The organism is Photobacterium lipolyticum, from assembly GCF_003026475.1.
In the GTDB taxonomy this organism is placed as follows: domain Bacteria; phylum Pseudomonadota; class Gammaproteobacteria; order Enterobacterales; family Vibrionaceae; genus Photobacterium; species Photobacterium lipolyticum.
The window spans coordinates 56,630-114,300 of sequence record NZ_PYMC01000011.1; the positions used below are offsets into that span (position 1 = coordinate 56,630).

At 47.0% G+C, this 57,671-nt stretch carries 48 protein-coding genes and 10 tRNA genes (2 of these 58 running past the window's edge); 27 read left to right on the top strand and 31 right to left on the bottom strand.

Going from position 1 to position 57,671, the window contains the following annotated elements; genetic code table 11:
* The 10 genes from C9I89_RS15280 to lolB form a co-directional block, all read right to left on the bottom strand.
* Positions 1-18 (bottom strand) — tRNA-Leu (locus tag C9I89_RS15280) (it extends 69 nt beyond the left edge of the window).
* A 47-nt stretch (positions 19-65) separates the two neighbouring features.
* Positions 66-142 (bottom strand) — tRNA-Met (locus C9I89_RS15285).
* A gap of 67 nt (positions 143-209) precedes the next feature.
* A tRNA-Gln gene (locus tag C9I89_RS15290) sits at positions 210-284 on the bottom strand.
* A gap of 52 nt (positions 285-336) precedes the next feature.
* Positions 337-421, bottom strand: a tRNA-Leu gene (locus tag C9I89_RS15295).
* Between the two features lie 49 nt (positions 422-470).
* Positions 471-547, bottom strand: a tRNA-Met gene (locus C9I89_RS15300).
* 307 nt (positions 548-854) lie between these two features.
* A complete protein-coding gene (ychF, locus tag C9I89_RS22675; protein WP_211315264.1) occupies positions 855-1,946 on the bottom strand; it encodes a redox-regulated ATPase YchF in 1,092 nt (363 codons plus the stop codon).
* Positions 1,947-1,967: 21 nt separating this feature from the next.
* Positions 1,968-2,558 (bottom strand): aminoacyl-tRNA hydrolase, encoded by a 591-nt coding sequence (pth, locus tag C9I89_RS22680; protein ID WP_211315265.1) that lies wholly within the window; start codon positions 2,556-2,558, stop codon positions 1,968-1,970.
* 280 nt (positions 2,559-2,838) lie between these two features.
* Entirely contained in the window at positions 2,839-3,786 is a 948-nt protein-coding gene (locus tag C9I89_RS15310; protein ID WP_146155074.1) for a ribose-phosphate pyrophosphokinase, read from the bottom strand.
* Positions 3,787-3,818: 32 nt separating this feature from the next.
* Positions 3,819-4,691 (bottom strand): 4-(cytidine 5'-diphospho)-2-C-methyl-D-erythritol kinase, encoded by an 873-nt coding sequence (ispE, locus tag C9I89_RS15315; protein ID WP_170107711.1) that lies wholly within the window; start codon positions 4,689-4,691, stop codon positions 3,819-3,821.
* 8 nt (positions 4,692-4,699) lie between these two features.
* Entirely contained in the window at positions 4,700-5,443 is a 744-nt protein-coding gene (lolB, locus tag C9I89_RS15320; RefSeq protein WP_245905501.1) for a lipoprotein insertase outer membrane protein LolB, read from the bottom strand.
* Between the two features lie 157 nt (positions 5,444-5,600).
* Here lolB and hemA point away from each other — a divergent pair, with 157 nt between their 5' ends.
* The 7 genes from hemA (at position 5,601) to C9I89_RS15355 (ending at position 12,455) form a co-directional block, all read left to right on the top strand.
* Positions 5,601-6,863 carry a glutamyl-tRNA reductase gene (gene hemA, locus C9I89_RS15325; protein WP_107284196.1) on the top strand — a complete coding sequence of 421 codons (1,263 nt, stop codon included), beginning with the start codon at positions 5,601-5,603 and terminating at the stop codon, positions 6,861-6,863.
* A gap of 12 nt (positions 6,864-6,875) precedes the next feature.
* The gene (gene prfA, locus C9I89_RS15330) at positions 6,876-7,964 is read left to right on the top strand and encodes a peptide chain release factor 1 (protein WP_107284197.1); all 1,089 of its coding nucleotides are present in this window, start codon (positions 6,876-6,878) and stop codon (positions 7,962-7,964) included.
* A complete protein-coding gene (gene prmC, locus C9I89_RS15335; protein WP_107284198.1) occupies positions 7,964-8,812 on the top strand; it encodes a peptide chain release factor N(5)-glutamine methyltransferase in 849 nt (282 codons plus the stop codon). Before prfA ends, prmC begins: the two co-directional genes overlap by 1 nt.
* 12 nt (positions 8,813-8,824) lie before the next feature.
* Positions 8,825-9,205, top strand: a complete 381-nt coding sequence (locus tag C9I89_RS15340; RefSeq protein WP_107284199.1) for a SirB2 family protein — start codon at positions 8,825-8,827, stop codon at positions 9,203-9,205.
* 3 nt (positions 9,206-9,208) lie between these two features.
* Positions 9,209-10,018 carry a SirB1 family protein gene (locus tag C9I89_RS15345; RefSeq protein ID WP_107284200.1) on the top strand — a complete coding sequence of 270 codons (810 nt, stop codon included), beginning with the start codon at positions 9,209-9,211 and terminating at the stop codon, positions 10,016-10,018.
* Between the two features lie 19 nt (positions 10,019-10,037).
* Complete coding sequence (gene kdsA / locus C9I89_RS15350) at positions 10,038-10,892, top strand: 3-deoxy-8-phosphooctulonate synthase (RefSeq protein ID WP_170107712.1); 855 nt, start codon at positions 10,038-10,040, stop codon at positions 10,890-10,892.
* A gap of 306 nt (positions 10,893-11,198) precedes the next feature.
* Positions 11,199-12,455 (top strand): aromatic amino acid transport family protein, encoded by a 1,257-nt coding sequence (locus C9I89_RS15355; RefSeq protein WP_107284202.1) that lies wholly within the window; start codon positions 11,199-11,201, stop codon positions 12,453-12,455.
* A gap of 76 nt (positions 12,456-12,531) precedes the next feature.
* Here the strand turns inward: C9I89_RS15355 and C9I89_RS15360 are convergent, their stop codons facing one another.
* Positions 12,532-14,430 carry a methyl-accepting chemotaxis protein gene (locus tag C9I89_RS15360; RefSeq protein ID WP_107284203.1) on the bottom strand — a complete coding sequence of 633 codons (1,899 nt, stop codon included), beginning with the start codon at positions 14,428-14,430 and terminating at the stop codon, positions 12,532-12,534.
* A 294-nt stretch (positions 14,431-14,724) separates the two neighbouring features.
* On the opposite strand from C9I89_RS15360, the gene C9I89_RS15365 reads away from it, so the two are divergent.
* The 4 genes from C9I89_RS15365 (at position 14,725) to C9I89_RS15380 (ending at position 19,400) form a co-directional block, all read left to right on the top strand.
* Positions 14,725-16,080, top strand: a complete 1,356-nt coding sequence (locus C9I89_RS15365) for a Na+/H+ antiporter NhaC family protein (protein ID WP_107284204.1) — start codon at positions 14,725-14,727, stop codon at positions 16,078-16,080.
* Positions 16,081-16,383: 303 nt separating this feature from the next.
* Positions 16,384-18,057 carry a bifunctional UDP-sugar hydrolase/5'-nucleotidase UshA gene (gene ushA / locus C9I89_RS15370; protein WP_107284205.1) on the top strand — a complete coding sequence of 558 codons (1,674 nt, stop codon included), beginning with the start codon at positions 16,384-16,386 and terminating at the stop codon, positions 18,055-18,057.
* Between the two features lie 150 nt (positions 18,058-18,207).
* Complete coding sequence (ybaK, locus tag C9I89_RS15375; protein WP_107284206.1) at positions 18,208-18,690, top strand: Cys-tRNA(Pro) deacylase; 483 nt, start codon at positions 18,208-18,210, stop codon at positions 18,688-18,690.
* Between the two features lie 95 nt (positions 18,691-18,785).
* On the top strand, positions 18,786-19,400 hold the full coding sequence (locus tag C9I89_RS15380; RefSeq protein ID WP_107284207.1) for a LysE family translocator: 615 nt from the start codon (positions 18,786-18,788) through the stop codon (positions 19,398-19,400).
* A gap of 202 nt (positions 19,401-19,602) precedes the next feature.
* On the opposite strand, the gene smrA is transcribed toward C9I89_RS15380, so the two are convergent.
* Positions 19,603-20,184, bottom strand: coding sequence for a DNA endonuclease SmrA (gene smrA / locus C9I89_RS15385; protein WP_107284208.1), 582 nt, complete (start codon positions 20,182-20,184; stop codon positions 19,603-19,605).
* A 114-nt stretch (positions 20,185-20,298) separates the two neighbouring features.
* On the bottom strand, positions 20,299-20,439 hold the full coding sequence (locus tag C9I89_RS15390) for a DUF3149 domain-containing protein (protein WP_107284209.1): 141 nt from the start codon (positions 20,437-20,439) through the stop codon (positions 20,299-20,301).
* A 407-nt stretch (positions 20,440-20,846) separates the two neighbouring features.
* Here C9I89_RS15390 and C9I89_RS15395 point away from each other — a divergent pair.
* The 5 genes from C9I89_RS15395 (at position 20,847) to C9I89_RS15415 (ending at position 21,642) form a co-directional block, all read left to right on the top strand.
* Positions 20,847-20,923 (top strand) — tRNA-Pro (locus tag C9I89_RS15395).
* A gap of 227 nt (positions 20,924-21,150) precedes the next feature.
* Positions 21,151-21,227 (top strand) — tRNA-Pro (locus C9I89_RS15400).
* 129 nt (positions 21,228-21,356) lie between these two features.
* Positions 21,357-21,433 (top strand) — tRNA-Pro (locus tag C9I89_RS15405).
* A gap of 9 nt (positions 21,434-21,442) precedes the next feature.
* Positions 21,443-21,518: transfer RNA gene (locus C9I89_RS15410), tRNA-His, on the top strand.
* Positions 21,519-21,565: 47 nt separating this feature from the next.
* Positions 21,566-21,642: transfer RNA gene (locus tag C9I89_RS15415), tRNA-Pro, on the top strand.
* Between the two features lie 331 nt (positions 21,643-21,973).
* On the opposite strand, the gene C9I89_RS15420 is transcribed toward C9I89_RS15415, so the two are convergent.
* The 4 genes from C9I89_RS15420 to tesA all read right to left on the bottom strand — a co-directional run bounded on the left by C9I89_RS15420 (position 21,974) and on the right by tesA (position 25,824).
* Positions 21,974-22,837, bottom strand: a complete 864-nt coding sequence (locus C9I89_RS15420) for a TraB/GumN family protein (RefSeq protein WP_107284210.1) — start codon at positions 22,835-22,837, stop codon at positions 21,974-21,976.
* Between the two features lie 128 nt (positions 22,838-22,965).
* Complete coding sequence (locus C9I89_RS15425; protein WP_107284211.1) at positions 22,966-23,820, bottom strand: co-chaperone YbbN; 855 nt, start codon at positions 23,818-23,820, stop codon at positions 22,966-22,968.
* A gap of 565 nt (positions 23,821-24,385) precedes the next feature.
* On the bottom strand, positions 24,386-25,213 hold the full coding sequence (locus C9I89_RS15430; protein ID WP_107284212.1) for an SDR family oxidoreductase: 828 nt from the start codon (positions 25,211-25,213) through the stop codon (positions 24,386-24,388).
* 11 nt (positions 25,214-25,224) lie between these two features.
* A complete protein-coding gene (gene tesA, locus C9I89_RS15435; protein WP_146155075.1) occupies positions 25,225-25,824 on the bottom strand; it encodes a multifunctional acyl-CoA thioesterase I/protease I/lysophospholipase L1 in 600 nt (199 codons plus the stop codon).
* On the opposite strand from tesA, the gene C9I89_RS15440 reads away from it, so the two are divergent.
* A complete protein-coding gene (locus C9I89_RS15440; protein ID WP_107284214.1) occupies positions 25,823-26,497 on the top strand; it encodes an ABC transporter ATP-binding protein in 675 nt (224 codons plus the stop codon). The two genes, tesA and C9I89_RS15440, sit on opposite strands and share 2 nt — an antisense overlap.
* Positions 26,494-28,944, top strand: coding sequence for an ABC transporter permease (locus C9I89_RS15445; protein ID WP_107284215.1), 2,451 nt, complete (start codon positions 26,494-26,496; stop codon positions 28,942-28,944). Before C9I89_RS15440 ends, C9I89_RS15445 begins: the two co-directional genes overlap by 4 nt.
* A gap of 10 nt (positions 28,945-28,954) precedes the next feature.
* Here the strand turns inward: C9I89_RS15445 and C9I89_RS15450 are convergent, their stop codons facing one another.
* Positions 28,955-29,857 (bottom strand): TIGR01777 family oxidoreductase, encoded by a 903-nt coding sequence (locus C9I89_RS15450; protein WP_107284216.1) that lies wholly within the window; start codon positions 29,855-29,857, stop codon positions 28,955-28,957.
* 352 nt (positions 29,858-30,209) lie between these two features.
* On the opposite strand from C9I89_RS15450, the gene C9I89_RS15455 reads away from it, so the two are divergent.
* The 6 genes from C9I89_RS15455 (at position 30,210) to focA (ending at position 34,426) form a co-directional block, all read left to right on the top strand.
* Positions 30,210-30,944 (top strand): DUF1538 domain-containing protein, encoded by a 735-nt coding sequence (locus C9I89_RS15455; RefSeq protein WP_107284217.1) that lies wholly within the window; start codon positions 30,210-30,212, stop codon positions 30,942-30,944.
* A gap of 18 nt (positions 30,945-30,962) precedes the next feature.
* Positions 30,963-31,757, top strand: coding sequence for a DUF1538 domain-containing protein (locus C9I89_RS15460; protein WP_107284218.1), 795 nt, complete (start codon positions 30,963-30,965; stop codon positions 31,755-31,757).
* The gene (locus C9I89_RS15465) at positions 31,757-32,107 is read left to right on the top strand and encodes a P-II family nitrogen regulator (RefSeq protein WP_107284219.1); all 351 of its coding nucleotides are present in this window, start codon (positions 31,757-31,759) and stop codon (positions 32,105-32,107) included. The genes C9I89_RS15460 and C9I89_RS15465 overlap by 1 nt, the downstream gene beginning before the upstream one ends.
* Positions 32,104-32,520 (top strand): CBS domain-containing protein, encoded by a 417-nt coding sequence (locus C9I89_RS15470; RefSeq protein WP_107284220.1) that lies wholly within the window; start codon positions 32,104-32,106, stop codon positions 32,518-32,520. Before C9I89_RS15465 ends, C9I89_RS15470 begins: the two co-directional genes overlap by 4 nt.
* A 79-nt stretch (positions 32,521-32,599) precedes the next feature.
* A complete protein-coding gene (gene yfcE / locus C9I89_RS15475; protein WP_107284221.1) occupies positions 32,600-33,148 on the top strand; it encodes a phosphodiesterase in 549 nt (182 codons plus the stop codon).
* Between the two features lie 432 nt (positions 33,149-33,580).
* Entirely contained in the window at positions 33,581-34,426 is an 846-nt protein-coding gene (gene focA / locus C9I89_RS15480) for a formate transporter FocA (RefSeq protein ID WP_107284222.1), read from the top strand.
* A gap of 114 nt (positions 34,427-34,540) precedes the next feature.
* Here focA and pta read toward each other — a convergent pair whose 3' ends face one another.
* Both pta and C9I89_RS15490 read right to left on the bottom strand, forming a co-directional pair.
* A complete protein-coding gene (gene pta, locus C9I89_RS15485; RefSeq protein WP_211315266.1) occupies positions 34,541-36,691 on the bottom strand; it encodes a phosphate acetyltransferase in 2,151 nt (716 codons plus the stop codon).
* Between the two features lie 183 nt (positions 36,692-36,874).
* Complete coding sequence (locus tag C9I89_RS15490; RefSeq protein WP_107284224.1) at positions 36,875-38,071, bottom strand: acetate kinase; 1,197 nt, start codon at positions 38,069-38,071, stop codon at positions 36,875-36,877.
* Between the two features lie 334 nt (positions 38,072-38,405).
* Between C9I89_RS15490 and yfbV the strand changes: the two genes are divergently transcribed.
* Positions 38,406-38,855 carry a terminus macrodomain insulation protein YfbV gene (yfbV, locus tag C9I89_RS15495; protein WP_107284225.1) on the top strand — a complete coding sequence of 150 codons (450 nt, stop codon included), beginning with the start codon at positions 38,406-38,408 and terminating at the stop codon, positions 38,853-38,855.
* A gap of 286 nt (positions 38,856-39,141) precedes the next feature.
* On the opposite strand, the gene C9I89_RS15500 is transcribed toward yfbV, so the two are convergent.
* The 9 genes from C9I89_RS15500 to C9I89_RS15540 form a co-directional block, all read right to left on the bottom strand.
* Positions 39,142-39,936 (bottom strand): ABC transporter ATP-binding protein, encoded by a 795-nt coding sequence (locus C9I89_RS15500; RefSeq protein WP_107284226.1) that lies wholly within the window; start codon positions 39,934-39,936, stop codon positions 39,142-39,144.
* Between the two features lie 15 nt (positions 39,937-39,951).
* Positions 39,952-40,878 carry an ABC transporter permease gene (locus C9I89_RS15505; RefSeq protein ID WP_107284227.1) on the bottom strand — a complete coding sequence of 309 codons (927 nt, stop codon included), beginning with the start codon at positions 40,876-40,878 and terminating at the stop codon, positions 39,952-39,954.
* Positions 40,879-40,957: 79 nt separating this feature from the next.
* Positions 40,958-41,923, bottom strand: coding sequence for an ABC transporter substrate-binding protein (locus C9I89_RS15510; RefSeq protein ID WP_107284228.1), 966 nt, complete (start codon positions 41,921-41,923; stop codon positions 40,958-40,960).
* A 498-nt stretch (positions 41,924-42,421) separates the two neighbouring features.
* Positions 42,422-43,378, bottom strand: a complete 957-nt coding sequence (locus tag C9I89_RS15515) for a ChaN family lipoprotein (protein WP_107284229.1) — start codon at positions 43,376-43,378, stop codon at positions 42,422-42,424.
* A gap of 114 nt (positions 43,379-43,492) precedes the next feature.
* Complete coding sequence (rlmA, locus tag C9I89_RS15520) at positions 43,493-44,308, bottom strand: 23S rRNA (guanine(745)-N(1))-methyltransferase (protein ID WP_107284230.1); 816 nt, start codon at positions 44,306-44,308, stop codon at positions 43,493-43,495.
* A gap of 119 nt (positions 44,309-44,427) precedes the next feature.
* Positions 44,428-46,314 (bottom strand): methyl-accepting chemotaxis protein, encoded by a 1,887-nt coding sequence (locus C9I89_RS15525; RefSeq protein WP_107284231.1) that lies wholly within the window; start codon positions 46,312-46,314, stop codon positions 44,428-44,430.
* Positions 46,315-46,645: 331 nt separating this feature from the next.
* Complete coding sequence (locus C9I89_RS15530) at positions 46,646-47,914, bottom strand: sigma-54-dependent transcriptional regulator (RefSeq protein ID WP_170107713.1); 1,269 nt, start codon at positions 47,912-47,914, stop codon at positions 46,646-46,648.
* Positions 47,901-50,279, bottom strand: coding sequence for an ATP-binding protein (locus tag C9I89_RS15535; protein ID WP_107284232.1), 2,379 nt, complete (start codon positions 50,277-50,279; stop codon positions 47,901-47,903). Before C9I89_RS15535 ends, C9I89_RS15530 begins: the two co-directional genes overlap by 14 nt.
* 6 nt (positions 50,280-50,285) lie before the next feature.
* A complete protein-coding gene (locus C9I89_RS15540; protein ID WP_107284233.1) occupies positions 50,286-51,563 on the bottom strand; it encodes an ABC transporter substrate-binding protein in 1,278 nt (425 codons plus the stop codon).
* A gap of 320 nt (positions 51,564-51,883) precedes the next feature.
* Here C9I89_RS15540 and C9I89_RS15545 point away from each other — a divergent pair, with 320 nt between their 5' ends.
* Both C9I89_RS15545 and pyk read left to right on the top strand, forming a co-directional pair.
* Complete coding sequence (locus C9I89_RS15545; RefSeq protein ID WP_107284234.1) at positions 51,884-53,266, top strand: MFS transporter; 1,383 nt, start codon at positions 51,884-51,886, stop codon at positions 53,264-53,266.
* Positions 53,267-53,344: 78 nt separating this feature from the next.
* Entirely contained in the window at positions 53,345-54,805 is a 1,461-nt protein-coding gene (gene pyk, locus C9I89_RS15550) for a pyruvate kinase (RefSeq protein WP_107284235.1), read from the top strand.
* 147 nt (positions 54,806-54,952) lie between these two features.
* On the opposite strand, the gene C9I89_RS15555 is transcribed toward pyk, so the two are convergent.
* Positions 54,953-56,230, bottom strand: coding sequence for a sigma-54-dependent transcriptional regulator (locus C9I89_RS15555; RefSeq protein ID WP_107284236.1), 1,278 nt, complete (start codon positions 56,228-56,230; stop codon positions 54,953-54,955).
* A protein-coding gene (locus C9I89_RS15560; protein WP_107284237.1) for an ATP-binding protein crosses the window boundary here: on the bottom strand, positions 56,217-57,671 show its 3' portion. Its footprint extends 906 nt past the window's final position; the window shows 1,455 of its 2,361 coding nt (coding positions 907-2,361); the start codon falls outside the window, past its right edge; the stop codon is at positions 56,217-56,219. Before C9I89_RS15560 ends, C9I89_RS15555 begins: the two co-directional genes overlap by 14 nt.

A 57,671-nucleotide genomic window follows, 5' to 3' on the forward strand; every position in this document is an offset into this window, starting at 1 on the left:
CAATTCCGCCACCACCGCACATGTAGATTCACTTTACCATACTTCATTTCCATAAGGAAAGAAGATGGTGGCTACGACGGGATTCGAACCTGTGACCCCATCATTATGAGTGATGTGCTCTAACCAACTGAGCTACGTAGCCATTTTATTTATGCCGCTTAACTGTTTGCCACTTAAAAAAGAAAGCAATTAAGCCACATAATTAAATGTGGCAGGGCTACCTGGATTCGAACCAGGGGATGGCGGCATCAAAAGCCGCTGCCTTACCGCTTGGCGATAGCCCTACAGTGTTTGTTCAAAAGACATACTTAAGAACAGTTCTCTTCGCAAAGAGAATGGTGCGGAAGGAGAGACTTGAACTCTCACACCTTGCGGCGCCAGAACCTAAATCTGGTGCGTCTACCAATTCCGCCACTTCCGCATCTGGTATTTTTACATCTTGCGATGCTTCACCTCAAAGAGAGTGAAGATGGTGGCTACGACGGGATTCGAACCTGTGACCCCATCATTATGAGTGATGTGCTCTAACCAACTGAGCTACGTAGCCATCTTTTTATGTTCCGCAGGACTGTGTTTTTAGTTGACCACTGTCTTGGGAACGGGGCGCATTATGCTCATACCAGCAAAAACCGTCAACAGTTTTTTTCGATATCTAACGAAAATTTGTTTGTTCGATTGTTATTTGGACGAAATGTGTAAATGGCAAACTGAAAACCATTTTTTCAACAGGAAATTGGCAAAATTGAGAGGTGGCCATTATGCCTTTTGCCATTCAATAGATAAAAAATAAGCCAGCATTTCTGCTGGCTTATCATTATCAGACACTGAATTGCCGATATTTATACGCTTTTGCTTTATACGTTAAAGCGGAAGTGGACAACATCACCATCTTTAACGATGTAATCTTTGCCTTCAAGACGCCATTTACCTGCTTCTTTAGCACCGCTTTCACCTTTGAACTCGATGAATGCATCGTAGCCGATAACTTCTGCACGGATGAAGCCTTTTTCGAAGTCGGTGTGGATCTTACCAGCGGCTTGTGGTGCTGTCGCGCCGACAGGAATCGTCCATGCTCGTACTTCTTTCACACCTGCCGTGAAGTAGGTTTGCAGCGTCAGCAGTTCGTAACCAGAACGGATCACACGGTTAAGGCCAGGTTCTTCGATACCCATATCGGCAAGGAACTCTTCACGATCGGCATCATCAAGTTCAGCAATTTCAGACTCGATAGCGGCACAAACCGGTACGACAACCGCATTTTCTTTAGCGGCGTATTCACGAACCATCTCGAGGTATTCGTTATCTTCGAAACCATCTTCGCTGACGTTTGCGATATACATGGTTGGCTTAGCCGTCAGGAAGTGCAGGTAATCAACAGCAGCCAGCTCCTCTTTACTTAGCTCAACCGAACGAACCATGCCGCCTTCAGTTAAAGTTGGCAGTAGCTTTTCAAGAACAGCGGTTTCGAATTTAGCATCGCTATCGCCGCCTTTTGCTTTTTTCGCCTGGCGGAAGATAGCACGCTCACAAGTATCTAGATCTGCCAGTGCCAGCTCAAGATTGATAACTTCAATATCATCCAGCGGGTGTATTTTACCAGCAACGTGAACAATGTTGTCATCTTCAAAACAGCGCACAACGTGACCAATTGCGTCAGTTTCACGGATATTAGCCAGGAATTTGTTACCCAGCCCTTCCCCTTTTGATGCGCCGGCAACCAGGCCTGCGATGTCTACGAATTCCATTGTTGTTGGTAGAATTCGTTCTGGCTTAACAATCTCCGCCAGTGCATCCAAACGAAGATCTGGCACAGGTACAACGCCGGTGTTTGGTTCGATAGTACAGAACGGGAAGTTTGCTGCTTCGATACCCGCTTTGGTTAAGGCGTTGAATAGTGTGGACTTACCAACGTTTGGCAGACCCACGATACCGCATTTAAAACCCATGGTTGGAAACCCTTTTGGTGATTATTCTGCTTTGAATGAATGTAGTCGATTTTGCGCTTTGTTCAGCCCGTCTTTTAACAGTATATCCATACAACGCACTGCTTCATCAACAGCGGCATCGATATTTTCCTGCTCTTTGGCTGGCGCTTTACCTAACACAAAGCCTGTGACTTTGCTTTTGTCGCCGGGGTGTCCGATACCGACACGCAGACGATAGAATTCTTTGTTATTACCCATTTTGCTGATGATGTCACGCAGACCATTGTGACCACCGTGACCGCCGCCTTTTTTGAATTTGGCGACACCCGGAGGCAAGTCCAGTTCATCATGTGCCACTAAGATCTCTTCTGGCAGAATTTGGAAAAATTTCGCCAGCGCTGCCACAGATTTTCCTGACAGGTTCATAAAAGTGCTAGGGATCAACAAGCGAAGATCGTGGCCGTCTGTGGTGATCCGACCGGTCTGGCCGAAATATTTTGACTCTTCCCGCAGGCTGATATTGTGGGCACGAGCAAGTTCTTCAACCACCCACGCTCCCGCATTATGACGGGTTCTAGCATACTCAGGACCTGGATTGGCCAGACCTACCAATAGACGAATATTGTTACTCACGCTTGTCTCTCTAGTCATATACCAATCACATTAAAGCAGAGCCACTAAATGATCAGGTATTAAATGCGATTGGTATCAGGGCTCAAAACGCGCGATATGTTATACCAATCTGACTCAGATTGGTATGATCAGCGTAATTGTTAAAGCAACCAATAAAAAACGCCTCGCATAGCGCGAGGCGTTTGAGGTTCATCGCCTGTTCGATTTAATGCTTATCACTGTTCATCTCATGACTCTTGAGCGAAGCCGCTGCGAGCTGAAACGACGGGTTGATCAGCGATTAATGCTCGAACATTGCAGAAATAGACTCTTCGTTGCTGATGCGGCGGATTGCTTCGGCCAGCATGCCTGAAAGAGTGAGTACCGAAACGCGGCCTGTATCTACCATTTCCTGAGAAAGAGGGATTGAATCGGTTACGATAACTTCGTCAATCACTGATTCTCTGATGTTCTGAGCTGCGTTACCAGAGAAGACCGGGTGGGTTGCGTAAGCGAATACACGCTTAGCGCCACGCTCTTTAAGCGCTTCAGCAGCTTTACACAATGTACCGCCAGTATCGATCATGTCATCAACAATCACACAGTCACGGCCTTCAACGTCACCGATCAGGTGCATTACCTGAGAAACATTCGCACGTGGACGGCGTTTATCGATAATAGCGATATCGGTGTCATCAAGCAGTTTTGCGATAGCGCGTGCACGGACAACACCGCCGATGTCTGGAGATACAACCACTGGATCTTCCAGGTTCTTCGCCAGGATGTCTTCTAGAAGAACAGGGCTGCCGAAGACGTTGTCTACAGGTACATCGAAGAAGCCTTGGATTTGCTCTGCGTGCAGGTCAACGGTCAGAACGCGGTCAACACCTACGTTAGAAAGGAAATCTGCTACAACTTTAGCCGTAATAGGCACACGAGCAGAACGGACACGGCGGTCTTGGCGAGCATAACCGAAGTAAGGAATAACAGCGGTAATACGACCTGCAGAAGCACGGCGTAGCGCATCGATCATCACAACCAATTCCATTAAGTTGTCATTGGTTGGCGCACAAGTAGATTGAATAATGAATACGTCACTACCACGAACATTTTCATTAATCTGAACACACACTTCACCATCGGAAAAACGGTTAACTGTCGCGTCTCCTAGTGAAATGTATAGACGGTCAGCAATGCGTTGGGCTAGTTCTGGTGTTGCGTTACCAGCAAACAGCTTCATATCAGGCACGGTGGAAACCTCAGGTTGCGTCCAAGTTGTAGTTACTGACAATCCGTGGAAAGTGTGTTCAAGGTTGTCAATAGGGGAGATGTGTTGACACCTTTTGCGACAAATCCTTGGAGCCAGTCAGGTAATTTTTTCAGTATTGCATCGGCTTCTTGATAAGTGCTAAATTCAGCAAACACACAAGCGCCAGTGCCAGTCAATCTCGACGGCGCATATTCTAACAGCCACGAAAGCGCCTTATCAACCTCGGGGTGCAGTCTTCTGACGATTTTTTCGCAATCGTTTTCGTAAACACCCTCCAAAAGGGCCTTCAGGCTGCGTTTTTCGGTATTTCGGGGCAAATCCGGGTGGGTGAAAATATCGCCAGTGGCAATACTGACATCCGGCTTTACGATTAAGAACCATTTTTCTTCCGGCTCGGCAGGGTGTAATTGTTCGCCAATACCTTCTGCGAATGCGCTGAAACCACGGACAAAAACCGGCACATCGGCACCTAGAGTCACCCCAATGTCTGCCAATTGATCGACACTGAGTTTGGTTTGCCATAAATAATTAAGGGCAACCAGCGTGGTTGCCGCATCAGAAGAGCCGCCACCTAAGCCGCCCCCCATTGGCAGGATCTTATCAATATGAATATCGGCCCCAGCTTTAAGGTTCGCCGCTTTACGCAGGGCATCGGCAGCACGATAAATCAGATTTTCTTCGGTTGCGACGCCATCAATGGCCGGTGTCAGGTTTATTACATCTGAATCGTTAGCGGTTATGGTCAGCGTATCGCCGTGATCTAAAAACTGAAACAGCGTTTGCAGCTCGTGGTAGCCGTTCGGACGACGACCGGTGATGTAAAGAAATAAATTTAACTTAGCCGGTGCAGGCCAGCTTGTTGCACGGTTCAATATTGGGGGCATGGTGTGGCTCATTGCGGTGTTAAATCCCACTTATTGATGACGAGGGTAATATGTTGTTTGTCTTGTTTTAAAATGATGCGTTTGGGAAGCGATGGCGTCGTGGAATAGTCATATTCTTGATAATCCACCAGCCATAATTGTTGGTCAATTTGTTTGGCCAGAGAGGCGAGGCGATTTTCACCATTGAGCTGATAGGAATCAGCGTCTGTCGGCAGTCCGATCAACCAGTCACGCATTTGTTCAATGGGCAGGTTGATGCCGGTTAGATTGCGCACCAGTACTGAGGCATTCGAACCGTCATACTGTTTGCCTTCATGGGAAATCAACGTTGTTCTGGTCGGTGTCGTATCGAGCTTGAGTAAGGTTTTACCCAAAAAATTAGTCAGTAACAGGCGATCAGCCTCAGGTGCGGTTTGCCATAACAGGTTGGCACCAAAGCGCTGTTCCGGGCCTTTGTAGCCAAGTTTCCCTGTCGCTTTATAGTGGTTCAGGTGCTGAAGGGCTTGTTCATGGCTTTGCCAGTCGGTCTGAGTCTCGAGAGGTAGTTGCTGGGCGCAGCCGACGATGAGAAAAAGAATAAGTGAAATACCAATGAAGCGCCATGCACGAACATGAGAGCTTCGATCCAGAACAGATCGACCTTGAAAAAATCGAAACGAGGAGATTGCGGGCATATCAAACGATTCGCTGATTGGTTTGTCGCAAACAATATCTCTAATTGCCCAATAAGCCAAATAAAAGCGTAATTTCATAAAAATAATCACGATTGGAACAAAATAATCTCCCTTAAAATCCTACAAATGTGTGGCTATGCCATATTGATTACATCTGGCTCCTTTTATTACTGTGGGGCATCAAGTAAAATCCCGCCTTAGATCATTTCATCGGCGAAGTTGGTACACCGTCTCCATGACCCTGCTTGCATTAGGAATTAACCATAAAACGGCTTCTGTCGATCTGCGTGAAAAAGTGGCTTTTCCACCAGATAAACTGACTGAAGCGTTACAGCAGTTAGAAGCTCACCCTGAAGTGACAAGTGGCATCATTTTATCTACTTGTAACCGTACGGAAGTGTACTGCGATGTGACACAGCCAGGGCCGGGTATCATGATTGACTGGCTGACTAATTTTCATCAGCTCTCCGCTGAGGAGTTGATGCCAAGTTTATATTTTCATGAAGAACAGGCTGCGGCACGTCATCTGATGCGTGTTGCGTGCGGACTGGACTCTTTAGTACTTGGCGAGCCACAAATCCTAGGCCAGGTAAAGCAGGCTTATTCTGACTCACGAGAGCTAGAAGCTGTTCATGGCATGCTGGAGAAACTGTTCCAAAAAACGTTCACTGTTGCGAAACGTGTTCGTACTGAAACGGATATTGGCGGTAATGCGGTGTCGGTGGCTTTTGCGGCCTGCACACTTGCGAAGCAAATTTTCGAATCGCTGTCTGAAGCGACTGTGCTGTTGATTGGAGCGGGGGAAACCATTGATCTGGTTGCCCGCCATTTAGTTGAGCAGGGCTGCAATCAGTTAATTGTAGCGAACCGTAGTAAAGAGCGAGCCGCAGGTTTGGCCGATGAATTTGGCGCGGAAGTGATTGGCCTGCCCGACATTCCTGAACATTTGCACCGTGCTGACATTGTGATCAGCTCGACGGCCAGCCCGTTACCGATTGTCGGTAAAGGCATGGTGGGAAATGCGATTAAGGCCCGCCGTCATCAGCCAATGTTATTGGTTGATATTGCGGTACCGCGGGATATTGAAGCTGAGGTCGGTGATCTGAATGATGCTTATCTGTATTCAGTGGATGATCTGCATAGTATTGTTGAAAAGAACCAGGAGCAACGGAAAGTCGCCGCGATCCAGGCTGAAGCCATTGTGAGCGAGGAAAGCGCCGCCTTTATGAGTTGGTTGCGTTCACTCGAAGCCGTCGACAGTATTCGTCAGTACCGATGTTATGCCGACGAAATTAAAAATGACATGCTTAACCGTAGTTTGCAGGCGATTGCCAATGGCGTTGCGCCAGAAAAAGTACTGGCCGAGTTAAGTAACAAACTGACCAATAAACTCATTCATGCGCCAACCCGTGCGATGCAACAGGCGGCTCACAATGGTGAACCGGAAAAACTGGTTGTTATTCGTGAAAGTCTGGGCTTGGACTCGATTAAAAGTTAATTTAAAGACCCTATGAATTCATCAATTTTAGTTAAATTAGAAACCCTGGTTGAGCGTTACGAAGAAGTTCAGCATTTACTTGGCGATCCCGGCATTATCGGTGATCAAAATAAGTTCCGTGCCCTGTCTAAAGAGTATTCTCAGCTAGAAGAAATCACGTTGTGCTTCAAGGCTTATCAGCAAGCTCAAGAGGATCTTGATGCGGCGGAAGAAATGGCCAATGAAGATGATCCTGAAATGCGCGAAATGGCGCAGGAAGAAGTCAAAGAAGCCAAAGCCAGCATTCTTCGGTTAGAAGATGAACTGCAGGTATTGCTGATCCCCAAAGACCCGAACGATGAGCGTAACTGCTTTGTTGAAATTCGCGCCGGTGCAGGTGGTGATGAAGCGGGCATCTTTGCCGGTGATCTGTTCCGCATGTACAGCCGATATGCAGAGAGTCGCGGCTGGCGTATTGAAGTTATGAATGCCAATAGCTCAGAGCAGGGCGGCTATAAAGAAATGATCGCCAAAGTCAATGGCGATGGCGCATACGGTATTTTGAAATTTGAATCAGGTGGCCACCGCGTTCAGCGTGTACCTGCGACAGAATCTCAGGGTCGTGTGCATACCTCAGCCTGTACGGTTGCGGTCTTGCCTGAAGTACCAGAAGCTGAAATTCCTGAAATTAACTCGGGCGATCTGAAAATCGATACCTTCAGATCATCAGGCGCGGGTGGTCAGCACGTTAACACCACTGATTCGGCGATTCGTATTACGCACTTGCCAACCGGTATTGTTGTTGAGTGTCAGGATGAGCGTTCACAGCACAAGAACAAAGCGAAAGCGATGTCAGTACTGGCCGCACGTATCATCAAAGCGGAAGAAGAACGACGTCATGCAGCAGAAGCAAGTACCCGTCGCAACCTGTTAGGTTCGGGCGATCGTTCTGACCGTATTCGTACGTACAACTACCCGCAAGGCCGTGTTTCGGATCACCGTATTACCCTGACCCTTTACCGCTTGAATGAAGTGATGGAAGGTGATTTGGATAGCCTGATCCAACCGGTATTGCAGGAATACCAGGCCGATCAGCTAGCGGCAATGGCTGAGCAACAGTAATGTCACTCAGCATCGAAGCACTGATAAAGCAGACCGCTTTGCAACTAGCGGAGGCGGGCTCTGATAGCCCGCAGCTAGATGCGGCGGTATTGCTGTGTCATGTATTAAATAAACCCCGTAGCTACTTGCTAACCTGGCCTGAAAAAATGCTGGAAGAAGAGCAATACGCGGCATTTGATGCATTAGTGAAGCGACGCCTGACGGGTGAGCCGGTGGCTTACATTCTTGGTCAACGTGAATTTTGGTCACTGCCGCTGAAAGTCTCGCCGTCGACGCTGATCCCGCGGCCGGATACCGAGCGTCTGGTTGAACTGGCCTTGGATAAAATTCCGGCCCAACCCTGTTCGGTATTGGATTTAGGCACCGGTACCGGTGCCATTGCGCTAGCGATAGCTTCAGAGCGTGCTGATGTTCAGGTGACGGGGATTGATCTTCGCCCTGAAACGGCTGCCCTGGCAACGGAAAATAGCGAGCGGTTAACTATTCGCAATGCCCGTTTCCTCGCCGGAAGCTGGTATACCCCGTTGGCTGAAACAGCACAGTTTGCGGTTATTGTCAGTAATCCTCCCTACATTGATGAAGCTGATCCCCACTTGTCTCAGGGCGATGTGCGGTTTGAGCCGAAGAGTGCATTGGTTGCTGACGATAATGGCCTGGCTGATATTCAGATTATCAGCGAGCAAGGTCGTCAACATCTGCAACCAGGAGGCTGGTTGCTGATGGAACACGGCTTTGAGCAAGGGGAAGCGGTACGCACCATTTTACAGGAACTGGGTTATAACCTGGTCTCAACAGCACAAGATTATGCCGGGCTCGATCGAGTCACCATGGGTTGCTGGCAAGGATAGAGAGAGAGAAAGATGTACGAAGTAATGATAGATTTTCACAAGGCAGCAATCGCATTAAGTGTATTACTGTTTGTTGCCCGTTATTGCCTGATGATGGCGAATTCTCAGTTGACGGAGAAAAAATTCCTCAAAGTCACGCCACATGTGGTTGATACCGTAATGCTATTGTCTGGCATCGGACTTATTATGATGACAGGTATTATGCCTTTCACCGAAACGGGTAGCTGGCTTACCCAGAAACTAAGCTGCGTATTGGCCTATGTCGCACTGGGCTTTTTTACCCTGAAGTACGGTAAGAACAAGGTATTTAAGACCTTTGCTTTCTTCGGGGCATTAGGTTGGGTGATGGCGGCTGCAAATATTGCAGTGACAAAAACGTCATTTCTGGGGTAATTCATGTTGCCGTTTAATGATGACGAGTTGGATCAGATGGAGCTGGTGGAAGGGGCCATGGAAATCACTGCCGCTGTCGAACCGGCTTTTCCTATCGGTTGGGTTCGTATTCAGCTGAAGAAGCTCGCTCAGGAAGCAGAACATGCGTTGATGGATGAGCCAAACCCAAGACTGAGACTTGAAGGCCTGTTGCGACTATTTTATCGTGAATGGGGATTTCATGGCGATAATCAGCAATACTTCTCTTCTGAAAATGCGTTGCTGGATAAAGTGCTGCAGCGCAAGAAAGGGATCCCGGTCAGCCTTGGTGCGATTTTTCTATACTTAGCACGTCATCTGGAGTTACCGATCACCAGTGTCGGGTTTCCGACCCAGTACATTCTGAAAGTCGACTGGTACGATGGCGAACAGCAGTTTATCAACCCCTTTGATGGCGAATATATCAGTTTACGTACCTTGCGAGGATGGCTCATCGGTTATAGGGGACCGTTTACGGAACTCAAAGATGAGCATTTCGCAACGGCGGATAACAAAGATATCCTGGCTCGCTGGCTAACGGTGCTGAAAAGCGCACTATTACGCGAAGAGCATTATACCGATGCTTTGCGTTGCAGTGACTTAGCCTTATCTATCCGTCCGGACGATCCGCATGAAATCCGCGATCGTGGTTATATCTATCAGCAGTTAGATTGCAGCCATGCCGCAGCGACGGATTATACCTATTTCATCGAGCAATGCCCGGAAGATCCGGCGGCTGAATTGCTTAAGTTGCAGGTTATGGCGTTAAATGAAGAGCCTCTTACCCTGCATTAATTAAAACGAGAAGATAAACATGATGGAACAAAAAATTGTTCGTATTGGTGACATTGACGTAGCTAACGACAAGCCTTTTGTCTTGTTCGGTGGTATGAACGTACTTGAGTCTCGTGATCTGGCTATGCAGATCTGTGAGCATTACGTTGAAGTAACCAATAAATTAGGTATTCCTTACGTTTTCAAGGCTTCTTTCGATAAAGCAAATCGCTCATCGGTACATTCATACCGTGGTCCGGGTATGGATGAAGGCCTGAAAATTTTCCAGGAACTGAAAGATACCTTTGGCGTGAAGATCATCACTGACATCCACGAAATTCATCAGGCGCAACCTGTCGCTGATGTGGTTGATGTTATCCAGCTACCAGCTTTCCTGGCACGCCAGACTGATCTGGTTGAAGCGATGGCTAAAACCGGTGCGGTGATCAATGCGAAGAAACCTCAGTTTATGAGCCCGGGTCAGGTTGGTAACATTGTTGAGAAGTTTGCTGAGTGTGGCAACGACAATGTGATCTTATGTGAGCGCGGTGTCTTGCACGGCTACGATAACTTGGTTGTCGATATGCTTGGCTTTGACGTGATGAAGAAAGCCTCGAAAGGCAGCCCGATCATCTTTGACGTAACCCATGCACTGCAATGCCGTGATCCTCTGGGGGCCGCTTCCGGTGGCCGTCGTGAACAAACGATTGATCTGGCACGCTCGGGTATTGCTGCAGGTATTGCGGGTCTGTTTATGGAAGCACACCCGACACCGGATCAAGCTCGTTGTGATGGTCCATCGGCCTTCCCATTAGATAAGCTAGAGCCGTTCCTGGCGCAGATCAAACAGCTCGATGATCTGATTAAAAGCTTTGAGCACATCGATATTCAATAAGTTGATGACAGCTTAAGACTTGGACGGCTAAGTAGAGAATTCTGCTTAGCCGTTTTTTTTGAGTTGTTTCTATTTCAAACGATCCTAGTTGCTTATATAAAATATTATCAAGATAAAAAATTCGGACGATCACTCTAACTGTTGATCTATTCGTGGTGATATTAATTATTCATCAGGAAGATGTTGGATGATGCACCTATCTATAGGCTATTGGGGGAGTGAAATCTGTCACATCTGCTCTGTGAGAATTAAATTTTGTAACGGTATACTTCACCCCGAATAAATTTCGAAGAAGTTGGATGTTACGTGTCATTATATCAAGATATACCTTTAAGCAATGAGTCAGCGTCGTTATCTCGTTGGACTAGCCATGATACCAGCTGGATGCTGAGCTTATTTGGTACAGCCGTCGGGGCGGGGATTTTATTTTTACCAATTAATATTGGTGCGGGTGGATTCTGGCCGTTAGTGTTGATGGCGATACTTGCAGGTCCAATGACTTATTTTGCTCACCGTGGATTAGCACGGTTTGTTCTTTCTTCGTCTCATCCACAAGCTGACTTTACTGAAGTGGTTGAAGAGCACTTTGGTGCCTCGACCGGCCGTATTATTTCGGTTCTCTATTTTCTGTCGATTTTTCCTATCTTACTGATCTATGGCGTGGGCCTCACCAATACGGTTGATAGCTTTATCGTTAATCAGTTAGGTATGGCTTCACCGTCTCGAATACTGCTTTCTGGTGGGTTAGTCTTTAGTATGATTGCCATCATGATGGCGGGTGAAAAAGTCATGCTGAGAGCGTTTGAGATCATTGTCTACCCGTTAGCGATGATCCTAGCCGGCCTGTCTTTTTATTTGGTTCCAAACTGGCATTTACCTGAATTATCAGCTGCATTTGATGTCGGGCAGTTTACGACAACACTTTGGCTGGCGGTACCTGTTACCATCTTTGCATTCAGCCATGCCGCTGCTATTTCAAGCTTTTCGGGGGCACAGCGTCGTCATTATGGCTCATATGCCACCCCTAAAGCAGAGCAAATATTAAAGCGTACCTCGGTAATGCTGATCTCATTTGTCCTGTTCTTTGTTTTCTCGTGTGTACTGAGTTTAAGCCCTGAGCAGCTGCTGGAAGCGAAAGCGCAAAACGTATCGGTATTGTCGTATCTGGCGAATGTCCATGACAGCCAGGTTATTGTGGCATTCGGCCCATTGATCGCCTTTATTGCGATTTCATCCTCTTTCCTTGGACACTTTTTAGGGGCCCGGGAAAGTTTAAACGGCATGCTGAAAAAGCAATCTCTGTTAAGTGCTAAGAAAGCGGACTGGTTGGGTATTGTATTTATGTTCTTCAGTATTTGGGGCGCCGCAGTGTTGAACCCGAGTATTCTAGGCATGATGGAAGCCTTCTCTGGCCCTGTCATTGCGATGATTTTGTTTATCATGCCAATGATTGCGGTATATAAAGTGGGTGCGTTGAAGCGCTATCGTGGCAAGCTCAGCACATACTTTACTCTGGTGATGGGGCTGTTGGCCGTTTCAGCGATCCTGTTTAAGTTATTCTAATAACAAAGAAAAGGGAGTGCCATAATAGCACTCCCTTTTGATTCTCTATGACGGTTCTTATTCACGAACCTCGAACCTAAAGCTTAAAGCGGCTAATTTCCTGCTGCAGTTCGTGCGACAGGTTAGATAACTCAGCAGCTTGCTGTGCGGCTTCATCTGCTTCAATCGCTAATTCGTTTGAAACGTCACGCACCCCTTCGGTATTACGGGTGATCTCTGCGGTTACCGATGATTGTTCTTCTGCAGCAGAGGCGATTTGGGTTGCCATATCGCTGATATTGGTCACTGCACTGTTGATTTGTGACAAGCTTGCAGAGGCGGCATTCGCGTCGTCAACACTGGTTTCAGCCAGGTGACGGCTATCTTCCATGATCCCAACTGCACGGCCCGTGGTCTGCTGCAGAGTTTCAATCATCTGCTGAATTTCCTGGGTAGAAGCATGAGTACGCTGGCTCAGAACACGTACTTCATCAGCTACCACGGCGAAACCTCGGCCCTGTTCACCAGCGCGAGCGGCTTCGATTGCCGCATTCAGTGCCAGCAAGTTTGTCTGCTCGGCAATACCCTGAATCGTCGACAGAATGGTATTAATGCTCTGAGCGTGAGTATTCAGCTCTCCGATCACTTCCGTTGCCGTTTCAACTTCACGGGCCAGACTGGAGATAGATTGCTGGCTCTGACTTACCTGAGTGGCGCCATGTTCAGAAACGGTAACCGTTTCGCCCGATGTGCTTGCCGTGTTATCGGCATTATTGGCGATTTCCTGGGTAGCGGCCGCCATTTCATTAATCGCCGTTGCCACCATATTGATTTCATCTTGCTGATGCTGGATACGGGTGCTGCGCTCTTCTGCCTGTGAAGCCGTAATATGTGACTGCTGGTTCAGTGAGGCAGAAACTTCGCTCAGACGGGTGACCATACCGTGCATATTGCCGACAAAACGGTTGAAGTTGTGGGCTAGCTGGCCTACTTCATCATCATTGCGAGGTTCCAGACGCTGAGTCAGATCGCCTTCACCGGTTGCGATTTCGGCTAGTGCTTCAGATACGCGGCTTAAGTCACGGAATAGGAAGCTTACCAGATAGCTAACAGCAGCCACGATAAGCAGAGTAATAATGATTGAGGTGATGATCAGCTGACGAAGCAGGCTTGTATGGCCGGCTTCTTCAGTCGCACGATCCATTTCTATCCCTAATAGCCAATCGGTACCCGGGACATTAGCAAAGTAAATGAGCTTTTTTTGTCCGTTGGTCGTGATTTCATTAATACGGTTCCCCTGCTCTTTGCTGCCTTGCAGGCTGGCTTCGATACTCGACATGCTGATCTCTTTGCTATAACTGTTGATTGGTTTTAGCAGCAGAGATTGATTCGGATGGGCAAGAAAAGTGCCGTCTTGCTTATTGATCAGCATTGCATAAGCATTGTCACCAGCATCGAGGTTAATCACATCATTGATTAACTGATCGATAAGTACGTCGGCACCGACAACCCCTACCATAGTGCTGTTTTTCATCACGGGCTCTGCAATGGTAACGAGCAGGGCGTTGGTGATTGCATCGCGATATGCCGTGGTGATGATCTGTTTGCCGGCGCTTTGAGCGTCACGGTACCAAGGGCGGGTACGGGGATCATAATCGGCGCGGTTTCTTTCCGGGTGCGAGCGGTACATGCCACCTGCGGGAGTGCCCAGAAAGATGTCGTCAAAGCCACCGGCTTTTCGAGCTTGTTGTAAAAACGGTACGGGATCTGCTTCAGTGCTGTAGTCGTTGAACGCACTTGCAATGTCGCTACGGATAGAAATCCAGTCTGAAATCCCTTCAGTTGCCGCAGCAGCCAGGCTGTCGGCTCGCGAGTAAATACTGTTGCGGGTTTGGTCAAAAAGTTGATCGGCGGCTAGCCAGGTTAGTGCTGTGGCCATTACGACGACCGCAGATAAGCTGGCACCAATGAGTTTGTGCTTTAATGATAATTTCATTTTAGATCTCAGACGGCGGGATAGAAAAAGTCTTTTTTAAGCGGCGAATTCTATAGAGATTTTGAGCGATTTGCACGCGAAAGTGGCACGTGACACCCCCCTTTAAGCTATATAAATTAAAGACTTTTTATTGACGCATGTTATAGCTGGTGTCAATAAAATGTCCTTATCAAAGTGCGGCGGCATATTCCTTTGGCGTACAAACATATGGATGTTTAGACGTCTAGATGTTGACACGTATAGAGGGAAGTTTTAGTCTAGGACAAATTTTAAAATAGATGTCCTGTAGTCATCATGTCGAACACAACACAACAATTAACGATTAAGCCTTCAGCACTCGCGTTGCTGCCTTTGGGCATTTTCCTCGCCTTATTTATCGGTGTGGGGAGCTACCTCACGATGCAAGGGGTAGACTTCGCGTTCTACCAGTTACCGGCACCTGTTGCCGCTTTACCTGCGGTTCTTGTCGCGCTGTTATTAAGCAAAGAAAAGCTTAATAAAGCGATTGAGCAGTTTTTACAGGGGGTCGGTCATAGCGATATTATTGCTATGTGTATGATTTACCTGCTTGCTGGTGCGTTTGCAGCCGTTGCTAAAGCGACAGGCGGTGTTGATGCTACCGTGAACCTTGGCCTTTCTATGTTGCCCGCTAGCATGATCTTACCGGGTATCTTCGTGATTTCGGCGTTCATAGCGACAGCGATGGGAACATCAATGGGAACCATTGCTGCGGTTGCACCTGTCGCGTTAGGTATTGCGCAGGCTGCAGGGATGGATGTTGCGCTGACGGCCGGTGTCGTACTCAGTGGTGCTATGTTTGGTGACAACCTGTCTATTATCTCTGATACCACGATTGCTTCGACCCGGTCGCAAGGTTGTCAGATGCGAGATAAGTTTCGCGAGAATATCCGGATTGCTCTGCCGGCAGCACTGTTTGCGATTGCCGTTTTTGCTTTCAGCAGTGCGGTAACAGAAGTACCGGCTGCCGGTGATGTTGAGTGGCTGAAAGTATTGCCTTATATCACTATTCTGGTACTGGCCGTTTCTGGCCTGAATGTGTTTGTGGTGCTAAGCCTAGGCATTTTGCTGGCAGGTGGTGTGGGGCTGCTGTCTGCAGAAGACTATACCTTGTCATCATATGCGAAAGATATCTACGCAGGCTTTGGCAATATGCAGGAAATCTTCCTGCTGTCGATGCTGATTGGCGGTATTAGCGAGTTGATGCGTCAGCAGGGCGGCTTAGCTTACCTGACTCAGATGATCAGTCGCATTATCCGTCTGTTTAGCAAAGATCATAGTAACGAACAGAATCTACGTGCGAGTGAGCTGGGTATCGCCGGTCTGGTTGGCCTGACGAACTGTTGTACAGCGAACAATACGGTGGCCATTATCGTGTCCGGTGGTGTTGCAAGAGAATTGGCAGAAGAAAATGGTGTCACACCGCGCCGTGCAGCCAGTCTGCTGGATATCTTCTCTTGTGTCATTCAGGGCGTATTGCCGTATGGCGCACAAGCATTACTGTTGGGTTCGGTATTTGGCTTATCGCCACTGCAAGTCGTGAGCCACTCTTATTATTGTTTCTTCCTGGCTATTGCGGCGGTGGTCGCTGTGCTATTGAAACATCCGAGCCGTAAATTGGTTTGCGCTTAATGTCGGTCTATATCAATGTAACTGCTTGATTGATATTCAAGATAACTAATAATATCATCAAAAGCTCCGTACTTACGGAGCTTTTTTGTGCTTGTAATTGATGTTTGGCGTAATTGGATTTTCAGTAAAGTGATCTGATCAACAGATTGATGAAATGAACCCGCAACCCGCATTTAATTAACTTAAACTGAGGCCTGTTTGTATCTGCATTTCATAGGTCAGACTTAACTGCAACGAATGCAGGCAGTGGTGTATACCTTGGGTATAAAAAATAAATAAAAAATACATGATTAAGGTGAAAACATGAAGCAACACCTATTTACCAAAGCAGCATTAAGCGCAGCTTTACTTGCCGCGCTTTCTGGTTGTGCGAGTCAAGCTGAGAACGCCTCTCCAGCATGGGATGCGGATAAGACGTATAAAATAACGATCATTCATACCAACGATCACCATGGCCGTTTCTGGCAAAATAAAAACGGTGAATACGGGATGGCAGCACGTAAAACGCTGTTAGAACAAATTCGCACAGAGGTGGCGGCTGAAGGTGGTACATCGTTGCTTCTTTCTGGTGGTGATATTAACACCGGCGTTCCTGAATCAGATCTGCAAGATGCGGAACCTGATTTTAAAGGTATGAACATGCTGGGTTACGATGCAATGGCATTAGGTAACCATGAATTTGACAATCCGCTGGAAGTACTGCGCAAGCAGGAAGCGTGGGCCGAGTTCCCGATGCTTTCGGCCAATATTTACGATAAGACAACCGGTAAGCGCTTGTTCCAGCCGTATCAGATCTTCGAGCAGCAAGGTATTAAAATCGCCGTTATCGGTTTAACAACGGAAGATACTGCGAAAATTGGTAACCCGGAATTTATCGGTGGTATTGATTTCCGTGATCCAAAAGAAGAAGCGAAAAAGATCATCGCTGAACTGAAAGAGACAGAAAATCCGGATGTTATCATCGCAGCAACACACATGGGCCATTACGAAAATGGCAACCGTGGGGTCAATGCGCCGGGCGATGTTGCGTTAGCGCGCTACGTCACTGAAGGCGATTTGGACATGATTGTCGGCGGCCACTCGCAAGAGCCTGTCTGTATGGAAGGTCCTAACATGTCCAACAAGAGCTTCAATCCAGGTGATGCATGTCAGCCCGATCAGCAAAATGGTACCTGGATTGTTCAGGCGCATGAGTGGGGCAAATACGTGGGCCGTGCGGATTTTGAGTTCCAGAACGGTGAACTTCAGATGGTTAGCTATGATCTGATCCCGGTTAACCTGAAGAAAAAAGTGAAGATGGCTGACGGCTCCAAGAAGCGCGTATTCATTGAGGATGAAATCTCTCAGAATGAAGAAGTCTTGTCCTTCCTGACACCTTACCAGGAGAAAGGTCAGAAGCAGTTGAATATTAAGATTGCCCAGTCCAATGGTAAGCTGGAAGGTGATCGTAATGTGGTTCGTTTCCAGCAGACTAATCTGGGCCGTCTGATTGCAGCCTCACATATGCAGCGCGCTAAAGCTGACTTTGCGGTAATGAACTCTGGCGGTGTTCGTGATTCTATCGCCGATGGCAATATTACCTATAAAGATGTATTGACGGTACAGCCATTCGGAAACATCGTGACTTACACTGATATGACGGGTGCTGAAGTAACCGATTATCTGAATGTAGTCGCAACTAAGCCAGTTGATTCTGGTGCTTACGCTCAGTTCTACGGTATTTCAATGGTTGTTGAAAATGGTGCTGTTCATGATGTGAAAATTGGCGGCAAAACACTGGATCCAAAAGCGACATACCGCTTCACGATTCCGAGTTTCAACGCAGCCGGTGGTGATGGCTATCCGAAGGTTGCTGACCACCCGGGTCACGTAAATACAGGTTTTGTTGATGCTGAAGTACTGAAAGAGTTTCTTCAGGTACACAGCCCAATTGATGTAAATGCCTATGCACCAAAAGGTGAGATTGTTTACAAATAATCGGCTTATGCGTTGATTGGAAGCGGCACCCAGCGATCTGGGGGCCGTTTTTTTTCGCGGGTATAAGACAGAATCTCGCATATTGAAGTCGTTTGGGTATAGTGGTTAAACAATGTTGGTATACCACACGATCTAAGGCGTAAAACAACAATGACTCCAGCGATTAAGCTTGCCAAAAAACAGGGGATCAATTTTACCGTTCATCAATATGAACATGATCCGGAAAATACTAACTTCGGCTTAGAGGCCGCAGAAGTGCTGGGACACAATCCCAACTTGGTGTTTAAAACATTATTGTTTGCCCTCAATGGTGATGCAAAGAAACTGGCAGTGGCAATTGTTCCGGTATCAGGCATGCTTGATCTCAAAGCCGCCGCCAAGGCTGCAGGGGGCAAAAAAGCGGATATGGCCGAACCTAAAATAGCTGAAAAAACAACAGGCTATATTGTGGGGGGGATCAGCCCACTGGGGCAGAAGAAGCGTTTGCCGACTTTCCTTGATGTATCAGCACAACAATTTGAGACGATTTGTGTCAGTGCCGGACGTCGCGGATTAGAAATTGAGTTAGCACCGAAAGATTTGCTGAGCCTTACCCAAGGCCGTTTTGCACCGCTTTCAAAAGTTAAAACGTAAAAAATTAGCAGTAGTATCGTTTATCCAGATAGCTATACAGTCGTGCGGCTGGGTGTCTGTATGTTAATGTATTGCCCAAGCAGAAGGAGTAAGACATGACACTGAGTATTTGGCTTTCATTATTAATGATTTGCATATTGGGGGCGATGTCTCCGGGACCCAGTTTAGCGGTCGTAGCCAAGCACAGTCTTGCAGGGGGGAGGACTCACGGTATTGCCACGTCGTGGGCTCATGCTTTAGGTGTGGGAGGCTATGCCTTACTGACCTTGCTGGGGCTCGCGGTGGTATTAAAGCAGTCACCGACGCTATTTATGTTTATCTCTTACGCTGGGGCGGCGTACTTAGCCTATCTGGGTCTAAATGCATTGCTATCGAAAGAGGGAGTTGCGGCGAAACTGTCGGCCGGAGAAAAAACGAGCCTTAGTGAGGCGGCGCGTGATGGCTTAATGATTTCGTTATTGAATCCTAAACTGGCACTGTTCTTTTTAGCCCTATTCAGTCAGTTTGTTGCCGTGGGGACAGAAGTCTCTAGCCGTGCGATTATTGTCGCGACCCCCTTGTTAGTAGACGGCTTATGGTACACCTTTATTGCTATTGTCCTCTCCAATCCCAGCGTTCTGGCTACGTTACGAACCAAAGCGAAACTGATTGACCGCTTGTCTGGCATTGTGTTGATACTATTGGCTTTTAGGGTGGTATGGCAAGCTTAGGCTAGAGGCTAGTACTTCATCAAAGGAGTTTTGACGAGTTCAGTCACCAAACTTCGTCATTCCGTAAAGTGAGGCACGAACTTATACGGAATCTAAGGAGCACGCGGTTAGAGCTGGATCCCGGATATCTCGTTCCTCAATTCCGGGATGACTTGTTTAGTTGCTTCAACTATTCATAATTTATGTGAAAGAGTACTAGAGACTAGCGCTGGCGTTTTTGATGACGTTCGCGATTTTCCAGTTTTCGTTCCGCACTTTTTTTGAGCATGGCGTAAGTGGCTCCAGTCCCACCGTGTTGTCGCTGGGCAGAATGGAAGCACATGACATCTGAAATCTGTTCTAACCAAGTGGTGACATAACTTTTCATCATCGCGGGTGGATTAGAACGTTCACCTTTGCCATGCACAATCATCACCGTACGCACATCCATACGCTGGCATTGCTTTAAAAATTGCAGTATTTCATCCCGGGCTTGCTGTAAGGTTTTACGATGCAGATCTAAACGAGCCTGAATCTCGTATTTACCAAGACGTAGCTTCCTGAAGACACCTTCCTGTACACCGTCGCGTTTGAATTCAACCATGTCTTCAGGTTTTAGCATATTAGCGTAATCAAGTGACAGGTACTCTGGATCGCTATCGGTAAGTGATTGTGCTGCAATTTGTCTGGCTATGTGTGCTTCGGTTACCTGGTATTTATGATGCGTTTCGACTTGGTCTTGTTTGAGCGGCGATACATCGGCCATCATCTCTCGGAAGAGATCGGATTTATCGTTATCTGACATGGTTCGGAATTTGGGGGGACGATATTGTTATTATACCAAGGCATAAAGAAAAAGAAATCCAGGGTCAATACCGACAGTTTGACCCTGGCAAGCAAATTACTTTGCTAAATGGCTCTAGTGAGGAGAGGGTGCTGATAGTACTTTGTAGATAAAGTAACCACCGAAAAATATCATTAATCCCAACGCCCCAAGGATGACGATTATTGAAGAGAGTCCTATGGCATTACCAAATAGGAGATCTAGCCAAAAATCCATGCTCTGCCCTTAAGTCGTGGAATAGTAGTTACAAGATAACCAGTGAAATGAAATTGTTATGATGATCTGGATCAATGGTTTACTGGTTGTTTAATTATCGTTCCAAATGATGCGTTTGAGATCACTTAAGTAACGGTGTTTTATCTACTTTGATTGTTTGATGAGCAACTGATTCCTGAACGGTAAAAAATGCATTGTAAAACTTGCTTAAAATAAATTGCTGAGTAATATAGGCGGCCTCGACAGATACTGAGTCGAGGATCGAGTGACGAGCTTAGAGGAAACAACTCTCTGCATACATCTCGAAACTGATCGGTGAATAGCGCAGTTTGGTAGGGCATCCTGATTTTTGGGAATAGCGGACCAGAGGGCGACCCTCGGCAAGGGCACCAAAAGCCACAAAAATTCGGTGAATAGCGCAGTTTGGTAGCGCATCTGGTTTGGGACCAGAGGGTCGGGGGTTCGAATCCCTCTTCACCGACCACTTTATGTCTGTTGGATGTAAGTCGGGCAGAACAATCTGGTAATATTTGAAACATACAAGAAGTGTCGAGAATCTAGAATCTAGTGTCGAGTATCTAGAATCTAGTGTCGAGTATCTAGAATCTAGTGTCGAGTATCTAGAATCTAGTGTCGAGTACCTAGAACCTAGAACCTAGAACCTAGAACCTAGAACCTAGAACCTAGAACCTAGTATCTCGTTACTGATGTCGGTGAATAGCGCAGTTTGGTAGCGCATCTGGTTTGGGACCAGAGGGTCGGGGGTTCGAATCCCTCTTCACCGACCACTTTATGTCTGTTGGATGCAAATCGGGCAGAACAATCTGGTAAGATTTGAAACATATAAAAAGTGTCGAGAATCTAGAATCTAGTGTCGAGTACCTAGAATCTAGAATCTAGTATCTCGTTACTGATGTCGGTGAATAGCGCAGTTTGGTAGCGCATCTGGTTTGGGACCAGAGGGTCGGGGGTTCGAATCCCTCTTCACCGACCACTTACAATGGTGGCTATAGCTCAGTTGGTAGAGTCCCGGATTGTGATTCCGGTTGTCGCGAGTTCAAGCCTCGTTAGCCACCCCATATTCAGGTAATGCATACATTTCCTTGGCAATAAGCCTAAAACTGTTCGGTGAATAGCGCAGTTTGGTAGCGCATCTGGTTTGGGACCAGAGGGTCGGGGGTTCGAATCCCTCTTCACCGACCACATTAAAAAGCCCCGTCGAAAGACGGGGCTTTTTTCGATCAAAAAAGTGAAGATGATTGATTAAAACAGTCGAAGTCCGTCATCCCAGAAACCGCCAAACACTGAACTTGCAGGCTTTCTCAAAACTCATCTGGCGGTTATCAGGGATCCATCATGCGCGGAAGGTTCAGTGGGCTGTGGATCCCCGATAATCGCTACTGTAAATCCAATCGATAATGAAAAGACCAACATTAAGCGCCTCAATGGATGACAAAGAGCGAGGATGACGACGGTTTGGCTTCATCGATAAAAACTAATCTGTTCAATCAATCATAATTAATGAGTCAAGGTACTAGTTGCAGTTAGCGGACTTTTCCTGAGTCAAACGCGTAACGGTAAAACCGCGTTGCTTAAGTAAATTAGGTAAGCCTTGTTCGCCAAAGAGGTGAAATGCACCCACGACAACCACATAGTGTCCCTGCAGATATTGTTTATCGTTGCTTAATGTCTCTGCCCAATGCTGATTCCTATTAAAAATAAGTCGATTATCGGTTTCATCTGAATAATGACTATCTTCAAATAATTGAATGAGTTGCTGACTGTCACCGGCCTGCCATGCATCGATCAAACAAGATAATTCACCTTGCATTTGCTCCCATTCATTGATTGTACTTACCAGCATTTCTTTCCCATGATCCGGTAAATCTTGCAGCAGACTTAATTGCTGTTCGATACTTTCCAGTTCGAAAATCGGTAGGCCCTGATTTTCTGCTCTTTTTAACAAAATATAATCAATCCCTTGTTCCGCATTTAATCCTAGATGATTGGACAGTGCCATTTGCAGACTCACGACGGTTAACCAGGGCGGGTTATTGCTAAGAACTCGGTAAGGCAGATTTAGTTGATTGGCTATATCCGTGAGTTTCCTCATCTCATCAGTGGTTAACTGGCTATGAGATGGTGGCCCTGAAGTCTCGATATCCATTGGCGGTGGATTCAGAATATTGGCCTCGACAATCAACCCGTCTGTTGATTGCCACTGCTGCAAAAAAGCCTTGGGCAATGGGTACATGGTGTCTGTGCCGGCATGGATGGAGCCAAGAATAACGAATTGGCGCTGAGCATCTTTAGCCAGCCATACAATGGGTTCAGCTAAAGCCGAATTGGAGAAAAAAGGCAGTATGAGAAGTGCTTTTGAAAGTAACGATTTAAACATGATAAGTTCAGACCATTAAAGAGCCGACTTTTGTTATATCAATATCTGCCGTCTTTTGCCATCTTGAGGTATGAGGCAAAAAGGCCAATATCATCATGGCCTTTTCTAGATGAAGCGTTTTTTATCTGTTAGTAAAGCAGCGAATAGAGTTGGCGACGGTATTTGCCTGCCACAGGATTGCCCTGACCCAGTGCGGCCAGAATATCCATCATCGTTTTCTTTGCGTTACCGTCTGCGAAATTCAGATCCTTTCGCAGAATCGTAATTAATAGCTCTAGGGCTTCTTCCTGACGATTTACCTGACTATATTGCACTGCTAAGTCAAAAGAGACTTCAGCATTAGCCGAGTTAGTTGCCAATTTCTCTTCCAGTGAACGAATTTCCGGTGAATCGCTTGCTTGTTTGTGCAGCTCAAGTTTTGCCATTAAGCCTTTGAATTTAGAATCCTGATCCTGCATCGGCACGGTTGCTAACAGGGGTTCAGCCTCATCAAATTGTGCTGTTTCAACTAAACATTCAGCAATGGCTAAAGCGACAATACTATTTTTCGGGAAGCAGGTTGCAAGCTGGCGAAGTACAGGTAGTGCCTGTGCATAATCCTGATTGTCGACCAGAGCTAACGCCTGCTTCAGCTGCATCTCTTCCTGGCTGGGTAAGTGCTTGCTTAGCATTGTACGTAAGCTTTCTTCGGTTTGCGGACCCGCGCTGCCATCTGCCGGCTGGCCGTTTTTAAACAGGGCAACCGTTGGCAGGCCCCGAACGCCAAATTGTGCAGCGACCGCTTGTTGCTGTTCACAGTCCAGAGTTGCAAGTACAAGTTGTCCCTGATATTGCGCAGTGATTTTTTCAAGCAGGGCATTAACTTCCGCTGTTTCAGGCACTGAGGGGGCCCAAAAGCTGATGACAACGGGTGTTTGCATCGATTGCTCAATCACTTGTTGCAGGTTTTGTTCATTCAGTTCAATAGCTAAATTTTCGTACATGCCATTCATTCCATAGACTGTTTAGTTATATCTATCGCATTAAGTAACGGTATATTCATTACGGAATAACCCGTTATTGAATGTGGTGGATATTAAATATATGGGGATAGATTCAGGATTATCAAGAAGTAGTGCAGGCGGCAAGGAAAAAAGGAGAGCATTGATAGCTCTCCTTTTTAGTTTTGGAATGTTAACAGCAACGCGAGTGTCACGAAGACACAAAGCAGGTTTATCTGGCGCAATGTCATAACTACACCCTCATTTGATCATTCGTTGAACGTGCCGGAAGAAAATGAGTGATACGGGTTTCCTTCAGCCTACACCCAGTAAGGTACTCTTTTTATATGACACTAATGTGACGTTATTGTGCTTTTTTGTCATGTTTAACAAATGACTGGCTTTAAGGGCTATTTCTTTGGTTTATGAGTGTTAATCTGAGCTGTTTTTGAACAGGATTACATGGTTTTCTACCTGTTTACAGGCGTGGTTACAACAAGATAAAGGACACAGCTTGGTTTTAGCATCCAATCGTGCGCATAGCTTTCAATACCAGCAGTCATGAGGTTTAGCTACTTTTTACCAGTAATTTATCCAACCAGCGCGTAGGCAGTAGTCGACGTAGGAAGCCGAACAGATAAGTTGGCTGAGTAACGAAATAGCGAGGCTTTGGCTTATCATTGTTAATTATGTGTAACAATGAATGCAAAACGGCTTCTGGAGAGAGCGTAAATTTATTAGTTGGCGCAGATTTGCCCAATCTATCCAGCGTCTTTTGGTAACTCGGCAGGTGGCGGGAATTCGCAATATCAATGTACTGCTCGAACTTCTGTTTGGCATTTTCCCTGAAGTGGCTCCTGATAGGTCCGGGTTCAATCAGGCTTACCTCAACCGGGGTATCAGCCAGCTCCAGTCGCAGCGTGTCGGTGTAGCCTTCCAGAGCGAACTTGCTGGCGTTATAAGCGCCGCGGTATTTCATGGCCACCAGCCCCAGTACCGAACTGTTCTGAACAATTTTCCCGCTGCCTTGCTGCAACATCAACGGGATCACCGCTTTGGTTAATTCATGCCAGCCAAACAGGTTGGTTTCAAATTGCTCACGCAGTGCCTGGGTAGGCAAGTCTTCCAGTGCGCCTGGTTGACCATAAGCGGCATTATTAAACAAGATATCTAATCTGCCGCCGGTAATTTTAAATGTCTCTGCCAGCCCATGCCGAATAGATTGGCTGCAGTTGAGATCGAGCTGGACACAATGCAGTCCCAGTTCCTGAAGTTCGGCAACGTCTTCAGCGCGGCGGCAACTGGCGATAACCATGTAGCCAGCCTGATGAAGTGCCAGGGCACAGTGGCGTCCGATACCAGTACTGCAACCGGTAATAAGTATTGAGGTTGTCATAACTGTCCGTATTAAAGGTAAGGGATTAATTGTGAAACCATGAATTCAGCAATCCAGGGCTGGGCAACGGCTTTAGGGTGAAGGCCATCTGCCATTATCCATTCATCCCTTAAAATGATCCTTTCCAGGAAAAAAGGTAGTAGCGGTGTTGCAAATTCTTTGCTGAGTTGCGGATAAATTGTCCTGAATGTTTCGCTGTAGCGTTTACCGTAGTTCGGGGGGACATGGATTTGCATCAGCAGGGCCTTGGCATCCATCGCCTGAATTTGGATTATCATCTGGCTGAGGTTCTTGCGGATGGTGGCTGGCGGGAAGCCGCGCAAACCATCATTCGCACCCAGCTCAATAATGACGTAATCTGGGTTATGTTGCTGTAATAAGGCTGGCAGCCGGGCTAATCCGTTACCGGTCGTATCACCAGAAATACTGGCATTAACGACGGTCACTTCATGCCCTTGCTGCTGTAGCATCGGCTCTAATAGTACCGGCCAGCTCTGTTCTGCTCGCATTTGGTAACCTGCGCTCAGGCTGTCACCAACGACCAATAGCGTGTTGCTCCAGGCGTTGAGTGAAAATAAAAAGACCAATAAAACTGAAAGGATTCGCATTATGTCAACATCCGTGATTAAGGCAGTATCTGTTTCCAAACAGGTGACGACGGCAACGTCATCACTGACCATTTTGCAGGATGTTTCTCTTGAGGTCGAGCAGGGAGAGGCAATTGCTTTAGTTGGTGTGTCGGGGGCCGGTAAATCGACATTGATGACCCTGCTGGCCGGGCTGGATATTCCAAGCTCTGGTGAAATTGAATTGCTCGGTAACGTGCTTTCACAATTGGATGATGAGGCGCGAGCAGCATTGCGCAGTGATGCGATTGGTTTTGTGTTCCAGAGCTTCTTACTTATTCCGTCTTTGAATGCCCTTGAAAATGTCATGCTACCGGCGCTTATTCAAGGGGAGGCGGGAGATGTCGCGCGAGCTGCTGAACTGTTACATCAGGTTGGATTAACCGGGCGCGAAACGCACTTGCCATCGCAACTATCTGGCGGTGAACAGCAACGGGTGGCGTTAGCGCGTGCCTTTATGACCCGGCCCAAGGTGTTATTTGCCGATGAACCGACCGGGAATCTTGATCAGCATACGGCTGCGACGATCATTGATTTACTGTTTGCGTTAAACCGTGACCATGGCACCACCTTAGTGCTGGTGACCCATGATCCTCAGCTGGCTGAACGCTGCGACCGTACTTTGTTGATCCATGGCGGCAAGGTGGAGGCGGCATGATAGGAAATAGTGGTATCCGTCAGGCGGCAGGGCAGCCGAGACAAGGGTTGCTATTAAAATGGAGCTGGCGAGAATTGTGGCATGGTCAGCTATGGCCGGTCGCTGTTGCACTTACCCTGATTATTGCTTGCGTATTTGCTCTCGCCGCGCTGGTGGTTCGGGTTGAAAAGATCATGACGGATCAGGGGCGATCCGTCCTTGCTGCTGATCTGGTGCTGGTTTCAGGTAATCCGATCGCGCCGTCATTGATCAGCAAAGCCGAGGAGCTTGGCCTGACGCTTTCCCAGCAAACCCGCTTTGGCACCATGACCTTCAGCGAGGACCAGATGCAATTAGTCAGTGTAAAGGCTGTTGAAGGTGATTTCCCCTTACGTGGTGAGCTTGTGCTGCAAAGTTTGCAGGGTAAACGCAACCGGGTGCAGCCGGGTGAGCTGTGGCTGGCGGAGCGACTGTTCTCGTTATTGGAAGTGAAGCAAGGGGATGTTGTCGCGATTGGTGATACTGAGCTAAAAGTGTCAGGAAAAATTGAGCAAGAGCCGGAACTCTCTTTCAATCCGTTCAGTCAGATGCCTGCGGTATTAATTCACTATGATGATATCGCTAGCACTGGGGCGATTCAGCCGGGTGGCAGAGTGCAATACCGGGCTTATTTTGCCGGTAGTGACGACAAGTTAGCCGCGCTGCAGCAAGGCATCGAGCTACAACCGGGCCAGCGCTGGCTGAGTGAAACGACTCAGGGCCGAACGGGGGAACTGATCGAGCGGGCACGGCAATATCTTTCTCTTACCCTGATCCTGGTGATCATGATGGCGACGGCAACGCTGGTCTTAACGTGTCAGCATTATACGTCAACGCGTATCGAAACCGTTGCCATGATGAAGAGTCTAGGAGCAAGCAAACGCTGGTTATGGCAGTGGCTGTCGGGGCAACTGGCGATGTTATTTTCGCTGGCTGCCGTTGCTGGTGTGTCTATCGGTTGGGGGCTTGAAGCGTTGTTGCGTTTGCCCTTGGCTGATGTCTTACCGGATCCACTACCGGCAATGGGGTTCTCGCCATTACTGATCAGTCTTTTGGTTGCTTTGCTGGTGGCTGTTCCCGGAGTGGGGATTTCTCTTATTCGCCTATTGGATACACCCGCCATCTCAGTTATTCAGCAGCAGGCTGACTGGCCGAAACCGCGCAAAGGTTACGGCTTGTTACTGTTCCCCGTTGCCGCAGCACTGATCTGGTTTGGTGATAATAAGTTTATGTGGATGACCCTGGCGGGGTTAGCCGTGGTGCTGCTCCTGTTAGCTATCTTAGGGGTCGCGGTGGTGTCGTTGCTGCGCAAAGGAAAGTGGGGGCCCGCTATGACACTGGCGCTGAGCCGTATTGGCCGTAGCCGCCTGACGACGGGCGCCCAACTGGCTGCGCTCACCAGTTCGCTGATGTTGCTGGCTGTGATCTGGTTGTTGCGAACGGATTTACTGGCTGACTGGCAACATACCTTGCCGGTTGATGCGCCGAATGTGTTTGCGATTAATATCAGTCCGGACCAGCAGCAGCGTTACCTCGCAGATCTGGATAAAAACAGGGTGCCTCGATCTGAGGGATATCCGGTGATCCGGGGGCGTCTGGTGGCGGTTAACAACAGTGACGCCTTAGGTGAGGAGCAAGATCCGCAGCAACGTGATGAAGCGCTGCGACGAGAGTTAAATTTCACCTGGCGCGATACCTTACCTGTCCATAATCAGATTGTTGAGGGTGAATGGACCACCACCTCAGGGGTCTCGGTTGAGGCCGGGTTGGCTGAGCGACTAGGGATCTCGCTGGGTGATGAGCTGAGCTTTAATGTCAACAGTCAGCCCTTTTCAGCGACCGTAAACAGTATTCGCCTGGTGGAATGGCGCAATATGCGACCAAACTTCTATTTTATCTTCACTCCTGATGTGATGGCGAATTTACCTGCAACCTGGCTGGTCAGTTTTCGTATAGAGCAAGATCAGAACGAGCTGGTTAATCAGCTCGGACGGGATTATCCCACGGTCAGTCTGCTGGATCTGCGCACGATGGCTTCACGGATCCAATTGATGCTGCAGCAGGTCTCTCTATCGTTGTCGGTGCTGGCTGGGGTCGGGGTGGTCAGTGGCTTACTGTTAGTCATGACGTTATTACGATTGAGCCTGTCGCAACGTCAGCAAGAGATAAAGCTATATCGCACTTTGGGGGCCAGTAAAAAGCGCATTTCTGCGACGGTTTGGGGGGAATACGGCATCATGGCACTGCTTGCCGGGATCATGGCCGTCGCCGGGGCCGAAGCCGTTGTGGCGGCGCTGGTAAAGTGGGGGTTTGAACTGCCAGTACAATGGCATCCGACATTATGGTTGATCTTGCCGGTAGCAGCCATTGGGATGGTGCTGATGATGATCAGCACCATGCTGAGGCAGTTACTACAGCCGTTACGATAGGCGGTGCACGTTATTGGTACACGGTCAGGGTGTCTCTCAGGGCATGTTCCAGCTCTGGGTAACAGAAATGGAAGCCTTGAGCCAGCAGCTTAGCGGGAAGTGCCCGCTGGCTATCAAGCAATAAAGCGGCAGATTCTCCTAGACCGAGTTTTAATAACCAGGCCGGGGTATAGAGGATGTGTGGCCGCCTTAGTACGGTAGCCAGGGTCTGACTGAATTCCTTGTTAGTCACCGGATTCGGGGCGGTGAAATTAAATGCCCCCCGAGCGTCCGGGTGTTTGATCAGAAATAAAATACCTTTGACCATATCCTGCAGGTGGATCCAGGGAAAATACTGTTTGCCATTGCCAATGGGGCCGCCTAATCCCAGTTGATAAGCCGGTAACATTTTGGCAAGAGCCCCGCCATGTTTGGCAAGTACTATGCCGGTACGCAACAGGCAAACTCGGGTTTGTTCAGATTGTGCGGCCAATGCCGCGTCTTCCCATTTTTTACAAACTAAGTGAGCAAAGTCGTTGCTACTGACCTTCAGGCTCTCATCGAAAGGATCTGATTTCTGGTTACCATAAATGCCAACGGCCGAACCGCTGATAAAAGTATGAGGAGGCGTATCGCTCTCTTTGAGCTTTTTCACCAGAGCATCAGTGATGGCACAGCGGCTCTCACAGATGATCTGTTTCTGCTTGTCACTCCAGCGCTTATTGATGATGGGTTCACCAGCCAGGTTAATAACGACGTCGAAATTATTCAGATTGTCGAGTTTGTCCAGACTGGAAATGACCTTGATATAATGACCCAGTCGCTGATAAGCCATCGTGGGGTTTCGGCTTAGTACGGTGACATGATCATGATTGAGATGAGGGAGCAGTGCTTTGCCGATAAACCCGGTACCACCTGTGACTAGAATGTTCATTGTCGTACTTCATCCTTAATTACGTACTTAATACCAATTGAAGTGGTTTGGGTATAAGTATAACCAATAGCTATTGCTCATTATTTAATTATTTTTTATTCAATGGGTTAATCTTTCGAGCAAGGATATGTCGCAAAGGTAAGGAATGCTGTTTGGAGAGCTTCGGCCATAACTGACGCAGACCTGATAACAGGATGGTTTTTCTCCGCGTCAAAGGCAAGATCTTTGTCTGTTCAGTGTTCAGTTATGTGCTTAACTTCCCGACTCACGCATTAAAAGTTGTCTATGTAAGGCAAAGGGTTATTAATATACCTATTGGTTGAAATTTGCGCGAGCAGGTAAGGGGGAGCGAGTGAAAGCAATAGTCGCCTTATTCCGATCCATGCTGCTGAGTTTGCGTGATTTACTTCCTATTATTGCTGTTATCAGCTTCTTTCAGCTGGCCGTTTTGCAGCAGCCTTTACCTGAGTGGGGCACCATTTTGCTCGGGTTACTTTTCGTGGTAATGGGGCTAACATTTTTTATCTTCGGCTTAGAAATGGGATTGTTTCCTATTGGGGAAACAATGGCACATGCTTTTGCCAGTAAAGGGAGCTTGGCCTGGTTACTCATTTTTGCCTTTTGTCTGGGGTTTGGGACCACCATTGCTGAGCCTGCTTTGACTGCCGTTGCCAATGAAGCGGCAGAAGTGGCCGCTGAAGGGGGGATGATCGCTAAGGATGAGTCCGCCCAGGAGGACTATGCATCTGGCTTGCGCTTAACCGTCGCTTTTTCAGTTGGTTTTGCCATTATGATCGGGGTGCTCCGGATTCTGAAAGGGTGGCCGATCCAATGGATGATTATCGGTGGCTATGGCGTGGTGATGACCATGACCTGGTTTGCCCCCCCCAGCATTATCGGGATTGCCTATGACTCCGGAGGGGTAACGACATCAACCATTACCGTGCCCTTGGTGACGGCATTGGGGGTGGGGTTGGCCTCCTCGATTAAGGGACGGAACCCTATGGTTGATGGTTTCGGGTTAATCGCCTTTGCTTCGCTGACTCCGATGATTTTCGTCATGGGGTACGGCATGTTTTTGAGTTAGTGAGGAATAGGGATAGCAATGACGCAGTTCGCTTCAATCCTCACCCATTTTACTGACACATTGCTGACGACGATCAGGGATGTGGTGCCGATTGCGATCATCATCTTTGGTTTTCAATTAGCCGTATTGCGCCGTCCGGTAGCGAATTGGCACCGAGTTGCTCTTGGGTTTTTTAACGTCATTCTGGGTTTATCACTGTTTTTGATGGGGTTGGAACTGGCATTGTTTCCGTTAGGGGAATCAATGGCAACGCAGCTGACGGATCCTACTTTTTTGTTTGGTGAAGGAGCGCTGATCCCGGTCAAAATTCATTGGTCAGATTATTACTGGATATACCTGTTTGCGGCTGCCATTGGTTTTAGTACGACGGTGGCAGAACCGTCTTTGATTGCGGTTGCAATCAAAGCGAATCAGGTATCCGGCGGTACGATCAAGGTGAGTGGATTACGCATCGCTGTCGCACTGGGGGTGTCGGTAGGGATTGCATTAGGCAGCTACCGTATCGTAGTGGGGGATCCACTGCATTATTACATTATGGCGGGTTATATTATTGTGGTGGTGCAAACTCACTTTGCGCCGAAGTCGATTGTTCCTCTGGCTTATGATTCCGGTGGAGTGACGACTTCAACAGTAACAGTACCAATTGTTACCGCTCTTGGGCTTGGATTGGCGTCTACCGTACCTGGACGTAATCCGATGTTAGATGGTTTTGGTTTGATTGCCTTTGCCAGTTTATTTCCGATGATAACAGTGATGGGTTATGCCCAGTTGTCGGTCTGGCTTGGCGAGAGAAATCAAAGGAGATCTGAATAATGCGTTTTAAATTAATAGTCGCTTTTGTCGAAGATACAAAAACCGATGCTGTTCTGGATGCGGCTCGCGAGGCGGGTGCTACCGGGGCCACAGTCATCAATAATGCCCGCGGTGAAGGGTTACGCAAAAGAAAAACCTTTTTTGGCCTGACCCTGGAAGTACAGCGTGACGTGTTATTACTGGTGGTTGAAGAACATCTTGCCCGCTCAATATTAGAAACCATTGAAAAAGTTGGAGAGTTCGATAATAAAAACGGAGAGGGGATTGCGGTTCAGTTAGATGTCGAAGATGCCGTAGGTGTCGCTCACCAGGTTGAAGAGCTGACTAAGGTCGTGGAGGATAAGCTATGAGAAAACAGCCAGTTGTTCGGGTGCGGGATGTGATGGCAAATACCTACGCCATTGTAGAGGGGATCACCACGGTGGCAGAGGCGATTGTAATTGCCAAAGAGCGTCAGGTGAAGGCATTGATTGTTAATAAACGCCATGATGATGATGAATATGGCATTGTGTTGATGAATGATATTGCCAAGAAAGTGCTGGCCCAGGATCATTCACCGAAGCGTACCAATGTCTATGAGATCATGACTAAGCCCGCTTTGTCTGTGAATGCTTCTATGGATGTGCGTTATTGCGCACGGCTGTTCGAGCGGTTTGGCATTAGTCGAGCCCCGGTGATAGAAGATGGCAAAGTGATGGGGATGGTTAGCTACAATAATATTGTGCTGAATGGAATGCTGCACGAGGAAGTCCTGACAGATTAGACGGATACAGAAATAGAAATATCGTCACCATCGGCGTACTATTTCAGATTATCTTGTTACGTATGTTGTGTTTTTTCTCATGAAACTATTTTTTGCTTCCGATATTCACGGTTGTGCCGTGAGTACCCGGGCCATGCTTGCTGCTTTTGAACAAAGTGGCGCTGAACACTTAATCTTGCTGGGTGACGTGTTAAACCACGGGCCAAGAAATGCGTTGCCTCAAGGATATGCGCCGACAGAAGTGGCTGAATTATTGAATCAGTACGCTGATCAAATTATCGCGGTGAGAGGAAATTGTGACAGTGATGTCGATCAGATGCTGCTCGATTTTCCAATGATGGCAGATTATAACTTGGTACTGTTGCCTCATGGCAGACGCTTATTTCTGACTCATGGCCATCTTTATAATGGCGATAAGCATCCGCGATTAAGATCGGGGGATGTGATCGTCTCTGGCCATACCCACCTTCCTCTGGCTGAGCAAAAAGGTGATTTTTTTGTTTTCAACCCAGGCTCGGTCACCATGCCCCGAGGGGAATATCAAGCAAGCTTTGGCCTGCTGGAAGACAATACCCTTAAGGTGGTTACCTTTCAAGGTGACATAGTTTGTCAGGCTGAGTTGGTATAAGAGCCAACTTATCTGAGCAAAAAAGCGGCTTGAGCTGCCGCTTTTCTAGATCCCACTCCCGCAATGTACATGGCCGCGGCGCCATGACCACGTCAGAATAATCTCTCGCTTTGTATCCGTAACTGTCAGTATCTAAATAACGCAGTGGTCAGCGTACAGCAATGGTATGGGGAATGGCTGAGGGATGGTGGGTCTCATCAAGATTACGGAGGCCGATGGCTTGGTGGTTGTGAGGGCTTTTTTGATCGAATTGATTAATACAATTACCGAAATGTTGAAGTATGTTTACTAAATCTGTTGATTCGGTATATTCGAGGTATTGATTCGGTTATATCGAGTTTTTGTTGTGATCGAGTCTTGAATTTTGTCTGGATTAGGTCCACTATCCAGCCACTTTTTTTATGTGTTTCAGTGAGTATCAGGTGCGAGTTTATGAGTCAGGGTCAATTTGATTCCCTTTTACCGCCTCAAATGGCGGAAAAAGCGGCGGATATTGGGGTAAGTAAGGCGACCAAAGATCCCATCAAATCCTTTATGCTGGCAATTACAGCCGGTCTTCATATCGGGATTGCTTTCGTCTTTTATACAACCGTAACAACCGGAGCCGGTGATATGGCATGGGGCATGACCCGGTTGGTTGGCGGGATTGCCTTCAGTCTGGGCCTTATTCTGGTCATTATTACCGGTGGCGAGTTATTTACCAGCTCTGTACTTACCTTGGTTGCCAGAGCTAGCGGAAAAATAACCTGGAAGAGTCTCTGTGTTAACTGGACAATGGTCTACGTGGGTAACTTGATTGGTGCGCTGCTTTTAGTTGGTATCATGCTGGTAACAAAACAGTATATGTCAGCCGATGGCGGTGTGGGTATTAATACGATGAAGATTGCCCAGCACAAGCTACATCACGATTTTTTCCAGGCGGTTGCTCTTGGTATTATGTGTAATGTGCTGGTTTGTATTGCGGTTTGGATGACCTTCAGTGGGCGAAGCCTGACGGATAAAATATTGGTTACGATCTTGCCTGTGGCGATGTTCGTATCTGCCGGCTTTGAGCACTGTATTGCAAATATGTTTCAGGTGCCAATGGCGATTGGCATCAAGACACTGGCTTCGCCTGAATTCTGGCAAATGAGTGGTATGAACCCGGCTGACTTTGCTGACTTAACTCTGGGTAACTTCATTATCAACAACCTCATTCCTGTGACGATCGGAAATATCATCGGTGGTGGCGTTTTTGTTGGTATCGGTTACTGGTTGATTTATCTGCGTGAGACATAACCCCTATCGGGATAATATAGCTGTAATAAAGTTATTTAGAACATAAAAAAACGGCCTCGCATTGCGAGGCCGTTTTTATTGGATTAGCTTCTGTATCAGCCTAATAACAAATTATTAAGCGGCGTCTTCAGCTTGTTTCGCCTGAATCGCAGTCAGTGCTACGGTGTAGACGATATCGTCTACCAGTGCGCCACGAGAAAGGTCGTTAACCGGCTTACGCATGCCCTGAAGCATAGGACCGATAGAAACGAGTTCTGCTGAACGCTGTACTGCTTTGTAGGTCGTGTTACCCGTGTTCAGATCTGGGAATACGAATACCGTTGCTTTGCCCGCTACTGGAGAGTTAGGTGCTTTAGAAGCCGCTACGTTTTCCATGATTGCAGCATCATACTGCAGAGGACCGTCGATGACGAGATCAGGACGCTTCTCTTGAGCAATGCGAGTCGCTTCACGAACTTTATCGACGTCTGCACCCTTACCAGAAGTACCGGTAGAGTAAGAGATCATCGCAACGCGAGGTTCGATACCGAATGCTTTTGCAGAATCTGCAGATTGGATTGCGATTTCAGCCAGTTGCTCAGCGTTTGGATCCGGGTTGATTGCACAGTCACCGTATACCAGTACCTGATCAGGCAGAAGCATGAAGAAGACTGAAGATACGATAGATGCATCCGGTGCAGTCTTGATGATCTGGAACGGCGGTACGATTGTGTTAGCTGTCGTATGTACGGCACCAGAAACAAGGCCATCAACCTCGTCGTTTTCTAGCATCATTGTGCCAAGGAAAACAGAATCCTGCAGTTTTTCACGTGCAACGACGTCTGTCATGCCCTTGCTCTTACGTAGCTCAACCAGGCGAGCTACGTATTGCTCACGTACTAGGTCAGGATCGATGATTTTAACGCCGGCACCAAGTATTACGCCTTGCTGTTCAGCAACACGCTTGATTTCTGACGGGTTACCAAGAAGCACACACTCAGCAATGCCGCGCTCAGCACAGATAGCCGCAGCTTTAACAGTTCGCGGTTCGTCACCTTCAGGAAGAACAACACGCTTAGCCGCTTTACGCGCAAGCTCAGTGAGTTCGTAACGGAATGCCGGAGGGCTCAGGCGGCGTTCGCGAGAAGAGCCTTCAGATAGCGAGTCAATCCACTGCCCATCAATGTGGCTGGCCATGTATTCGTTAACGAGCTCTACACGCTCTTTATCGTCAGCGGGTACTTCCAGGCTGAAGCTCTGCAGGTTCAGAGACGTCTGCCAAGTGTTGCCTTGTGCCGTCATGACAGGCAGGCCTGTCTTGAATGCGCGGCTACACAGATCCATCACTGGCTTCGGTAGCTCATAGCCGCCAGTCAGTAGCAGGGCACCGATTTCCATGCCGTTCATTGCAGCAAGACATGCCGCTACGATAACGTCAGGACGGTCAGCAGAAGTGACCAGCAGTGAACCCGGACGGAAGTGCTCAACCATGTTCGGGATAGAGCGCGCACAGAAAGTGATGCTCTTAATACGACGAGTCGCGATCTCACCGTGGTTGATAATCTCAGCGTTAAGGTGCTTTGCAATATCCGTTGAACGTGTTGCGATCAGCTCAGAACTCCATGGTGCACAGCCAAGTACACGGATTGGGCTAGAGTTGAATACCTGCATGACTTCAACATGAGTAGGGGTTGTGGCTTCAGCATCGTCAAATATTTCAGACAGATCAGGACGCGTACGGCCTTCTGCATCGACTGGTGCGTTTAGTTTGTTAACAATAACGCCAGAGATTTGCTTGTTCTTAGTACCGCCGAAGTTAGAACATGCAACTTCGATACGCTCTTTAAGTTGTGCTGGGTTATCTGTACCCGGCGCTACAACGAAGACGATTTCAGCATCCAGCGTTTTCGCGATTTCATAGTTAATCTGGTTCGCAAATGTGTGCTTGCGTGTCGGTACCAGACCTTCGATTAAGGCAACTTCAGAATTAGCTGTCGCTTCTTTGAAACGGGCAACAATATCTTCTAGCAGTACATCACTCTTGTCGTTGCGGATAAGTTCTTCTGCATGTGCCATTGAAAATGGTTCTGCAATTTTCATATCGCTGTTAGCGCGGATGATCGTTGTTGTCAGATCAGGCTCTGTATCACCGTGACGTGGCTGGGCGATAGGCTTAAAGAAAGAAACGAGAACGCCTTTGCGCTCCATTGCACGAACAACACCAAGACTAACGCTAGTTAGGCCAACACCAGCGCCAACTGGGATAAGCATAATAGTACGGGACACTATGAATTCCTCAAACTATTGAACAATACAGTGCTGTTCAATAATGATTTGTTAATCGTTATTGAGCAGCACCACAAAAAAAAAGGTCATGCTATCGTGAAAGACGATAAACCATGAAAAAATGGCCGGCCAAAGCCAGCCATTATTTGCTGAGCCCAAGGGCACAGCAGAGTATCGCTAGAATTAGATTTCAGCTAGACGCGCTGTATCTTCTGCGATCACTAACTCTTCGTTAGTTGACACAACCATCGCCGGTACGCGGCTGTTGTCTGTAGTGATCACACCTTCGCCGCCGAAACGCGCTTTAAGGTTTTTCTCACCATCAACTTCCACACCCAGGATAGCAAGGCGGTTCAGAACCATCTCACGGATTGGTGCAGAGTTTTCACCGATACCACCAGTGAACACGATAGCGTCCAGACGACCTTCTAGTGTTGCAGTGTAACCAGCAACGTACTTAGCCAGACGGTGGCAGAACACGTCCATGGCACGTGTTGCTTCTTCTTTCTCACCGTAGTTGTCTTCAACGAAACGACAGTCAGAAGTTACGCCAGTTAGACCTAGTAGGCCAGACTCTTTAGTGAACATAGTGTTGATTTCATCAACGCTCATACCTAGCTTGTCATGTAGGTGGAACATAACTGCAGGGTCAAGATCACCACAACGGGTACCCATTACCAGGCCTTCAAGAGGTGTCAGACCCATAGAAGTATCTACAGACTTGCCGTTCTTGATTGCACAAACAGATGCACCGTTACCCAGGTGGCAGTTGATGATGTTCAGTTCGCTCTCTGGCTTACCTAGGATCTTAGCTGTTTCACGCGTAATGAACAGATGAGAGGTTCCGTGTGCGCCGTAGCGACGGATACCGTGGTCTGTGTATAGGTTGTATGGAAGTGCGTATAGGTACGCTTCTTCTGGCATAGTTGTGTGGAAAGCAGTATCGAACACAGCGACATTTTTCAGTGCTGGGAATGCTTTCTTCGCGGCTTTAATACCGATGATGTGAGCTGGGTTGTGAAGCGGTGCAAATGTAGCAGCGTCTTCGATACCTTGAAGTACAACGTCGTCAATAAGCGCAGATTTAGTGAATTGCTCACCACCGTGAACGACACGGTGACCGATAGCGGCCAGATTTTCTGCCAGCTCTGGCTTAGAAGCAATAATGGTATCTACCATGAATGCTAGCGCCTCTTCGTGTGCAGCACCGTTACCAAGTTGTGCTTCGTGCTTGCCATCAAGTTTCCACTTGATACGAGCTTCAGGAAGGTGCAGACATTCTGCAAGACCTGTCAGGTGCTCTTCACCTGAAACAGCGTCAACAATTGCGAACTTAAGAGAAGAGCTACCGCAGTTAAGAACTAGAACCAGCTTAGACATGAGTGACTACCTATAATCTGTCTGAAAGTTGATATTCAAATTGAATAAAAAAAGTACCCATAGAGTAGACGACAATTTATTTAGTCGACCTAATCTGGGTCAAATTCGTTTTGTCCGTATAATAGAGAATTGAGTAACCCGCAATTCTGGGTCATCCTTGAGAGCGCCATGGGTTGCCAGAATGATAAATACAGGCAACAATTACTTTAAGGCGCGCTAAGGATAGCGATTGTTATGCAATATAACAAAAAGATTTTTAGAATAATTTAATTTGAATCAACTTTATTGTCTCTAAATTTGAATTTTTACAGTTTTTTTTGATGGTTGGTGTTTTATGAGTCAAGAAACGATCTGGCAGAATTTTCAAAACGGTCAGCAATATATGGCAACCTGGCCGATACGCAAAGAGCTCGCTTTGATGTTCCCTGAGCCGCGATATATTAAAGCAACAAAATTTGCGACCCGTGTGATGCCGGCTATTGCAGTGATGAGTGTGCTAAGCCAAATGGCGTTCAACAACTATGATGCATTGCCTCAGGCTATTGTCGTGGCCTTTTTTGCGCTGAGTATGCCGCTTCAGGGATTATGGTGGTTAGGCAAGCGTAGTCGCACTGTACTTCCACCGTCATTAGCAACTTGGTATCGCGAAATTTACGAAAAGATAAAAAATGAAGGATATGCGATGCAGCCATTGAAAAAGCAGCCTCGCTATTTGGAACTGGCTGAAGTGCTGAACCGGGCATTTAAGCAATTGGACAAGACGTCGTTAGAGCGGTGGTTTTAATTAAGAGCGGAAAGAACGGGGCTACTGAGGTTCTAGGGATAAGACGTTTCGAGTTCCTAGAAACGAGTAACGAGGAAGAGAGGTTCTATGGAAAGAGCGGAAAAGCTTGACGCAAGTAAGCGGGTTTTGAATCCTCCTTGCAGAACCCCAGAACCCCAGAACCCCAGAACCGAGTATCGCGATACTCGATCCCCGCATCTCGCATCTCGCATCTCGCTACTCGCATCTCGCTACTAGTGTCTCGTTACTCGCTACTAGTGTCTCGTTACTCGCTACTCGTTCCCTGCTAACTCAATAACAGGCTATCATCAGCCAGTTCTTCGCCGCGTACTTTGCTGAACATTTCCAGCAGGTGCTTCACGTCCATCTGGTCACGTTCATGGCCATCAACATCTAACACGATTTCGCCCTGATGGAGCATGACAGTGCGATCGCCATAGGCCAGCGCATCTTTCATTGAGTGAGTGACCATCATGACCGTCAGGTCGAACTCTTCAACCACTTTTTTAGTCAGAGCAAGAACGAATGCCGCCATACGCGGATCCAGTGCCGCAGTATGCTCATCAAGCAGTAACAGTTTACTGTCAGCAAGGGTTGCCATTACCAGGCTTACCGCCTGACGCTGACCACCCGATAGCAGACCAATACTGTCGCCCAGGCGATCTTCCAGCCCTAAGCCTAAGATACTGATCCGTTCCTGAAACTGCTTTCGACGATGGGAAGAAAGTGCCATTTTCCAGCTGCGCTGACTGCCTCGCTTATAGGCCAGCGCCATATTCTCTTCAATCGTCAGTGAGGCACAGGTGCCAGCAAGGGGATCCTGAAAAACGCGGGCAGCATACTGAGCGCGTTCATGCACCGACTTGTCGGTGACATCGATATTATCGATCAATACCTGACCGCTGCTCATCGGGGTTTCACCACTCACCGCGCCGAGTAAGGTTGATTTACCCGCGCCGTTTGAACCGATCACCGTGACAAACTGTTTTTCAGGGACAATTAAACCGACGCCTCGCAGGGCCTGGTTCTCTAAAATAGTGCCTTCATTGAAGGTAACGCGGATATTATTTAATTCAATCATCTTTAGCTTTACCTCCTAGGCCATTTTTTTTGCCGCAACAACGCGTTTCTTTTTACGGTGAAAGCTGCTCTTCATACGCGGGGCAATCAGCGCGACAGCGACCAGCAGTGCAGTGATCAGGTTAAGATCAGAAGCTTGCAGGCCGAACATGCCTGAGCTTAATGCAAAGGCAACAGCCAGACGGTAAAGAACTGAACCCACGATAACTGCAACAACAGCGACCCAGATTTTTCGCCCGGGGATCAGCGTCTGACCCAGAATAACCGCCGCTAAGCCGACAACAATTGTACCGACACCGGAAGTGACATCCGCAAAGCTGTTGGTTTGAGCAAACAAGGCACCAGAGAAGCCGACAAAGCCGTTAGAAAGGGCTAAGCCAAGATAAGTGTATAGTGCCGTATTTCCACCTTGGGCATTGACCATGCGGCTATTGACCCCTGTTGCCCGCAGACCTAAACCAAAGTCACTGGCGAGCAGACGAATAATGAACCAGGCGCTGAAGCCGACGAGCAGGGCTACAACCAGTAAGCGCATCAGGTCTGAGTCGAACCCGTAGTCCATGGCGAAGGTTTCGAATGGTGTCAGAATGGTATCTTCACCCAGTAGGGCAAGATTGGGGCGTCCCATAATGCGAATATTGATCGAGAAGGCGGCAATCATGGTCAGGATACTGGCGAGCAGGTGTAAAATATTACAACGAATCGCCAGGAAGCCAGTTACCAGACCACACATTCCTCCGGCAATTATCGCCAGTAAGGTGGCTAACCAGGGGTTTACTCCCGCGACAATTGCAGTTGCCGCAACAGCGGCACCCATGGGAAAACTGCCATCGACAGTCAGATCGGGAAAATCTAATACCCGGAAGGTCAGGTAAACCCCAAGGGCAACCAAACCATAGACTAAACCTATTTCCAGCGTACCGATGAAGGCAAAGAAAGACATCTATAACACTCCTTGTCTTTAGAGAGATAGAGGCGAGTATCGAGATATTCCTAATCACTCGCCTCTCGATACTTAATACTTACTTCTCTATTGTCGTAGCACGCTCTAATACCGAAGCCGGAAAAGTAATGCCGAGTTGATCAGCCACTTTCTGGTTAAGTGCCAGATCAGAGCCTTTGGCTACTTTAACGGGCAGATCTGCCACTTTGGTTCCTTTTAAAAGGGCATCGACATAATCAGCCGTTTGCACGCCAACCTGGTAATAGTCGAATCCCAAAGCGGCTAGCGCGCCGTTGGCAATGTAAGTGGTCGATGCACCAATGATGGGTTTTTTAGCCTGATTAGCCGCGTTGACTAAGCCATCAATGGCACTTGCCACCGTATTGTCTGTTGGGGCATAGATAACATCCGCTTTTGAAGCGACAATTTGTGCGGCAGACTGAACATCGGCACTTTTAAGCGCGGTGCCTTCAACAACGGTCAGCCCTTTGGCATCCGCAGCTGCGCGCAGCAGTTCAACAAGTGCAACCGCATTGGCTTCACCGGGATTAAAGACAACCCCGATACTTTTCAGATCAGGGATAAGTTCTTGCATTAAATCGACATGCTGAGCGACAGGAGAAAGATCCGATAAACCGGTTACGTTGCGACCGGGTTCATCCATGTTCTTGACCAGCTTAGCGCCGAGGGGATCGGTCACTGCGGTAAACACAACAGGAATAGAACGGGTAGAAGCTGCCAGAGCTTGCGCTGTTGGTGTCGCGATACCCACGAGGACGTCCGGGCGTTCACCCACAAATTGCTTGGCAATCTGCACGGCAATGGCGGGGTTACCTTGCGCGGTTTGGTAGGTGAATTCTAGGTTTGTTCCTTCAATATACCCTTTTGCTTTCAGACCATCTAACAGACCTTGACGAGCCGCATCAAGTGCCGGGTGTTCAACGATTTGTGATACGGCGACTTTTGCTACATCGGCCAGTGCTGATGTTGATAATACCAGTGATGCTGCGACACACGCTGCGGTAAGCAGTTTCTTTCCCTTCATTGCGAGCTCCTTGCTTCTATTTATTTTATTCAGATCATGGCGAGATCATTTATCCGTGTTGTTGGTATTTTCGTCTTGCCTAAGGCTATTTTGTCCTGATTAGAATAATGTTTTATCGTAAAGGGAAAAGAAAGAACATCTAATTTTTAACAAAATAGAAACAAGCGGCAGGTTGTATCTGTGGATTTTTTTTGCTTGGATAGTGTATGTCACCAAACCCTATTCTTTATTTAGTTTAAGTACTGGTTGGCGAGTACGCTTGTGGTTAATTATGCTTATTTGGAATTTTGTTGATGTGTCGATCAGTACCGTATCACTAGGTAATATAATGTTTGTTCAGCTAAGGATAAGGAATATCGGATATTTTAGATGTGATAGAGATACTAGCGGTCTCTCTCCCAAGAACCCCAGTACCAATGTTGATGAATGATGACCGGTTCAAAATCCATGAAAAGAGGTATGTGCCTGGCCGCCGATGGGGTTCTGTTCTTCTCGCGGCTATTTATGACATTTCAAATCGTAGTTTCTGCCATGGAGCCCTTTCATCGCAGCCATCATGTTATCTTTATTGACATAGTCTTCGGGTAACGGCATCACATTGACGCGGTAATCTGGTGCTTGTGCGGAAAGACGGGATGTTTCAGTAACTGGCGTTACCATAACCACGTCCAAACCAGGGTTGCGAGCTTTGATACGAGAAGCCGTTCCCAAGCCTTCTGCGACATGAAATCTACCCGCCACATGAATGATCTGCTTACCCGGGTGTTGTGCCAGATAATTCACCATGCTTTCTGCCATCGTATCGTCCCATGCGGTTTGTGCGGCAAACTGGTGCTGGGTTTTAGCTTCATCACCATGGTGCATTAAAGTGTTAAATTGGGTCTGATACGCATCTGGCGTCAGGGTAAGCTGCTCAGCCACCCACCTGCGCTCATGTTGTGGCAGGCGATCCAGGTAATCTGCGCCATTCTGTCCGATACAACGCACTATGAATTGGGGGGCATTCGCCGCAATCACGTCTAAATCGTGCTGTTTGGCAAATTCAACCAATGGGCGGTAATCGCTGATGTAGTTTGGCCATGCTTTAGCGTTTTTGATCAGGGTTTGCTCGCCAATTTCTCCAACCAGATATTGATTCAACACCGGTTGATGATCTCGGGTGAATTGTTCCATCGATAGTGTGATATTTGGATTCTGGCTATAAAGTTGGGCGAAGAGTTGCGCTTGCATTAAGTGCACGCCAGGGTGGCCATGCCATTCGCCGACTAAAATAATATCGGCATCTTTGATAGCCAGGCTGAGTTCGACTAAGTTGAGCGGCGTGCCTTGGGGTGAGGTGATTGAATAATCATACATTGTCGGCGCGAGGGGGGATGCTGAGGTAGCGGTCGAAACGGGTTGACCGGCACAGCCGATAAGTAAACTTACTAATCCCAGCGGAAACCATTTTTTCATTATTTTACAGCCCCATAATGGTTCAGACTATGTCGGTATAATTGTAGACGGTACAGAAAGATAAATGAGATGAAACTGAGGCTCAATTTCATCTCGGTCAATACCATATGGAGATTATTGGCGGCGATAAACTCGAATTGCGAAATCGGCTTCGCAGTTGAACGTCGGTGCATCAGCCAGTTGCTGCCACACCTCTGTGGATGTTTTCCAGGCAAATGGCGTCATTTGCATCAGCGCGGTCGCTTCTTCACCGGTTAACTGCATGTCGTAATGTAGTTGCTGATCAACAATCAGATCAAAGCCTTCAATGACTTCCGGTGCCATATCATGTAAGCGAACGCCATCGTAAATCAGCTCTTTTAATTGATATAAATGGCGTGCCGCAGGCGTGACGGTCACTAAAACCCCGCCTTTTTTCATGGTGCGCTGTAACTCTTCTGCTTTGCATGGGGCATAAATGCGGACAATCGCATCGAAGTATTGTTCCTGATAAGGCAGGCGGTGGCTTGAAGCGACACAGAAATGGCAGTCTTTATAGCGTTTAGCGGCATAACGCACGGCGACTTTCGAGATATCCAGGCCATGAACGGCCAGCTCGGGATGACGGGCATTTAATCGTGTAAATTCAGAGGTGTAGTAGCCTTCACCGCAACCAATATCCAGTAACTGCCCGGCATCTTCAGAAAGCTGTTCGTCTAGGTGACGAATGACTTCTTCGCGCAATGGTTTGTAATGGTCAGTGTTTAGGAACAAGCGGCGTGCCTGCATCATTTTCTGATTGTCACCTGGATTCTTAGAACCTTTATGGTGAGCAGGCATAAGGTTCACATATCCTTCTTTGGCCTGGTCAAACTGATGATTATTTTCACAGCGCCAATATTGAGGATGTTGAACAAGTGCGGAGTGACAAAGTGGACATTGGTAAGACATGCTGTAAGCCAAGCGATTGAGAGACGGCAGATATTGTAAACCCCTCGATATCGGCCTGCAAGTTGGCCCGGTTTGCACCGGGCCTTCATGCGATCAAATTGCTGGTCAGTGAGTTCCCGTTAAATCTTGTATTGATTCACTTCGAGGTTAAGCTCTTCGGCGAGGTGGCGCAGAGCCTCTGCCTGCTGGTGGCCTGATTCGGTATCTTGAGCAATTTGGTTCGCAACTCGCTCTAATGCTTCGGTATTGCGCGTTATTTCTTCAGTAACCAGGCTTTGTTCTTCTGCGGCGCTGGCGGTTTGAGTTGCTATATCGGTAATACTGGAAACGGTATTGGTGATTTGTAGCAGGCTGTTGCAAGCGGTTTCTGATTCAATAACACTGATTTTAGCTATGCCCTGACTGTCCGCCATATATTTCACGGCAAGGCTAGTGGTGGATTGCAGATCTTCAATCATGGATTGGATTTCTTGGGTTGAAGAGTGGGTCCGCTGGCTTAGCACCCGAACTTCGTCGGCTACAACGGCAAATCCACGACCTTGCTCCCCGGCGCGTGCCGCTTCAATGGCCGCATTCAATGCCAGTAGGTTAGTTTGCTCGGCAATGCTTCTGATAGTCGATAAAATGGCTGAAATGTTCTGAGCTTGGGAATTTAATTGGTTGATTGTGGTACCCGTATTTTCGATCTCATCGGCTAAGTGGGTGATCGCTGATTGGCTCTTTAATACTTGCCGGTAACCCGCATCCGATATTTCACTCGCTTGATGAGTTTGACGGGCCGTGGCCTCAGCATTACTGGCAATGCTCTGGGTAGCGGCGGCCATTTGATTGACGGCTGTTGCAACGCAACTAATTTGCTGATATTGCTCATGGACTTTTTGATTTTGTGCCTCGCTTAAGGCCGAGGTATTGGCAGCTTGTTCAGACAGGCTAACTGAAATTGTATTGGTATCACTCATCATTGTTTGTAGTTTGCTGACAAAGTGATTAAATGCATCGGCTAACTGGCCAACCTCATCACTGCTTTCTACCGGTAAACGTACCGTTAAGTCGCCATCACCGTGGCTGATATTTTTAAGTGCGTTCGTGAGTTGTACCAGCCCCTTCAGCATTATCTTGATTAGCAGTGTCACCATAAGAACAGCCACAAGGGTCAGGCCTGAAGCGATAACGGCTTGTTCTTTTAGTAATGAGCGATACGCGGTAAACGTCAGCTCATCGTTCTGACTGATAGCTAAATACCATTCCGAGTTGTTAACTTTGGTCAGTGAGAGCAGGTGTTTTTGACCGTTGAACGTGATGTTTAACAGCTCATCATGCTGGGCTGCTCGCACAATGGTTGCTGGTAAGAGCTGGCTATCCAGTTCTGATGCCGGAGAGAGAACAAGCTTTGGATCATCATGGGCGATGATAGTTCCGTCTTGATGGATCAAGAAGACATGGCTGCTTGCGTTGAGCTTAAATTGCTGCAGGGCATCAACTAAATAGTCGGTCGTGATGGCGGCACCAACAACACCCGGAACGCCGTCAATCGTGGTGGGCATCGATAAAATAAATTTCATAATGCCGGAGTTTTTACCGATCAGAGGTTTAGAAATGACCAGACGGTCAGTGGTGATGGCCTGCTGATACCAAGGTCGGATTCTGGCATCATAGCCTTGCTTTACTCGTGATGGAAACGAGCGAATATAATAGCCTTGTGCATCAGCATAATAGGCATCATCAAGCGCTAACGAGCGCTGTGCTTGCTGAAGGGCATCTAAGTGGCTTGCTTTATCAAGAGGTTTAGACAGGTTTTTAAGCGTATTGATACGGTCATCCATCCATACGCTCAGATTTAGCGCTGCGACACGGGATATGTTATCCATCATGGCGTGGGCTTCATCTGTGGTGTGTTTTTTTAAGGTGCTGGCAGCCTGCAGCGACAATGTTGTCGTTACGGTCAGCACGATTAAGATAAGTAACAGTGATAATTTTGTGTTAAGCGTAAACTCTCTGAATTTCATCAGAAGACATTCCTCATGATCGTAACATATCGAGTGTTTTCTATACTCATTTGAAACGTGGCTTTATCTCTGGATGGAAAGATAAAAGATTGGTTATTTTATCTTTTTTGTAGCCAGCGATAGATGACGGTGAATGGTAACAATTAATTTGGCAGGTACTGAGAAGGCTATCGAATACTGTCTCTTTGATTTATGTATTTATGAGGCAAAAAGGGCCCAAAAAGGTTAAATAACATATAGCCGGGGTGAGGTTAAGCCTTAGGGGGAATTAATATGCCTGAATGGCATCAGGCATATTAATTGGTTTGAAGATGGGGTAAATCGCTGGATCTTAATTCACTTTGTAGTTGTTTTTGTCTAAGTCGTATTTTCTCATCCTTAGATAGAGTTTTTTGCGCTGAATCTTTAGATATTCTGACACATCGTTGATGCGCCCGGCGTACAAATAGAGCGCATCCTCGATTAATTGTTTTTCATACTGTTCAACCAGATCATCTAATGGGCTGGTCATTTGTTCGATCGGCTGAGTACGATCGGCGTTAGAGAGCTTTATCATCCCTATCGCATAGAGTTCGGCAACACTTTTTAACTCTCTAATATTACCCGGCCATTGATGGCGTTTAAGTGTGTCTAAATACGCTTTATCAACTTTAGGCCGTTGCTTGCCCAATAAGGCGCAGCTTTTTTTTAGAAAATGGCGAAACAGTGGAATGACATCTTCTTTACGCTGGCGCAATGGCGGGATAGCAAACCGGACTTGGCTTAAAAAGTAGAACAACTCTGGCAGCAGGCGGTGTTCTTTTAATTCGCTTTCCGGACACTCGCCAAATATTGCGATCAGCTTAACCGAACGTTTACCCGAACGTTCTTGATTCAATAAAAAATGACTGAGAAAGCGCTGCACTTCTGCCGGCATGGAGCCTGGCTCTTGTAATATCAAGCTACCTTTTTCTGCTTCTTCTAAAGTACATTCCAGCGCTTTAACAGATTGAATAGAATTGCCATTTTTAACCACCAACGGTTGTGAACTTCGTGGGCTGTGTTCATGTAACAGGATTGCGGTGGTATATCGTCCGGTTCCGCTTTCGCCTTGGATCAGCGCATCTCTGTCTGCGGAGGCTAACAGTTTAATGTGGTTGCGCAGCTCTTCAATTTCAGTACTGGTACCGAGAAGTTGTTCAGGGAGGCTGTTTTCGATGATTTGCCACTGCTCGACAAGATTTTTCCGCTCTGCGATGACTTTTTCCAGTAAGTTAAGCAATTTTTTTGGTTTTAAAGGCTTTTCTAGGTAATTGACAGCCCCTTTTTGCATTGCTTCAACAGCCATCGCAATATCACCATGTCCGGTGATGGTGATGATAGGAAGATGTGGACTGATCGCCTTTACCTTGTCAATCAATTCCATGCCACTCATGGTCGGCATATAGATATCAGTCAGGATCACGCCTGACCAATTCGGATGGATCTCTTTTAGAGCCATATGCGGATCTTGGAAGGCACGTGTTTTATAACCCGCAAGTTGCAATAAATGCTGGCATGAGTTCAGCACGTGCTGATCATCATCGATAAGTACAACTTGAATATCATTACTGAGCATCATTTATAGGGAACTCCAAAACAATCATTGCACCGCCGTTTAGTGTCGAGGCCAGTTGAATGGAACCGTTCATTCGGATCATAATTGAACGGCAAATATTCAATCCAAGCCCTAACCCTACTTCCTTGGTGGTGGTAAACGGGGTAAATAGTGTATTTATAATGTCTTTGTCAAAGCCTTGCCCGTTATCACAACAGGCGATGGTTAGGCGTTGCTCTGAACGGCCCAACTCGATGATATCGACGTGGCCATGTATATTGACTAAAGGTGCGAGGGCATCGCAGCTATTGACCAGTAAGTTTACAAGAACCTGTTCAATTTGAATCGGTTCGCCAAGGCCGGTACTGCGTGGTGTAAGCTGATTATTGAACTGAATGTTATGTTGTTTGGCCCGATAGGCGACGATATCAATGGCATTCTGCGTCGCTTGATACAGATTAACGACACTATTCAGTTTAGAGGTTGTGGTTTTTTTTGAAAAGTTACGCAGGTTGGCAATAATGTGATCCATGCGTTCACAGATCTCATTCATTTTCGCCAGTGTGTCGTTCAGATCGGGATATTGCGTCTCGTTGTAAGTCATCTGTACAGTAAAAATGTATGTCGACAGCGCAGAAAGCGGCTGATTTAATTCATGTGCCAGTGTTGTCATGGCCTGACCAACGACAGCCATTTTGGCCGATTGGATCAGTTCATCTTGTGCCGTGACAAGATTGGCCTCAGCGCGTTTTCTTTCTTCGATTTCATCGTGCAGCGCTGCATTGGTGGCTGATAATGTCTGTGTTTTTTCTTCGACTTTATGTTCTAGCCAGCGGGCAATATTTTCTTGTTCGGTAATATCGGTCAGGGTAATAATCACCTTAGGTATCTTATTTTGTTGAAAAACCCTCAGATCCAGACGGAAGTAGCGTGTCTGACGATATTCATCATTCATCGCCATGGTTAAACTGTCAGCACCTTCTCTGAGCAGTGTACTGTGTGAAGTGAATATTGATTTCAACTGCTGGTGTTTTTGTGGCTCGAATAAATCCCAAATTGTTTCTGATTTGACGTGTGGTGACGTGAGCAACGGGAAAAGTTCTTTGGCCTGATAGTTGACTGATTCAATCATCCCGTCTGTCGTGCAGGTGATGATACTTGCCTGGGTGTTGTTGATCAGGTTCAGGGCATTGGTTTTTTCGATTTCCTGTCGCTGTAGGCAGAAATTACGCAGGTTGCTACCTAGTTTGCCAATTTCGTCATGGCCTGTTACCGAAACAGGCAGTTCGACTTCACCCGTTACAACGGCACTCAGTGCCAGGCTCAGATCATGTAACCGGCCAACAATACGTTTGCGGACAAAATAGGTACAGATAAACGCACTACTGAATAAGGCGCAGAGCAGAACAATAAAGAGAACGTGATTACCCGTCCTGACGGTTGTTTTTGCCTCGAGTTTAATACCTTGTAACTCTCGACTTGCCTTATTGACCAGTTTATTTATTTGCTCTTGCTGGAAGTTTAGCCGGGTTTTAATCGTCTGTTTTTGATTGTCGGTCTGGAGGTTGATCGCGACAATACTCTGAAGTAGCTGATGAAGCTTGCTGTCTGGTTGAACAATGGCAATCAGTTCAAGTAGCAACTGGTGGTGAGTGATGCTGGTTGCATTATGTAGCAAAGCATCACTCAGTGATTTAATTTCCTTGGTTTTGTATCCAATAAATTGAAAAGCACTGCTGAGGTTACGCTGTTGATGCTGACGGATCACCTCTTGAACCAGGGAAATTAATTCATTTTCGTTAACGGTTAGTTGTTGTAACGCTGAAAAATCACTATAGAGCGAGGTTTGGGTTGTTGAATTTAAATTCGCTGTTCGAGAATTGGTAATTTGCCATTCTAACTCCTGGTTCAACGGTGTCAGTTCATCGACGATATCCTGATGGAGCCATAAGATAGTCTCAGAGGTTTTATTCAGTTGCTGGTTCAGTTCGATCTTAGTTGCCTGCAGTGTGGTGTAGAGCTCAATATCATCAGCCAGCTGGCTATATTCTTGCCTCAAGTTGTTAACCAGAGGCAGGGACGTTAACGTTATCGTCGCTCGATTGAGTTCAGTCATTTCATCCTCGAGCCTTACTTTGAGTTGGTTCAGTCTTAGCTGGTTGCTGGTTGTGTACACTTCATTCAGGTATGCCTGTAGTTCTGCGCTGCTGCGTTCTAGTTGATAGCTGGCTTTCAGTGCTGGAATGTTATCATCTACCATCAGATCAACCTTACTATCCAAGGTCTTCCAAGTGGTGAAGGCAACAATGCTGACTAAGCAAATCATCAGTAGAATGCAAGTAAAGGCGGCGACAAGGCGTGAACCAATGGTATTGAATTTGAACAACACGGTAACTTACTCTTGATCTATTTGATTGAGCAGATGATTTGCTTGTTGCAAATTTTTCTTAAGGGCTTCTTTCCATCGCTGAATTTCAGCGGCAACAATCGGATCTCTGCCGCGTTTTGCACCGTCACTATGAAATTGTGCCAAGTAGGCTGGGGAATTCGATTGTTCTGCGGTGACGGGAACCTTTGCTGCATACTGTTTTGCTAGTAGTAGTTTGTTATGTACCTCAGAAGGCAGATTTGTTATGGCCTCTAGCTGATGGATGGAGGACCAGGTACTATTAAGTTGATGTAGTTGTTCTGTAATTGCTTGGTCAAAGAGCAGAGAAACGAGTGCATCTCGGCGATGTAACAGCTGTTTATTTAAGATAAAAGATTTTCTTTCTGCTAATTGTGGCTGATTAAGAGAATGTTTAGCCATAGATGATTTTTCCAGTACACGCTGCCCGGAGTCAGAAAGTAGAAAATCAACGAAATTTTTAGCATTTACAATAGAGTGACTTTTCTTCGCGATACCAACATAAGCCGGCATCAGAATAGAGTTAGGCAGATAATTAAAGTCGATGTAATTAAATACTTTTTTGCTGTTTATGGCATAACTGTCTATTACCGGTGCTGCGCCAATTAATCCTTTTGAAATAGCCTCGCTGACCCCAAAGCTTCGTGAGGAAATGAAGGCGATATTCCCCCCGATCTGCATAAGCAACCGCCAGCCATCTTCCCAGCCATAATGCTGAAGTATGTTTTCAACCATCAGGCTTGTAGTGCCTGACCGAGAAGGGGTACTCATGGTGATGTGGTGGAAGTACATTGCATTTGTTAAGTCTTCCCATGATTTTGGCGTTGGCAGATGATGGCTGCTCAGATATTGCTGGTTAGCCATCAGGCCAAAGCCAGAATAGCCAAAAGCAGTGATTTCACCTGAAATATCAATGATGTGTGGAGAAAGCCAATTCGGAACCTGATGCGGTGAGTTAATGGCATAGAGCTGCTTGTTGGTTGAAAGGTGATTAAATAGCACCGGTGATGAGGAGATGATGATATCAATATTCTGAGCATCATCTTTTGCTAATAATCTTAAGGCCGTGCGGGTGCGCCTGAAGATAATGCGAACTTCAGTATCTGGGAATAGTTGCCGGTATTGTTCGACCTGTTGCGAAATAGTATGTTCGGAAAAAGTTGTAAGTATCACGATTGGTTTACTTTCAGCTGCAAAAGCATTCGCCTTAGCTAACAAGAATATTAATAGTGTGATGAGTGTTTTAATAATGTTCATTTTGGCCATGATGGTAACTTGTAAATAACCCCTGATTTTAGCGTTTTGTGCGCCCTATCAAAATTACGGAAATAAGAGAATATTATTTAACAACGGCGGTGTTCCATTCTTGGAACATTTTCAAGTTCGCTGTGAACCATTATCTGCGATATAACCATACCTCTCCAGCTAAAATGTCCTTTTGTTGTCTCATGTGAAATTAAATTTGGGAAAGATTGTTCCCAAAACCGCCTGCTTGCTGGTTATTTAGAACACCCTATTATCTGTCTCAAAGCACTACAGCTTGATTATTTTACGATACAAAAAATAAAGTATGCATGGAGATTAGTATGTTCAGTTTTTTTAAAACCAGACCGGATAAACCGGTTATGGCAGGAAGTCCGGAAAAAATTCAGTCCGTTTTTAAACGCCACCAATGGTCTGTATTTTTAGGTTTAGTTTTTGGCTATGCTATTTTCTACGTTGTACGTATGAGTTTAGGCGTCGTGAAAAAACCGATGCTGGATGCAGAGATTGTGACCAAAGCAGAGCTGGGTATCATGGGCTCGGCATTCTTTTTCACTTATGCAATTGGTAAGTTCTCGAATGGCTTTTTGTCCGACTATGCCAACATCGGTCGGTTTATGTCATTTTCTCTCATATTGTCTGGCTGTACTGCCATCGCGATGGGAATGAATACCACGGCATTTTTCTTTATTCTTTTATGGGGATTAAACGGCTGGTTCCAATCTGTAGGCTCGGCGCCTTCATGTGTCTCTCTCTTCCAGTGGTTCTCTCCAAAACAGCGAGGTAGCCGTTATTCGATTTGGGGGGGGTCTCGTAATATCGGTGAAGGTATTACCTGGATCCTGACGGCGACCATGGTGAGCTACTTCGGTTGGCGTGCAGGCTTCATTGGTGCAGGTATTGCCGCGGTGATTGCTGGGCTATGCATGTTCTTTATTCTGCGTGACCGTCCACAGACCTATGGTCTGCCTGATGCGGCAACAGCGTTTGGTGAAGAGGCTGAATTCAAAAAATCGAATGATCCGAAAGAAACCCGCCGTGCTCAACTGTTCATTTTGAAGCAACCTACGGTGTGGCTAATTGCTCTGGCATGTGCGGCAATGTACACCTCACGATATGCAATCTCTTCTTGGGCGGTTTTATATCTTCAGGAAGTAAAAGGCTATAGCCTGATTGATGCCGGTTTTGCAATGTCAGCATACCCGATTGCCGGTCTTGTTGGTGCGGTTCTCTCCGGAATTATTTCTGACAAAATCTTTAAAGCAAACCGTCATATTCCAACGCTGTTATATGGAATGGCCAACGTGGTAGGTATGTTCTTACTATTCTTTGGCCCACAAAGCCGAATGATGGATGCAGCAGCCTTGACGTTGATTGGCTTTGCGATTGGTGGTCTGGTTGTCTTCCTGGCAGGTCTGACGGCGTGCGACCTTATGCCTAAAAACGCAGTGGGTGCGGTAAAAGGCTTCATCGGTTTGTTCTCGTACATGGCGGCATCGGCGCAGGAGCTGATTTCATCAAACCTTATCACTGTGACTGAAGTCGTGAATGAGGCAGGTGAAACGATGAAGGTGTATGACTTTGGTGCTGCACAGTATTTCTGGATTGGTGCATCAATTGTATCGCTATTCTTAGCCTTAACGGTTTGGAATGCCAAGAAGGTAACCATGGAAGATGAACCTGGTGAGCCTGCTCTAGCGAAATAGTTGTTGCGAAATAAATGATTTTAAGTAGCGGCGTGATGCCGCTACTTGTCTAATTACGTATTCTCTAAGGTAATACCTATGTGCAAAACCAAAATTGTTGCCACGTTAGGCCCCGCCAGTAATGATCCGCAAACGATTGAAAAATTGATTTTAGCGGGTGTTAATGTTGTTCGTTTGAATTTCTCTCATGGTTCCTCAGAAGAGCATATTGCCCGCGCAGAATTAGTGCGGGCAATTGCTGTACGATTGGGGCGCCATGTTGGGGTTTTGGCTGATCTGCAAGGGCCTAAAATTCGGATTGCTGTTTTTCGTGACGGCAAGGTGATGCTTGAGAAAGGTCAGGCATTTACCCTTGATGCAGACATGGCATCAGATGCAGGAACAGAAAACGCCGTCGGTTTGGATTTTCCCCAATTAGTCAATGACGTGCAGCAAGGCGATGTTTTACTGCTGGATGATGGACGCATTCGTCTAAAAGTTACAGATATTGACGGCGGGAAAGTTCACACCACAGTATTAAATGCTGGGGTGCTGTCTAATCGAAAAGGGATCAATTTACTCGGTGGTGGCCTTTCGGCACCCGCGCTTACCGATAAGGATAAGCAAGATATTATCACTGCAGCCGCTCTTGATGCCGATTATATCGCCGTTTCGTTTCCTCGTAATTCAGCTGATTTACATGAAGCTCGTCAGTTGGTTAAAGCGGCTGGCTGTCACGCTGCAATCGTGGCGAAAGTTGAACGGGCTGAAGTCGTGGCCTCAGTGAAAGCGATGGATGATGTCATTTTAGCGTCTGATGTGATTATGGTTGCACGGGGGGATTTGGGCGTCGAAATAGGTGATGTCAATTTACCTCTGATACAAAAGCGGTTGATTGAGCGGGCGCGTTATCATGGCCGTCCGGTGATCACGGCGACTCAAATGATGGAATCGATGATTGAGAATCCCATGCCAACGCGAGCCGAGGTCTTGGATGTTGCCAATGCAGTACTTGATGGTACAGATGCCGTAATGTTATCGGCCGAATCTGCCGCGGGTAAATATCCGGTTGAAGCCGTTGCTTATATGGCTGACATCGCGAGTGGCGCAGAAGAGCGTATCAGCGAAGCCAGTGATAATTGGCAAAACTTACTGAATCTATGCTCAGAGCCGCGAAAAAGCATGGCGTTAGCTGCCATGCTGTCGGTATCAAACTCAACCCAAAAGTCAGGTGTGGCAATTATTACCGAACAGGGTGACACCCCACGCTTAATGTCTCGCTGGCAGGGTAAGCAGCAGATATGGGCACTGTCTCATGACCCTCGTGTTTTACGTCAACTGGCATTACTGCGGGGTGTTACACCGGTTTATTTCGAACATGTCGGTAAGACGGGGCAAGTCCTGGCAGAAGAGGTGAAATCTGTTCTCTATTATGCCGAGATGTTAAATGACATTGATTCGCTGATCTTAACGCAATTTGAATCACTCGAAAATGTGGGGGATACCGATATTTGTCGATTCATTAAATTAACGAAGGCGGCGGAACCAGTAGCCGCTTAACCTGATTTTTTGCCGGTAGATCGGTGTGTTGTTTAGTGATGATACTTCGAGCTCCACCGAAGTGATCACTGTTGGCTCTGATTAGCGCCATTTCTCGCTTATTTCGCTCGCCTTACTTTGCAAAAAGTGGCGAGCGTTTTTTTGCTGTTAATTCGATAGCCTGACTTTAAACTCGGCTTTATCTAAACCATGTTTTTTCATTCTTAAATACAGTTTCTTGCGTGGTATCTGCAGGTAAGAAGACACTTCATTGATACGCCCGGTAAAGAGGTACAATGCATCTTCGATGAGTTGTTTCTCATAGTCATCGACCAAGTCATCTAACGGGCTGCTCATTTGATCTAGCGGCTTAGATCGCTCTTGTCCGGTCAGCTTGACAATACCAATGGCATACAGCTCTGCGACGTTTTTCAGCTCCAGCACATTTCCAGGCCATTCATGACGATTAAGGGTGTTGATGTAGGCCTTATCAACAGCAGGAATAGCCTTATTGAGTTTTTGGCAGCTCAGTTTTAAGAAATGTCTGAATAACGGCGTAATATCGCAGCTGCGTTGCCTTAGGGGCGGCAAAGAAAAGCGCACCTGGCTCAAGAAGTAGAACAGTTCAGGTAGCATCTGTTCATTTTCAACAACCTTTTCCGGCTCACCTTCCACAATGGCTAATACTCTCACTTCCTTTTTACACTGGCGCTCTTGCTCCAGCAAAAAACGACATAACCATTGCTGTGCTTCAATTGGCATGTCTTGTGGATTGTTGAGACATAAACTGCCACTACGTGCTGAGATCATGCTCCGTTGCAGATCCGGGGTACAAGTAATCGCTGAACCATTGACGTTTATATAAGGTCCCTGATGAATAATGCTATTTTTATGCAGCAGTTTGGCAACAGTATGACGGCCGGTGCCGCTTTCCCCTTCAATAAGCACATCTTTGGTTGTGAGTGCGATTTTTGTCACCTGCGCACGAATTTTGACGATTAAAGGACTGTCACCATTTAATTCGTTTGATGCCGTGTGGATCAGGGTTTTACGCTGATTAATGACCTGTTTACGCTGAGGCAGGAACCGTTCTAATAACGCCAGAAGATCTGCCGGCTGTAGCGGTTTCTGTAAAAAGTCGATCGCTCCTTTTTTTACCGCATCGACCGCCATCGGGATATCACCGTGGCCAGTGATTATGATAACGGGCAGCTCTTCATCAAGGCCTTTTATTTTATCCAGCAACTCTATACCGTTCAGACCAGGCATATACATATCGGTAACGACGACTCCTGGCCAGTTTTTATCTAGCATCCCCAATACCTGAGTCGGATCTGTTGCGGTTTGTGCTTTATAGCCAGAGACTTCAAGTAAATGTTGATAAGCGTCGACAACATCCTGATCGTCGTCAACGATCAGTACTTCAATATCATCATTCATTATCATAATTAATTAACTCCAAAACGACCATGGCTCCACCCTGAAGGTTTGAAGCCAGGAAAATCTCGCCCCCTAAACGGGTCATAATTGAACGACAAATACTTAACCCCAGGCCAAGCCCGACGTCTTTCGTTGTGGTAAAAGGAATAAAAAGTTTCTTGATGCTCTCATCAGCAAAACCATCCCCGGTATCTCTGACCGTAATACGCAGAGGAGAGCTGATAGCGTCAAGTGTGCTTATAGTGATTTCACGCTGTTCGCTTGCTGCGACAGCATCGCAACTATTCACCATTAAGTTGACCAGGACTTGCTCTAGTTGCACTTGATCGGCTAGAGCATATAGCGCTGTATCAACCTCATTGATAATGGTTGTCTTTTGAACTTTCGCCCGGCTTTCAATTATCAGCATGGCTTGATTTATCGACTCATGGATATTGACACGTATAAGCGGGTTGCTCGCTGATTGTTTGCGAGAGAAACTGCGTAAGCTGGAAATAATGTTGCCCATGCGTGCGGTAAGGTTGTCTATCTTGTCCAGACTGGATGCCAGCCGATCGTGATTATGTTTTTTGATCGCAATTTTAGTAGCAAAAACATGGGTTGAGATAGCAGAAAGAGGTTGGTTTAATTCATGTGCGAGCGATGTCATGGCTTGGCCGACCACCGCCATTTTTGCCGCTTGAATGAGGTCATCTTGCGTTGCGCGTAAGTCATCTTCAACTCGCTTACGGTCCTCTATTTCAGCCCTCAACTGTCGGTTACTGTTGGTCAGAGACTGCGTTTTTTCCCGCACCATATTTTCTAACCAGCGAGCAGCATTCTCCTGTTCGGTGATGTCTGTCATCGTAATAATAACCTTGTCGCTATTACCTTGTTTAAACAAACGAAAATCGAGTCTCAGGTACTGTATGTTCTCTTGGTAGCTCTGTTTAAGGGTGAGGTTGCAGGCACCATTTTCCACTAACGGGCTACCGTCTGAAAAGAGGTACTTAAGCCTTTGCTGCATGTTTTCATTAAATAAATCCCAAACGGTTATATCGGCCATAGCGGTATCGTAGCTAAACAGCCTTAAGGCGCTGGGATTAACGGATTCCACAACACCGTTTAAATTGCAGGTGATGATGCTGGCTTGCGTGTTGTTGATCAGGTTCAGGGCATTACTTTGCTGCATTTCCTGCATCTGGCGACAGAAATCGCGGAGGTTATCACCGAGCAAACCGATTTCATCATCGCCAGTAACCTGAATATTGGCATTCAAATTACCCTTGGTAACTGAATCAAGGTCCTTACTTAGTAGGTTCAGGCGTTTCACAATCCCTCTGCCAACCAAGTGGATTGACAGTATAATGGATAAGAATATCGACAGAGACACCACGCCCAGCATCATAGCATTGCTATATATGAGGGATTTTCTGGTTTCATTATCTAATTGCTGCAGTGAGGTATC

Excerpts from the sequence above, each read along its gene's own strand:
- ychF (WP_211315264.1), bottom strand. The coding sequence starts at position 1,946 with ATGGGTTTTAAATGCGGTATCGTGGGTCTGCCAAACGTTGGTAAGTCC.
- ispE (WP_170107711.1), bottom strand. The coding sequence starts at position 4,691 with ATGCCCCCAATATTGAACCGTGCAACAAGCTGGCCTGCACCGGCTAAG.
- lolB (WP_245905501.1), bottom strand. The coding sequence starts at position 5,443 with ATGAAATTACGCTTTTATTTGGCTTATTGGGCAATTAGAGATATTGTT.
- hemA (WP_107284196.1), top strand. The coding sequence starts at position 5,601 with ATGACCCTGCTTGCATTAGGAATTAACCATAAAACGGCTTCTGTCGAT.
- prfA (WP_107284197.1), top strand. The coding sequence starts at position 6,876 with ATGAATTCATCAATTTTAGTTAAATTAGAAACCCTGGTTGAGCGTTAC.
- prmC (WP_107284198.1), top strand. The coding sequence starts at position 7,964 with ATGTCACTCAGCATCGAAGCACTGATAAAGCAGACCGCTTTGCAACTA.
- C9I89_RS15340 (WP_107284199.1), top strand. The coding sequence starts at position 8,825 with ATGTACGAAGTAATGATAGATTTTCACAAGGCAGCAATCGCATTAAGT.
- C9I89_RS15345 (WP_107284200.1), top strand. The coding sequence starts at position 9,209 with ATGTTGCCGTTTAATGATGACGAGTTGGATCAGATGGAGCTGGTGGAA.
- kdsA (WP_170107712.1), top strand. The coding sequence starts at position 10,038 with ATGATGGAACAAAAAATTGTTCGTATTGGTGACATTGACGTAGCTAAC.
- C9I89_RS15360 (WP_107284203.1), bottom strand. The coding sequence starts at position 14,430 with ATGAAATTATCATTAAAGCACAAACTCATTGGTGCCAGCTTATCTGCG.
- C9I89_RS15365 (WP_107284204.1), top strand. The coding sequence starts at position 14,725 with ATGTCGAACACAACACAACAATTAACGATTAAGCCTTCAGCACTCGCG.
- ushA (WP_107284205.1), top strand. The coding sequence starts at position 16,384 with ATGAAGCAACACCTATTTACCAAAGCAGCATTAAGCGCAGCTTTACTT.
- ybaK (WP_107284206.1), top strand. The coding sequence starts at position 18,208 with ATGACTCCAGCGATTAAGCTTGCCAAAAAACAGGGGATCAATTTTACC.
- C9I89_RS15380 (WP_107284207.1), top strand. The coding sequence starts at position 18,786 with ATGACACTGAGTATTTGGCTTTCATTATTAATGATTTGCATATTGGGG.
- smrA (WP_107284208.1), bottom strand. The coding sequence starts at position 20,184 with ATGTCAGATAACGATAAATCCGATCTCTTCCGAGAGATGATGGCCGAT.
- C9I89_RS15390 (WP_107284209.1), bottom strand. The coding sequence starts at position 20,439 with ATGGATTTTTGGCTAGATCTCCTATTTGGTAATGCCATAGGACTCTCT.
- C9I89_RS15420 (WP_107284210.1), bottom strand. The coding sequence starts at position 22,837 with ATGTTTAAATCGTTACTTTCAAAAGCACTTCTCATACTGCCTTTTTTC.
- C9I89_RS15425 (WP_107284211.1), bottom strand. The coding sequence starts at position 23,820 with ATGTACGAAAATTTAGCTATTGAACTGAATGAACAAAACCTGCAACAA.
- C9I89_RS15430 (WP_107284212.1), bottom strand. The coding sequence starts at position 25,213 with ATGACAACCTCAATACTTATTACCGGTTGCAGTACTGGTATCGGACGC.
- C9I89_RS15440 (WP_107284214.1), top strand. The coding sequence starts at position 25,823 with ATGTCAACATCCGTGATTAAGGCAGTATCTGTTTCCAAACAGGTGACG.
- C9I89_RS15445 (WP_107284215.1), top strand. The coding sequence starts at position 26,494 with ATGATAGGAAATAGTGGTATCCGTCAGGCGGCAGGGCAGCCGAGACAA.
- C9I89_RS15450 (WP_107284216.1), bottom strand. The coding sequence starts at position 29,857 with ATGAACATTCTAGTCACAGGTGGTACCGGGTTTATCGGCAAAGCACTG.
- C9I89_RS15460 (WP_107284218.1), top strand. The coding sequence starts at position 30,963 with ATGACGCAGTTCGCTTCAATCCTCACCCATTTTACTGACACATTGCTG.
- C9I89_RS15465 (WP_107284219.1), top strand. The coding sequence starts at position 31,757 with ATGCGTTTTAAATTAATAGTCGCTTTTGTCGAAGATACAAAAACCGAT.
- C9I89_RS15470 (WP_107284220.1), top strand. The coding sequence starts at position 32,104 with ATGAGAAAACAGCCAGTTGTTCGGGTGCGGGATGTGATGGCAAATACC.
- yfcE (WP_107284221.1), top strand. The coding sequence starts at position 32,600 with ATGAAACTATTTTTTGCTTCCGATATTCACGGTTGTGCCGTGAGTACC.
- focA (WP_107284222.1), top strand. The coding sequence starts at position 33,581 with ATGAGTCAGGGTCAATTTGATTCCCTTTTACCGCCTCAAATGGCGGAA.
- C9I89_RS15490 (WP_107284224.1), bottom strand. The coding sequence starts at position 38,071 with ATGTCTAAGCTGGTTCTAGTTCTTAACTGCGGTAGCTCTTCTCTTAAG.
- yfbV (WP_107284225.1), top strand. The coding sequence starts at position 38,406 with ATGAGTCAAGAAACGATCTGGCAGAATTTTCAAAACGGTCAGCAATAT.
- C9I89_RS15500 (WP_107284226.1), bottom strand. The coding sequence starts at position 39,936 with ATGATTGAATTAAATAATATCCGCGTTACCTTCAATGAAGGCACTATT.
- C9I89_RS15505 (WP_107284227.1), bottom strand. The coding sequence starts at position 40,878 with ATGTCTTTCTTTGCCTTCATCGGTACGCTGGAAATAGGTTTAGTCTAT.
- C9I89_RS15510 (WP_107284228.1), bottom strand. The coding sequence starts at position 41,923 with ATGAAGGGAAAGAAACTGCTTACCGCAGCGTGTGTCGCAGCATCACTG.
- C9I89_RS15515 (WP_107284229.1), bottom strand. The coding sequence starts at position 43,378 with ATGAAAAAATGGTTTCCGCTGGGATTAGTAAGTTTACTTATCGGCTGT.
- rlmA (WP_107284230.1), bottom strand. The coding sequence starts at position 44,308 with ATGTCTTACCAATGTCCACTTTGTCACTCCGCACTTGTTCAACATCCT.
- C9I89_RS15525 (WP_107284231.1), bottom strand. The coding sequence starts at position 46,314 with ATGAAATTCAGAGAGTTTACGCTTAACACAAAATTATCACTGTTACTT.
- C9I89_RS15530 (WP_170107713.1), bottom strand. The coding sequence starts at position 47,914 with ATGATGCTCAGTAATGATATTCAAGTTGTACTTATCGATGATGATCAG.
- C9I89_RS15540 (WP_107284233.1), bottom strand. The coding sequence starts at position 51,563 with ATGGCCAAAATGAACATTATTAAAACACTCATCACACTATTAATATTC.
- C9I89_RS15545 (WP_107284234.1), top strand. The coding sequence starts at position 51,884 with ATGTTCAGTTTTTTTAAAACCAGACCGGATAAACCGGTTATGGCAGGA.
- pyk (WP_107284235.1), top strand. The coding sequence starts at position 53,345 with ATGTGCAAAACCAAAATTGTTGCCACGTTAGGCCCCGCCAGTAATGAT.
- C9I89_RS15555 (WP_107284236.1), bottom strand. The coding sequence starts at position 56,230 with ATGATAATGAATGATGATATTGAAGTACTGATCGTTGACGACGATCAG.